The organism is Daejeonella rubra, from assembly GCF_900103545.1.
In the GTDB taxonomy this organism is placed as follows: Bacteria; Bacteroidota; Bacteroidia; order Sphingobacteriales; family Sphingobacteriaceae; genus Daejeonella; species Daejeonella rubra.
Window position 1 is genome coordinate 173015 of the sequence record NZ_FNHH01000002.1, and the last position, 57671, is coordinate 230685.

The following is a 57671-nucleotide window of genomic DNA, read 5'->3' on the forward strand; positions in this document are numbered from 1 at the left end:
ATGCCTGATCTGATCTTAAAAGGAGGGAAGGGGGGACTCGTTCTTGTAGGTGGCAAGGTTGATGAAAGTGAACTGATCAAAAGAATCCTTCTTGCAAAAGATAGTGATGATCATATGCCTCCATTGGAGCAGCCGCAGCTGACAAAATCTGAGTTGGACCTATTGCATTGGTGGGTAAGCAGTGGTGCAGATTTTAATAAGAAAGTTAATGCACTCGTTCAAACTGATAAGATCAAACCTGTTTTACTTGCCTTACAATCAGAGGAAGTAAAAGAAGAGCTTAAGCTTTCAGATGTGCCTGCAGAGTCAGTTGAGATTGCAGATGCGGGTGCTATCAAACAATTGCAGGAAAGAGGTATTGCCTTAACGGCAGTTGCTCAGAACAGCAACTATTTGTTTGCAAATTTTGTGGCAGTAGAAGGTTTAACTGAAAAGGATCTGCAGTTACTGGATCCAATCAGGAAACAATTGATCTGGCTTAAATTGGGAGATTCGAACCTGAAAGATCAGATGCTTGGAAGTATTTCAGCTCTATCTTCACTTACCCGTTTATCTCTGGAGCGTACAGCAATAACTGATCAGGGAATTGGGCAATTGAAAAATCTGGAAAAGCTGCAATACCTTAATTTGTTAGGAACAAAGGTAAGCGCAAAGGGATTGGAGCAGTTAAAGAGCTTGAAAGAACTAAGGCAAATATTCCTGTTCCAAACTTCAATAAAGCCTGAAGAAGCAGAACAGCTAAAAAAAATATTTCCTAAAGCCATGATCGATTTCGGAGGATATAAATTACAGTTTCTGGAGAGTGATACCACTGAGTTAAAAGATCCAAAATTGAAATAGGGGATAGACAGGGCGTTTAATTATTTAATATTTAATAAACATGAATAACATTTTAAATTTTGAATTTTACATAAGTATTTTTACTATTTAGATTTATTCAGGCATTTTCAAATTATGAAAAAAAATATCAAAGATCAATCAAGACGAATATTTATCAGGCAGATATCACTGGCTTCGGCCTTGCTGCTTAGCGGAAAGATCACAGATCTGTCTGCATCTGAAGTGTATGGATTAAAATCAAAAGTGAAGCTCAGGTTCGCTGTCGCCTCCGACTTTCATTATGGTCAGCCGGATACAGCCTTTGATGAAATGACGGAGAAGGTTATTAACCAGATCAACCTGTTTAATAAAACCAATAAACTGAATTTTTGTCTAATAAATGGGGATATCATTCATAATGAAAAATCTTTTCTTCCATTGGTTAAGAAAAAAATAGATCAGCTTGAGGTACCTTATTTTGTCACCAGGGGAAATCATGACATGGTTAGCAGTGAATTCTGGAATGAGGTATGGAAAATGCCATTGAATCATAGCTTTGAGGCCAAAGATTCAGCATTTATTCTGGCTGATACCTCCAATGAGCAGGGAACTTATGTTTCTCCAGACTTGGTTTGGTTAGAGTCGAAGTTAGAGCAGTATAAAAGTAAAAAGAATGTGTTTTTGATCCTTCATATCCCTCAGGCAAAATGGACCAAACATGCCATTGATACTCCTGATTTTTTCACACTAATTAAAAAGTATCCAAATATCCGCGCTGGTTTACATGGCCATGAGCATGATCAGGATGGTGTGAAGATGGCAGATAATATACCTTTCCTGTTTGATTCACATGTTGGAGGCAACTGGGGTACTCCATACAAAGGTTTCCGGGTTCTGGAGCTTCTGAATGATGGAACTTTAGTTACTTATATGATGAATCCAACTGAGAAATTAGCAGAAATGAAATATTGATCTAATACATCCGATGATCAATTCATCGGATGTATTTTTTTAAAATTTATAAAGTAAGTTTCATTCCGGCAAAGAAGTTGCGCGGAGCAGCAGCATTGAAATATCTGCCACCAAAGGCGTTCAGATCATTCCCCAGACTGTAGGTTTCATCCAGCAGGTTATCTATTCCTGCAAAAACATCAATTACAGGCTTGCCCGGTTTACTGGTTCTCCATCCGGCTTTAAAATGTACCAGATCAAATGATTTTGAATAAACGCTATTTGCGTCATTCAAAGCAATTTTTGAAGTGTAATTGTGCTGAGCGAACAGGTAGAAATTCTTTTGGAACCGGAAATCCAGTCCGCTGATCACTACCGCCCTTGGTGTACCTGTCAGGCGGTTTCCTGAATAATCACTGGTTCCATTTACATAATTCTGAAAGAAATACTTGCTCAATGTATAGCTGTTTTGTACTTGAAAGCCACTCAGGAATCCTTTGGACCCCGGTTCAATGAGCCAATAGCTGGCCTGAGTTTCCACACCTGTTTGACGAGTACCACCTGCATTTAAATAATATTCAGTATCATTTGCATTAACCCTGCGCACTATGGCATTCTCCAGTCTGTATTGGAAGATTGATGCATCCAGCCACAACCTGTCATTTCTGTTACGTAATCTGAAACCTGCTTCATAATTCCATCCGGTTTCTGATTCAATATTGGCGTTAATTATATTATCAGATGCCCTCACCTCTGCGATCGTTGGAGGAGAGTAACCTCTGCTTACTGAGGTACGAAGCGCCAGATTATCAGAAAGTTTATAAGACAATGCGAAACGAGGCATTAACTCCGGATCGAATTTGCGCTCAAAGCGGGTGGCGTAAGTACGGATATCTTTTGAAAATTTATACTTATAATAATTTAAGCTTGCAGCAACTTCTGCACTCAGTTTTTCTCCGATATTCGTTGAAAAACGGGTGAAATAAAAGAATTGGTTTGAAATAATATCATCCTGTGCCTGAAGGCTGCCCTGTACACCTCTGTTATTGTTATAATTGGCTATATCAGCTCCGGTACTTTGTAATTCGAGACCTGCGTTCCACTTCCAATTAATTGATTTATCCTCATTTCCTGATAATTCCAGATAAGTACGTAGCCCGGCAGTATTTTCTTTGCGGATTTCATAATTAGTTATGAAAGGATTCAGGTAATCTGTTGTTGAACCGTAAAGAGCTACAACATGTCGCAGGTTGTCAATGATCTTTGCTTCATTTACAATTCCGGCATATAAGGTATTGTTTTCAATACGGGCTTTTTGTGCCACAGGACCAGCCGCAAATGCTGTTGACGGTCTCGCTGCCCTTGGGTTAGCCGTATATTGAGCGAGAGTTAATCCTCCTGGAGTTTTATATTCCAGATCTGAATAGAATGCCAGAACACGAAGTTGATTCTCCTCTGAATAATTCATCCGGTACATCACTTGTGCAAAGTTTCGGCTCATAGCACTATGCTCTCTGTATCCATCAGACCTCTGGTAAGAATGGTTGATATTCAGATATTGATTTTTGAATTTTTTCTGCAAAGCAATTTTTTCCTGGAATAAGCCATAAGAACCGCTGCTAATTCCTGCTGATGCCCATGAACTGTCAGAATGCTTGTCAACAGGGTTTAACAAGACAACGCCGCCTGAGTTCGCGCCGAATAAACTGCCATCCGGTCCTTTTAATACTTCAATATTATGAATGCTGTTTACATCAATAAGGTTCAGATAGGTATTGCCTCCTGCATCTGTTAATGGGAATTCATCCAGGTAAACCTTCACATTTCTAACCCCGAATGGTGAACGTAATGAACTTCCACGAATAGATAAGCGGTAACTTCCCGGAGATCTCTCTTCCATTCTTATACCGGGGACTGAATTCAGAGCCGGAAGCATTGAAATGCCGGGTTGATCTCTAAGCTGCTTATTACTGATCAGGCTGACAGATGAAGGAACCCGAAGGATAGGTTGCTCAGAAAGATAGGCACGTATCACTATTTCTCCCACTTTCTGGACAGAATCTACCTTGCTTTGGGCAAAGCTGAAATTAACAAGGAGTATGAACAACAAGGAAATTGTTATTCGCTTAGGTATTAAGTATCTGTGTAGGTCCATTTCTTTATTTTAACGCCATACAATCATAGGCAGGCCAAATTTATTAAAACTTACGTGTATAAATCAGGGAATTAATTCTTCCGGATGTAAAATTTTTGAATGAATTGCTTATTATTAATAAGCATTGATAAAAAATTGGAATAAAACAAAAAAACCACCCTGTTTTGGATGGTTTTTTTGTTTTCAGAACTTATTCGAAGTACTCTTTCATTTTATCGAAGAAGCTTTTTTCGTTTTTTCCAGGTTGTGGTTTGAAATTGGGAGATTCCTTTAAGCGATCTAAAACATCACGTTCCTCTTTTGAAAGTACTTTTGGGGTCCATATATTTATATAGATCAATTGGTCTCCACGGTGATAAGAATTTACTTCAGGCACACCTTTGCCTTTCAGACGTAGAATTTTACCTCCCTGGGTTCCCGGATCAATCTTGATCTTTGCTTTTCCATCTATCGTAGGTACTTCAATGCTTGCTCCGATCGCTGCATCAATAAAACTGATATGGAGGTCATAAATAACATTATTGCCTTCACGTTTTAATGAATCATGCGGGGTTTCTTCAATGAGAATGATCAGATCACCTGGAATACCACCACGAGGTGCGGCATTTCCCTTACCACTCATAGATAATTGCATTCCTTCACTTACTCCGGCAGGAATGTTAATGCTGATAGTTTCTTCACCGCGTGTTAGACCATCTCCATGACAGGTAGTACATTTTGAAGTGATCTGTGTACCTTCTCCATTACAAGTCGGGCAGGTGCTGGTAGTTTGCATCTGTCCCAGAATGGTGTTTGTTACCCTTCTTACAGCTCCACTGCCATTACAAGTCTGGCAGGTATTAAATGATGATTTATCCTTTGCTCCACTTCCGTCGCAAGTTTCACAAACAACCTGCTTGTTTACTCTGACTTTTTTCTCTACACCTTTTGCAATTTCTTCCAGGCTTAGTTTGACTTTGATGCGTAGATTACTTCCGCGTGCTGCACGTCGTCCGCCACGGGTTTGCTGCTGACCTCCGAAAAAACTGTCAAAAGGACTGCCGCCACCGCCGCCGCCACCGAAAATATCTCCGAACTGGCTGAATATGTCCTCCATATTCATGTGACCACCACCGCCACCACCACCATTAGGGCTTGCAGCTCCACCGGCGTGACCAAACTGGTCATATCTTCTTTTCTTTTCAGCGTTACTTAAAACCTCATAGGCTTCAGCTGCTTCCTTGAAATTCTCTTCAGACTGTTTATCGCCCGGATTTTTATCCGGATGATATTTAATTGCCATTTTTCGATAAGCTTTTTTTATCTCATCTGCAGTTGAGCTGCGTGTTACTCCAAGTATGTCGTAATAATCTCTTTTAGCCATTTTTATAAATAAACACTATGCACCTTTTTATAAGCCCGGCATAAAGGCTGGCATAGTATCCTATGCTCCGATTATAACTTTTGCAAAGCGTATCACCTTATCATTCAGGTAATATCCTTTTTCTAATTCGTCTAATACTTTTCCTTTGAGATCATTTGATGGTGCAGGAATATTGGTGATACCTTCATGAACATCGGCATCAAATTCAGCACCGATAGAATTCATCTCTTTAAGACCTTTACTTGTCAATAGGTTTTTTAATTTGTGATGAACAAGTTTCACCCCTTCTTTCACGGCCTCTATATCCGAAGCTGTTTCCATTGATTTCTGAGCTCTTTCAAAATCATCAAGCACAGGTAAAAGATCAACGATCACATCTTTTCCCGCTATCTGAAGTAATTCCAAGCGCTCCTTGCTTGTGCGACGTTTGAAATTGTCAAACTCTGCATATAACCTTAAGTATTTATTCTGCCATTCAGAAGCCTCTGCTTTTAATTTATCTTCATCTGAAATTTGTTCCTCTTCTGCTTGGGCTGAATTTTCATCAATTTCTGGTACCTCATTATTCACTGCCTCGTTTTCTTCCAGAATATCTTTTTGATCCGTATTTTCAGTCGTTTGATTCTCTTCCATTTTTGTCTTCTTCTTTTTATTCAATAATTCTGAAAATTTCATATTATTTAATGGCAATTTTTTTGCCAAAAATTAAATCAGTCAAGCTGTCAGCATTTCGGCTGTAATCAACTTACAACTGACATTAATTGCTGTTTATTTAATTGAGAATTATTAGATCGTAACGTCCTGATGTATGATCCCACCTTCGCATTTAATAATTCTTGATGGAAATGTCCTGATGATATGATAATCATGAGATGCCATTAATACGGCAGTCCCCGATTGACTGATCTGTTTTAACAGGGTTACAATATCTTCAGATGTATCCGGATCCAGATTACCTGTTGGTTCATCGGCCAGGATTAATTCAGGATCATTCAGTAAGGCTCTTGCAATAACAACCCGTTGCTGCTCACCACCCGATAACTCATGAGGCATCTTTTTTATTTTTGAGCGTAATCCAACTTTTTCAAGTACATCTAATATTCGTGTTGAGATCAGCTTTTTGTCTTTCCAGCCGGTAGCTTTCAATACAAATTCCAGATTCTCCTCGATGGTACGGTCTGTCAGTAATTGAAAATCCTGAAATACAATGCCCAGTTTACGGCGCAGGAAAGGAATTTCCTTGTCACTGAGTTTTCTAAGATCAAAACCTGCAACCTGACCTTCCCCATTTGCAATATGGAGCTCACCGTAAATTACTTTCAATAAGCTACTTTTACCCGATCCTGTTTGTCCGATCAGGAAAACAAATTCCCCGGGACTGATCTGGAGGTCAACATTATTTAGAACAAGATGTTTCTGCTGGTATATGTCTACACCATTTAATTTTATAACTGAGTTGCCTATCATAATTCAAGTTTTAAAATTTGCCCGAAAGGCAGGTCTTTAATTTTATCCATAATGTATTCAGCCTGTTCAGCGAAACCAGCTTTATCCAATGCTTTTTCAGGCCTGTCTAAACGAAAATACGCCAGCAAGGTGAACTTTTCATCACGTAGTTGAACGTAATCCGGGATCTTTGCAACCCCCCTAACTTTAATCACATACATTGGCGGCAAAGTTAATTATTTAGTATTTAGTAATTAGTAGTTAGTAGTTAGATATGAAGTGCTAATTTGAAAATTAGCGTTAATCCTTCTGAAAACAGACAACAGATAACAGATAACAGATAACAGACCTCATACTTCTGATCTCATACTTCCGACCTCAGTCCTCATAATCCTCTCAAAAACGCCATTGTATCTACTCCATCTGCATAATCCGATAAGCCCGGACGCTGGCTCTGCCCAAAAGGAAGTACATTCATGTTTAAATCTGATCTTGAAATAATGCATTGAATACCTTCTTCATTCTCCAGTAATTCTTTTTCTACCTCCTCAACGCTTTCATATTCCTCATAATAGACTACTGCTAAGGGAGAAGCCATTCGCTTATCCTCTTTCAGAAGTAAGAATCCATTATCAAGATGTTTATCCATATTAACAAGGAATATGGATTTATTATAGTCATAATTATTATTGTACTTATGATGATCAGCAACCGATTTAAAATCTTCAATAGATTCAAAGAAAGTATTGAAATTATAGCCCTTTGGCACATAGAACTTAGAAACATTACGGCAGCCCAGGCCATAATAGTCAAAAATGTCATGACCCAAAGCCCTGAGTTCCTCCCTGCTTTCATTACCATTTAAAACGGCGACGCTGTTACGGTTCTTGCGTATTATATGAGGAACTTTGCTGAAATAATATTCAAAATATCTGGATGTATTATTACTTCCCGTTGCGATCACAGCATCAAAGTCTTTTAGTCTTTCGATAAACTCAAATTGTTCAGAAAGGCCGGGTTCTATCTCTGTCAGCTTGCCCAGGATGTATGGTATTAATTGTTTGTCCTGTGAAGAAAGTTTGATCAATGCTTTATTTCCGGAAGCCAAAACACATAGAATATCATGGAATCCAACCAATGGGATATTGCCTGCAAGAACCAGCCCTACAGCATTCATTTTATCCGGTTCATCTGTATTAGAATCAGCCCATTTCTCCAAATCTGGTTCATTTAGCATTTCTGCAATTGCGTTTACGGCCATGGCAGTACTTTGTGGACTGAACCAGGCATTGTATTGTTTTGCAGAGCTTATAAGTGAACTTAATTGCTCATCCGGGTTTTGCAGAATATGTCCTAATTGTACAAAAGCCTTGATTCGTTGTTTGCTTGTCAAAATCTTACTCATCCAAAAATTTTACTTCAAATAATGTTATATTTGTCACACTGATTAAAAATGAGGTTTTTACTCATTTTAATGCAAAATTAACTTAACAAATAGACTTTTAGATAAAATGGCAATTAAAATCACCGATGAGTGTATTAACTGCGGGGCTTGCGAGCCTGAATGCCCGAATAATGCAATTTACGATGCCGGTGCAGCATGGAGATTTTCGGATGGTACTAATCTCAGAGGACTAATTGATTTTGGAGATGGTACAAATCTGAATGCTGAAGAAGCCCAGTCCGCAATTTCTGATGAAGTATATTACATAGTTTCTGATAAATGTACTGAATGTGTTGGATTTCATGACGAACCACAATGCGCTGCTGTTTGTCCTGTTGACTGTTGTGTAGATGATGAAGATGTACGTGAAACCCGTGAGGAGTTATTGGCTAAGAAAGCCTGGCTTCATGTTGAATAAAATAGAATTCTAATAAAAAATGCGAACTGGTTTTCAGGTCGCATTTTTTTTGTCTTTTATTTCTTGTCCTGATTGGGAATGATCAGAACCGGGCATTTAGCTTTTCGGGCTACACTTTCCGACACGCTTCCCGAAATGAAATGATCAAATCCTGTCCTTCCATGTGTTCCCAGTATGATCATATCTGCCTGGCAGTCCTCGGCAACGGCAAGTATTTCGTCCTGTGCCCTTCCTATTTTGGTTATGGAAGAAATTTCAACCACATCACCATGTTGTTCCTTGATTTTTTTAAAGAGCAATTTACTCGCCTCTTCCTGAATATGCATCAGCTCTGGTATCATAGCCGGAGATTCATTTAAAAGGGGGTCTGCAGAATAGGGTGAACTGATCGGAATTTCATCAACATGTACCAAAGTTATTTTAGAGCCCAGGTTTTTGGCCAATAGAACCCCGTAATTTACTGCTTGATCCGAATATGGGCTGTCTTCAACAGCTATAAGAATTCTATGAATATTTTCAGGACTTATCATGAGCTTAGGATAGATTAAATGATATGAATTTCAGCATTATAGCTAATTTAATCTAAAATTGGTTTATTTGCAAGATGAATCGACAGTTTGGTGTATGTAATTTGTCTTTGGTACCCTTAAGGACTGAACCATCCGACAAAAGTGAGATGTGTTCACAGATGCTATTTGGGGATCATTTCATATTAATTGAAATTACCGATAAATGGTCCAGAATACTGACTGCCTTTGATGAATATGAGGGCTGGATTGACAATAAGCAATACACCCAGGTTAGTCAAACGGCATTTGATGGATTAAACAACTTCAACTCAATTCTTGGAACTGAAGTATTTCACAGCATTGTAAAATCAGATAGCAACTCAGTTTTGAAGGTCCTGGCAGGTTCAACTATCCCTCACTCAGTGGATGGCTTTTTTTATTTGGGAGAAACAAGATATAAATTGGATGGAACTTCAATTGATCCAACTAAATCTGAATTTCGGTCAGGTGTCAGGGATGCTGCCATGTTTTATTTAGATGCACCATACTTGTGGGGAGGCCGTTCCATATTTGGGATTGACTGCTCCGGTTTTACTCAACTGGTATTTAAGCAATTTGGGATAAGGCTAAAACGTGACGCCTGGCAACAAGCAGAGCAGGGTGAGCTTCTAGGCTTTATACAGGAGTCAAGAGCAGGAGATCTGGCATTTTTCGACAATGAAGATGGCCGCATCACTCATGTTGGCATCATGTTGAATGATCAGCAGATCATCCATGCTTCCGGAAGAGTGAGGATCGATTCAATTGATACCCAGGGGATTTATAATGCTGAATTAAATCGGTACACGCATAAACTCCGAATAGTGAAACGCTTTTCTTAGGCAGGAATTTGTTTTTTCTGTTATTACAGATCATCAAATCCGATTTCCCAGATCTTAAGAAGTTTGTCATCGCTCACGGAGATAAGCCTTTGATTAACAGGCTCCCATATTATTTTATTGATCGATAATCGGTGGCAATCATATCCTTTTTCGATACTGATCGTTTTTTTCAGATCGAAATTTTCAGTATCCCAGATCTTAATACTCTTGTCTCTGCTTGCTGTCGCGAGGTAGGGGAGAACCGGGTGAAACGCAATAGCATAGATGGAAAACAGGTGTGCGGGAATACTCTGAATCAGTGAATAATCAGCAGTACTCCATACCTTCAATTGGGCATCTCTGCTTCCCGAAAGCAACTGTTTGCCATCAGGAGAGAATTGTAATGAACTTATCGGCATGGTATGTTGATCAAGCACACATTTAAGGCTATAATCTTTCAGATCATACAATCTGACAGTATTGTCTTTGCAACCGAAAGCCACAGTTTTTTCATCCGGACTTATACTGATCACTCTTACTGTTGCATCGGAAACCTTGAAGCTGTACAGCATTTTCAAATCAGTCAGATCCCAAACTGAAACTGTTCCATCTTCTGAAGAAAATAACACTTCATTTTTTGATGCAATTGATTTGATATCAAATACAGGAAGCTTATGGAAATGTAATACAGAACTGACTTTTTGTTCTTGAAAATTAAATACGTCAACCTGGCCATTACGCTCACCGGCAAGAAGCAGGGGCGCAGAAGCGGGGCTATGCAATGAATAAACGGAAGAACTTACCGGGAACAGTACTTTTATAAATCCGGGGGTCTCTAAGCTCCACTCAACAACGCCTTTATCATTCCCTGCAGTAAAAAGAATACCTTTTTTCTGTGAGTTTTCTACTGTATAGATCGGATTTTGATGTCCGGAAAGCGTTGCAGTATTTTGAATCTGGATCATAAATTATTCAGCTTAGTCCGATTAGTCTGAAAAAGCTATTATTATTTCCCTGAATGTCTGTTTTCCAGATTTTGGGCAATGGTTGAGAGACTGACATTCTTTTCTCTCATTAAAACCAATAAGTGGAAGATCAGGTCAGATGCTTCATTAATAAAATCATTCTCTGTTTCATTCAATGCTGCAATTACCGTTTCAACACCTTCCTCTCCAACTTTTTGTGCAATCTTATTGATCCCTTTGCCACGAAGCTTATTCACATAAGATCCTTCCAGTGGATTTGTATAGCGGTCCTCAATGATTTTTTCCAGCTCGAAAATGAAGTTCTGGTTAAAATTGGTATCAAAACAACTTCTGGTACCTTTATGACATGTCGGTCCCACGGGATTGACCCTGATAAGCAGCGTGTCATTGTCGCAATCTTCCTTGATCGAAACAACATGAAGAAAATTACCGCTTTCCTCTCCCTTGGTCCAGAGCCGGTTTTTGGCTCTTGAAAAAAAGGTAACCTTCCCTTCCGAAACTGTCTTTTGATAAGCTTCTGAATTCATGTAACCCAACATCAGTACCTCAAGTGTTTTTTCATCCTGGATTACCACGGGTACCAGACCTTCACTTTTATTAAAATCGATCGTCATTTCGTCTGTTTTTAGAGGTTATAGCCTAACCTCAATATTATTTTGATCTAATATATTCTTAAGATCCGGAATCAATATCTCGCCATAATGAAAAACTGAGGCAGCAAGTGCGGCATCAACGTTTGTCAATTTGAACAGATCAACAAAGTGCTGTACAGTGCCGGCTCCGCCAGATGCAATTAGTGGAATGCTAATTGTATCATTGATCTTTTTCAGTAGTTCATTATCAAACCCTGCTTTAGTACCATCATGGTCCATGGAAGTCAGAAGTATCTCTCCGGCACCTCTTTCCTCCGCTTCTTTGATCCAGTGTTCTGTTTCAATATCAGTAGCAATTCTGCCGCCGTTCAGATGAACATAATTTTTACCATTTATATGTTTGGTGTCGATGGCTACAACAACAAACTGTTTTCCAAAAGCGAGTGCCAGTTCATCAATAAATCCAGGGTTCCTGACCACCGCAGAATTTACTGAAATCTTGTCTGCACCCGAATTAAGTAAAATATCAGCATCAGCGATCTCATTTATTCCTCCGCCAATTGTAAATGGAATATTTATCTGGCGTGCAACAGAACGAACAAGTTCAACCATTGTTTTGCGCCTTTCATGAGTGGCTGTTATGTCAAGGAATACTAATTCATCAGCACCCTGACCGGAGTACTGGTAGGCAAGTTCAACAGGATCGCCAGCATCGCGCAAAGCGACAAAATTGACCCCTTTTACTGTACGCCCGTCTTTAACATCCAAACAGGGAATGATCCTTTTTGCAAGTTCATTTCCTGCGGGGGTATCAGAGAGGTTGGTTTTTGTTAATGTATTCAAATCTTAATATCGATTTTTGTCCTGTTTCAGAATCGTTTGATCAGGTCTGCAGGTGCTTTTGATTTTCAGAAAAAGTGTTTTTTATCCGGATAGGATTAGAAACTGATAAGTGCTTTTAAATTCCAGTCTTTGATCTCTTCAATAGAGATCTTTCCTTCGTAGATCGCTTTTCCAACCACACAGGATTCAACTTTTATCTTTTGCAGCTCTTCAATATCTTTCATGGAGCTTACACCTCCTGAGGCGATCAGCTTTATGAACGGCGAATGTTCGAGAAGCTTCTTATAAAGGCCTACACCGGCACCGCCAAGTTTTCCATCTTTATCAATATCCGTGCATAAAAAGCGAAAAAATCCGAGATTAAGACATTTATCAACGTAATCCATCAGCTTTATAGGTGAACTCTCCATCCATCCTGAATATTTGATCACTTCATCGAGAACGTCAATGGCTACGACAACCTGATCCTGACATTTTTCTCTTCCACAAACCTCGAGGCTTAATTCTGAAAGAAAATTGGCATTGGTCAGGGCCTGAGTTCCTACAATTACACGGTGAATACCTGAATCGATCAGCTCTTTCACTTTTTCTATACTTCTAACACCCCCGCCGTACTGAACTTTAATATCAGTTTTCTTAATAATGTCGAATAGGAATTTTTGATTGCTGAAATCGCCTTTGGCGCCATTCAGGTCAATAATGTGTATAAACTCGGTACCGTTCGACTGATATTTATCGATCATCTCTTCGAGAGTAACATCATACGAGGTTACCTGATCGTAATCACCTTCGCGCAAGCGAACAACTTTACCGTTTAAAATATCAATTGCTGGAATAATATACATGGGCTTATGCTAAGTGTGCAAAATTTTTCAATAATTGTTCCCCGGCTAATCCGGATTTTTCCGGGTGGAACTGAACTCCGTAAAAATTATCTTTTTGTATAACTGCAGAGAATTTAATTCCGTATTCTGCTAAAGCAATGGTAAAATTAGAATTAAATTCTATAAAATAAGAGTGAACGAAATAAAAATGTGAACCTAAGGGGATGTCACTAAATAAAGGTGTTCCTGTGTTTTGAAAAACCTTATTCCATCCTGTATGAGGAACTTTTACTTTTAGTTTTTCACTGAAGAGCCTGGTTTCCAGGGGTATAATATTTGTTAAGACGGAATCGCCCTCTTCAGAGTGCCTGGTTAATAGTTGCATTCCCACACAAATACCAAGTACAGGTTTCTTTAATTTAATTATGGATGGAACCAGTCCGGTATCCTTCAGTTTCTGCATGGCAGAACCCGCATGGCCTACACCAGGGATAATATACCGGTCGTATTTTTCAAAGTCTTCCGCAGTCTTGATCATCCCATAACTTAAGCCAAGACGATCTAAGGCAGCAGTCAGTGAAAATATATTACCTGCTCCATAATAAACTATTCCGATCATAATACTCCTTTGGTGCTGGGCAGTTCAGTTCCGGTTATTTGTATAGCCTGTTTAATACTTTTTGCAAGGGCTTTGAAGCTCGCTTCAATCATATGGTGGGTATTGGTACCATCAATTATCTTTAAATTTAAGTTCATTCCGGCATGTTCCGAGAAGGATTTCATCCAATGTTCGAACATCTCCGTAGGAAAATCACCAACATACTCCCTGTCAAATTTGCCTTCATAAATAAAATAAGCACGGTCTGAAAAATCAATGGCACATTGTACCATTGCCTCATCCATTGGCAATAAGAATCCGTAACGTTCAATTCCTCTTTTATCTCCCAAAGCTTGTTTAAATGCTTTTCCTAATGCAATCGCGCTGTCTTCAATGGTATGATGCTCATCAATTTCCAGATCACCATCAACCTTTAAAACCAGATCAACGCCTGAATGTTTTGCAAGCTGATCGAGCATATGATCATAAAACTTCAATCCGGTGTCAATACTGTGTTCACCCTTGCCATCCAGATTCAGACTTAGTTTTATTTTTGTTTCCTTAGTATTCCTTTCCAGCTCAACTAAACGGTCTTTTTTTCTGGTCAGAAAATTTGAAATGTCAAGCCAGTTCTTACTGTTCAATACCGCTTTTTCCTGCGGCTGATCCGAATAAAAAATTGACTTGCAGCCAAGATTAATAGCTAATTGAATATCTGTCTCCCTGTCGCCAATGGTATAAGAATTGTGCAGGTCGATCAGGTTTGATATCAGGTAATTTGTTAATAATCCGGTGTTTGGTTTACGATTCGGACTGTTAGCTTCTGGAAATGAATCATCCACAAAGATTTCAGCAAAGGTAATGCCTTCACTATTCAGGATATCCAGCATTTTTTGATGCGGTTTCTGAAAATCTTCTTCCGGAAAGCTGCTTGTTCCGCGTCCATCCTGATTGGTCACCATAACCAGCTCATATCCAAAATCCTGAAGTTTTTTTAATGAGGATATGGCGAAAGGAAGGAATTCCAGTTTCTCCAGGCTGTCTACCTGAAAATCTTCAGGTGGTTCAACGATAATTGTGCCATCGCGATCTACAAACAATACCTTCTTCATATCTTATTTAATTCTTCAAAGTTTTTAAAAGCTTCAATTAATAGTTTATTTTCTTTTGGTGTTCCGATCGTTATCCTTAGACATCCTTCACAAAGTTCAACCTTTGAACGATCGCGTACAATAATACCCTTGTTTACCATAAACTGGTAAATTTCTTTAGGGTTAATGGTTTTTACCAGAATGAAATTTGCATCAGATGGATAAATAGTTAAAACCGATGGAAGAATACTTAGTTCTGCTTTAAGTTTTTCACGTTCAGCAACTGTTTCTTTGATCCAGCTATTTACCTGTTCCACATTTTGCAGGGCTTCGAGAGCAAGTTCCTGAGATGCTTCATTGATATTATAAGGTGGTTTAACCTTATTGAAAACCTCAATGATCTCTTCACTCGCAAAGGCCATTCCAACGCGTAAACCAGCCAGGCCCCATGCTTTTGATAAGGTTTGTAACACTACCAGGTTCGAATATTCTGTCAACTCCTGAATAAATGTTTTTTGTCGGCTATAATTGATATAGGCCTCATCAATTACGACAAGTCCGTTAAAGTTTGCCAAAATGGTCTCAATATCATCTCTGTTTATTGAATTACCTGTTGGGTTATTGGGTGAACAGATAAAAATGATCTTGGTGTGCTCATCAACAGCCTCGGAAATAGCTTCCATATTAAGCTGATAATCAGCTGTTAGCTTAATTTTACGAACCTCTACATCATTGATGTTTGCAGAAACCTCATACATTCCATAGGTTGGAGGAACAGTTATCACATTGTCTGATCCGGGATTGCAGAATGCGCGGAAGAGAATATCAATTGCTTCATCACTTCCATTGCCCAGGAAGATATTTTGAGGAGGAACACCCTTGATTTCTGAAAGGCGTTTCTTAACCTTGAATTGTAATGGATCCGGATAACGGTTATAACTTTCACTTAAGGGTGAACCGTAAGCATTTTCATTGGCATCCAGAAAAACTGAGGCCTCCCCTTTGAATTCATCTCTCGCTGATGAATACGGAACAAGCTCTTTTATATTTTTACGAAGTATATTCTGTAGGTTGAACATCGTATGGTTGATTTAAATCCTTGCGAATACTAATTTTATTTGGTCTGATTATTTTTCAGACGGACACTAACCGCATTTTTATGTGCCTGCAATCCTTCCAGGGATGCTAATATTTCTACTGCAGGGCCCAGGTTTCTTATTCCTTCTTTACTGATATGCTGGAAGGTGATCTTTTTGATAAAGGAATCAACTGAAACACCTGAATATGCCCTGGCATAAGAGCTGGTAGGCAAGGTGTGATTTGTTCCTGAAGCATAATCGCCGGCACTTTCAGGTGTCAGATGTCCTAGAAATACAGAACCTGCATTAATAATATCCGGACTGATAGCCTCCCATTGATCTGTTGCCAGGATCAAATGTTCAGGAGCATAGCTATTACTGAATTCCATTGCTTCATTGAGGTTTGAACAATAAATGGCATAGGACTTAGCTATTGCTTTTGACGCGATCTCTGCTCTTGGTAATAGAGCCAGTTGCTTTTCCAGTTCCGCCGAAGTTTCATCAATGATCCTCCTGGAATCAGAAACCAATACCGCCTGACTATCAATACCATGTTCTGCCTGCGCCAGAAGATCGGCTGCAACATACTCAGGATTGGCAGTATCATCAGCAATGATGAGCACTTCAGAAGGTCCGGCCGGCATATCAATGGCGGTCTGACTTTCAGACTGGATCATTGTTTTTGCCTTAGTTACATATTGATTACCTGGGCCAAATATTTTATCAACTTTCTGAATGCTTTCAGTACCATAGGCCATTGCAGCAATAGCTTGGGCTCCGCCGGCAAGATAAATCCGCTCGATTCCTAACAATTCTGCACAGAATGCCAGATAGGCATTCACTTTTCCATCTTTTTGCGGAGGTGAACAAACAATGATCTCTTTGCAGCCAGCAAGTATTGCGGGTATGCCAAGCATCAGAAAAGTACTTGGTAGTACGGCAGTTCCACCCGGGATATACAGACCTACTTTTTCAATGGCTCTATATTCTCTCCAGCAAATAACTCCTTTGGTAGTCTCAATTTTTTCTTCAGCACGGAGCTGAGTTTCATGAAACTTTTTGATATTGTTGTAAGCAAGCTTTATGGCATTTTTCTCTGCTTCACCTGCGCCTGCTGCAATAGTTTTCAGCTCTTCCTTATCCAGGAAAAGTTTATGGAGTACAATTCCGTCAAACTTCTCAGCGTACAACCTTAAGGCTTCATCACCCTTCTGTTTAACATGATCAATGATCTCAGCAACAGTGGTTCTGATATTATTATTAGGATCAACATTTCGTCGGCATAGCTCTTCAATTCCTTTGCGACTCAGATCCTTGAAATTATAGACTTTTAACATGGCGATTTTTAAACCCTGACTATAAGATGATCTTTTCAATGGGCATGACAACGATGCCCTGTGCTCCTGCACTTTTCAAAAGGCTGATCTTTTCCCAAAAATCCCGCTCAGGTATGACCGTATGAATGGCAACCCAGCCTTCTTCTGCCAATGGAACTACTGTCGGACTTTTAACTCCCGGTAGCAAGGCTAAGATTTGATCAATGTTTTTTGCTTCAGCATTCAGAACCACATATTTGGTTTCTTTTGCACGCAATACGGACTGAATTCTCTGAATGAGTTCAACGATCAGTGGTTCGTTTTCTATGCCTTTGCGACCAATTAACACTGCTTCCGACTTCATAACCTCAGCAAAAGGTTTAAGTCCGTTGCTTTTTAGGGTACCACCGGTTGAAACAATATCAAATATGGCATCGCTTAATCCAAGTCCCGGAGCAATTTCAACTGAACCTGAAATCGTTCTGATCTCGGCCTTGATCTTATTATCATCCAGGAAATTTTTCAGGATAACAGGGTAGGAGGTAGCAATGGATTTTCCGTTCAGATCGGCAATATTTTCGATCGTACTGTGTGTTTGTACAGCCAGTTTCAGCGTGCACTTGCCAAATCCCAGCATCTGAAGGAAGCTGACATCGACACCAGTTTCACTGATTACATTCTCACCAACAATTCCAAGGTCAGCAATTCCATCCTGAACATATTCAGGAATGTCATCATCACGAAGAAAAAGTATTTCAAGAGGGAAATTGGAAACGTTAGATATTAGGGAACTTTTATAATTTTCGAAGCTTAGACCACAATTTTTAAGAAGTTCGACCGATTTTTCGTTTAATCTACCAGATTTCTGGATAGCTATTTTAAGAGTTTTCAAAGTATATGTTTTAATCAGACCAAAAAATTATTAAGAAACAGTTTCACGTAGAAACGTATATATATTTACATCGCCGCAAAGCGATGATGGAAATGTACGTGATGTGTGAAGACTAAATTCATAATATTTGGCCCAAATAGCTTGGGAGGCATGCAAATATACAGATAGGATATGGGAAATTAAAATTTAATGTCTGTAAATAGTTTGTTAGTAGTTGGTTTGTTAGTTGTTAGAAAAAATACTGCTACTTTCATATTAGTACTCTATGTCTAATTACTAACCAACTAACTACTAATTACCAATTGTCCTTTCAAAGACGATTAATTATCATTAATTTTGATACTTAATGAGATTCCTGTCCCCCGGATTTTTATTTGCCCTCCTGACAATCGTCATTCCTGTCATTATCCATCTTTTTAATTTTCGGAAATTCAAAAAAGTATATTTCAGTAATGTCCGCTTTTTAAAGAATGTGCAGATCCAGACATCATCGAGGCAGCATCTTAAAGACCGATTGATACTTGCAGCAAGAATTTTGGGACTTACTTTCCTCGTTCTGGCATTTGCAAGGCCATATATTCCCAGTTCCCTTCAGGAGAATGCTTCTCAAAATCAGGTTCTAAGCATTTTTATTGATAATTCCTTCAGCATGGAAACGCTGAATAAGGAAGGAACACTGCTCGATGAGGCAAAGCGAAGGGCAAAAGAAATTGCATCGGCATATAGCCTGAATGATAAATTTCAGCTCCTGACTAATGATTTTGAAGGTAAATATCAGCGATTACTTAATCTGGACGAATTTCAGAATGCCGTGGATGAAGTTGAGATAAGTGCATCCAGAAGGGATTTGGGGCAGATAATCAGCAGACAAAAAGATGTTTTCCTGAAGGAGCCAAATTCCCGTAAGACCATTTATGTAATTTCTGACTTTCAGAATAATATCCTGTCAGAAGAGCCAGTTCCTTCCGATAGTTCAGTTACCATGCGGCTTGTCCGCTTAAAGTCGAATTCCCAGCCCAATGTTTCTGTTGATTCCCTTTGGTTCAGTTCTGCAATTCATAAGCCCGGTGATTCTGAAAAACTGATCGTCAGACTTAAAAATAATTCGGATGAAGAAGCTGTCAACATACCGATCAAGCTATTTATTAATAAAGAACAAAAAGCAATTGGCAGTCTTTCGGTAAAAGCACGTTCAATTGCTACAGATACATTATCGTTCAGTGGTTTAAAAGGAGGATGGCAAAATGCTGAACTTGAAATAACAGATTATCCGGTTGTCTTTGATGATAAATTTTATTTCAGCTTTAATGTTCAGCAATCCCTGCCTGTTCTGGTTGTCAATGGCGGTGGAGAAAATGAATACCTGAACTCTGTATTCCGGTCCGATTCATTTTTTCAGCTAAGTAATTCATCTTCAGGTAATATAAATTATTCAGAACTCGATTCTTATCCGCTGCTAATTTTGAATGAGCTTCCTGGTATAAGCGAAGGACTTTCGCAGCAACTTCAGGCATATTGCAAGGGGGGAGGAAATATCTTGGTATTTCCGGATCTTAAAAATGATCAGTCGGCATTGAAGAAATTCCTTCAATCTTTAGGAACTGATATTCCCATGGAAGTGCTAACTGCCGAAAACAGGGTCTCGGTGATCAATCTGCAGCATCCGGTTTTTAAGGGTGTTTTTGAAAATGTTCCTCAAAAAATGGATCTGCCCGTAGTAAAAAAATACCTGCGATATACTTCATTAAGCAGTACAAACCGCCAAAATCTGCTCGAACTCCCCGGTAACATTGCCTTTTTAAGTGAATATGCTTACGGAAACGGAAAAATTTATTTGTCGGCAGTGCCTTTAAGCACCGAATCAAGTAATTTTGCCCGACATTCAATATTTGTTCCGATTATGTATCAGGCAGCACTTTTATCGATCAGAGCTCAGAATTTATTCTATCAACTGAATTCTGAACAAATGATTGAATTGCCTAAAATAACCTTAAATCCAAATCAAAACCTTAAATTAAGGAAAGATGAGTTTGAGGCTATTCCTGATCTTAGACAAAATGGAAATTTATCACAACTTTATATAGCTGATCAGATCAAACAGGTCGGTAATTATCAGTTGTTTAAGAATGATAGCCTGCTTGCCATACTTTCATTCAATGATGCAGGATCTGAATCGGATATGACTTATGCAAGTGATAAAGAGATCAGGAATAATTTTGATGGGAAGAAAATTGAATTGCTGGATCCGGAAGCCGGTTCGATGGAGAATATGATAAAATCTGTTAACCAGGGTAGTTCATTATGGAAAGTTTGTCTGATATTGGCTCTTTTATTTTTTGCCTCAGAAATTTTACTGATCCGTTTTTATAATAAAGTACAAATTAAACCTTTAAACAATTGAAGAACTTATTAATTCAGTCTGCCACAATTCTACATCCTCAAAGTCCTTTCAATGGCAAGGAAGCAGATGTTTTGATCGTCGATGGTAAGATCTCTGAAATAGGAAAAAAGATCACTGCACCGAACAGCAAAACGGTTGTAATCTCTGGAAAGGGTCAGTTTCTTTCACCAGGATTCCTTGATATTAACGTAAATTTTGGAGAACCGGGATTAGAAACAAAGGAAGATATTGACACCGGATGTCTTGCTGCAGCTGCAGGTGGATTTACCGCGGTAGCACTCATGCCAAATACTCAACCTCCAATTCATTCTAAGGCGGAGGTTTCCTACCTGATCAATAAGTCCCAAAATAACCTGGTTGATATTTTACCGATCGGTTGTATCAGCCATAACCGGGAGGGTAAAGAAATGGCAGAAATGTTCGATATGCAGATGTCGGGTGCCATTGCTTTTTCGGATGGGAACAGGCCCGTTTCAAATGCAGGCCTGATGAGCAGAGCTTTATTGTATACCAAATCGTTCAATGGCCTGGTTTTTTCATATGCTGAAGATCAGGATATTGCGGCAAAGGGTAAGATGAATGAAGGGGTTATGAGCACTTTTCTGGGTATGAAAGGCAATCCTTCACTCGCAGAGGAATTGATGGTGTCACGAGACCTGTATCTGGCTGAGTACAATGAAACGAGGATACATTTTAGCACAATAAGTACAGCCAGAAGTGTTGACCTGATCAGGAAAGCAAAAAAAGCAGGGGTTAAAGTTACCTGTGATGTGGCAGCACATCATTTGGTGCTTACGGAAGACGAATTGGAAGGCTTTGATAGCCAATACAAGGTAAAGCCGCCACTCCGAACCAAAGCAGATCAAAAGGCACTGATTGCCGGGTTAAAAGACGGTACGATCGATGCCATAGTTTCCCAGCATACACCTCATGAAATTGAGTTTAAGAATGTAGAATTTGAAATAGCCGCTTTTGGGATCATAGGCTTGCAAACTGTATTGCCTATTGCTTTGAAAGCCGGATTAAGTCCCGAAATGATAGTTGAAAAGCTGGCAATCGGACCGAGAAAAGTATTGGGACTCGCAATTCCCGATTTGGAAGTTGGAAATTCTGCTAACTTTATACTCTTTAATCCATCAGAAGAATGGACATTGAATGAAGAATCTAACAAATCAAAATCCTGTAATTCTCCATTCATAGGGCAAGCATTAACGGGAAAGGTTAAGCTTGTTTATAATAATGACCAATACATCATATCATAAAAAGATCGCATGAATACAAGTATAAAGGAAGCAATGCTATCCGCACTAGGGCAGTTCGCTTCGGTCAATAATCAGGATCACGAGGCTTTTTCTCAGGTTCTTGTCGATGTTTTTAATGCAGATAAGGCTTATCTTGATAAAGTTGCTTCTCTGGATGCTGCTTTTGACGATCATCCTCTTTTTGAGCCATTGCGCGAATTGTTCTTCGACCTGTTACTGATCAATTTTTTCAATGAAGATGTTCGTAAACTGGAAGAAGATTATCTGGATTCACCTGAATGGGAGAAGATCGAGGAAAAAACAATAGACAGGGGAACTGAACTTCTCAACCTTCTGCTTTATTTGCAGGAATGTCAGGATGAAGCGATCGAACCTGAATTAAGCGACTTCCTTCGTGAGTTTTTACTGGTTGATGAGGATGAGTTTCAGGATGAACATCGTATTTATGAAGAAGTTATTGCCAATCAGATCCTGGTTGAAAGCAGTTTGAAAGAAGTTGCCCGTGTAAGTTCCACACTTCCTGAAGATTCAGAGTTAAAGGAACTATTCTATCCGATGATAGGTTTTTTCAGAGATTCTGATCCGGAGGATGAAGATTTCAATGAATTTATTAAATATAGTGCAAATCCTGATTTTGATTCTGCTGTCTATGCTTTACTGATATCTTTCAATAACCAAAACTAAACTAAACAAAAATAAATATGGAATTATCTTTACAAAACTTAAACAAAGCCGCAAGTACCAATGGTATAATTATCGGCATTCTATCCACAGTGATTGGGATTGTAACATTTTACATGTTTCCATCCTTATTAGGATCCATGTCATTCGGAATCGGAACGCTGGTGGTTTCATTAGTGATCTATATCTTTTTTACGATTGATCTAAGGAAAAAGATCGGTGGATTTTGGAATTTCAGGGAAGCTTTGAAGGGCATTTTTTTGATGGCCTTTGTTGCCGGACTACTTTATTCAGTTGCTAACTTTGCATTTTATAAGTTCGTTGAACCGGATGCCTATGATAAGATCTCAGGCTATATGGAGTCAGGAATGACCAAAACTCTTGAGAATATGGGAATGGATCAGGATCAGATCGATGAAGCAGTAAGTAAGCAGGTTGAAGGAATAAAGGCTCAGTATGATCCAACGCCTATGCAGTTTTTCAAAAACCTTGGTATTGCAGTGATTGTTCAGTTTGTGATGTCGCTTATTTTTGCTGCGATATTTAAAAAGGAAGAACCTGTATTTGCAGCAACTGACGAAGAATAGTAAGTATAAGTCATTTAATAAAAAACAGCGTGCAGATTTTGTCATAATTATTGATGAAATTTGCACCTTTTAATTTATTATTACCCTATAGACTATTTTTTCATATCTCATATCTCATATCTCACATCTCATATCTAACCTCTCACCTCTGAAAATGGATATATCTGTAGTTGTTCCTTTATATAATGAGGCAGAATCATTGCCCGAACTTTGCAGCTGGATCAGCAGTGTAATGAACAATAACGCTTTCAGCTATGAAATTATCCTTGTTGACGATGGAAGTAGTGATGAGTCATGGGAAGTGATAGAGCAGTTGAAAACTCAGAATCCTGCGATCGTTGGGATCAAGTTTCGCCGTAACTATGGTAAATCTGCTGCATTAAATGTCGGTTTTGAGGCCTGTCAGGGTAATGTGGTCATTACAATGGATGCCGATCTGCAGGATAGTCCTGATGAAATACCTGAACTTTACAGAAGGATCACAGAAGAAAAGTTTGATTTGGTTTCCGGATGGAAACAAAAGCGTCATGATCCTCTTAGCAAGACCATACCTACCAAGTTATTTAATTTAGTTACCCGCCGCATGTCGGGAATATATAACCTTCATGACTTTAACTGCGGACTGAAAGCTTACCGTAAAGAGGTAGTGAAAAGTATTGAAGTTTACGGTGAAATGCATCGTTATATTCCGGTTATTGCGAAATGGGCAGGGTTCAAGAAAATTGGAGAGCAGGTAGTTGAGCATCGTGCCCGTAAGTATGGAACCACCAAGTTCGGGTTCAGTCGCTTTATTAATGGCTTCCTGGATCTGCTGTCAATATTTTTTGTCGGTAAGTTTGCAAAAAGACCAATGCACTTTTTCGGTACCATTGGGGCATTAAGCTTTCTGATAGGCACTATTATGGCTTTATGGATCATTATTGAAAAGCTGTATCATATAACCATGCATATCCGGTACACCCGTGAAGTTGTGGATCAGCCGCTGTTTTATATTGCCCTGGTGGCTATTATAGTGGGCTTTCAGTTGTTCCTGACTGGTTTTATCGCTGAGCTTGTTTCCAGAAATTCTCCCGAACGAAATACTTATCAGATCGAAAAAACGGTATAATTTCTGGTTTTATATCCCGAAGCCAGTTAATATTATGCTCAGTACCTAAATAACAAACAGTTAACATGTTTTTTTCAATCATTATTCCGCTTTATAACCGTCCTCTGGAGATTGATGAATTGCTGTATACCTTAACGCAGCAAACTTATCTTCAGTTTGAAGTGCTGGTTATTGAGGATGGTTCCAAAATTATTGCAAAGGACATTGTAGACAGTTATGCTGATAAACTAGCGATCAGTTATTATTATAAGGAGAATGCAGGTCAGGGTTTTGCCAGAAATTTTGGTTTTGAACATGCTAAAGGCGATTACTTCGTGATTTTTGACTCGGATTGTCTGATCCCGATCGATTATCTTGAAATCGTAAAGAACTATCTCCTGGATCATCAGCTGGATGCTTATGGCGGTCCCGATGGTGCTCACCCTTCTTTTACCGCGGTCCAGAAGGCGATCAGTTATTCAATGACTTCGCCATTCACAACAGGAGGGATCAGAGGAAATAAAAAACATATCGGTCAGTTCCATCCCAGAAGTTTTAATATGGGAATTTCGAGAGAAGTTTGGGAGCGTACCGGCGGATTTATACTCACCAGATTAGGAGAGGATATAGAATTCAGTATCCGGATCCATTCGATGGGTTTTAAGATCGGCCTGATTCCTGAAGCCATAGTTTATCATAAACGACGTACCGATCTGATCCAATTCTATAAACAGCTGCATTTCTTTGGCAGGGCAAGAATTAATATTTATAAACACTTCCCTTCAGAGTTAAAGGTTGTGCATTTTTTTCCTGCCTTATTTACACTTTTTCTGGCTCTGAGCTTGATTTTAAACACTTTTAATCATCCTTTGGCAGAATTGTGCAATACATTGCTGGCAATTTATATTTTGTTGATATTTTTTCACTCCTGGAACATAAACAAATCAGCAAAAGTTGCATTTTTGAGTATCGCTGCATCTTTCGTTCAGCTAACTGCATATGGCCTTGGTTTTATGCAGGATTTATGGAAAAGAATAATTTTTAGACAACATTAATATATGGATAAGCGGATGTCGGTGAGTGTGATTTTATCGGATGCCTGGGACCTTGCAAAAAGGAATATCTGGATCCTGCTCGGATTTACGGCAGTTCAGTTTATGTTCATTTTCTTTATTACAGCACTATTAACAGCTATTTTCGGTGGAGCGAGTGGGACGGGTGTATTGTTGCAAAATGTGCTTCTAAGTCTATTCGATGCCTTTTTTACTGTTGCTTTCTATCAGGTATTTTTTAAACTCATTGATGATGATACCAATCCTGAGTTTCCTGATTTCATCCCTAACCTGGTCAAGGCGATCAATTTCCTGATCGTAAAACTTATTATCGGGCTGATCCTGGTTTTTCTGATCGCTATTATCAGTTCTGTTTATTTTATTAATTCTCCAGAGATCGACACGAGTAATCCATTTAGCTGGGATCTTTTGCCAGTTTTTATACTTATTGCAATACCGATCATCTTTTTAACGATCAGGTTGTGTTTTGTGGTATGCTTTATTGTTGACCAGGAATCAGGCTCCTCAGAGTCGATCAGTCAGAGCTGGACCATCACCAAGGGCCATTTCTGGTTCATTACTCTTTTATTTCTTGTGATGCTCGGCCTTAATATTTTGGGCGCTATGGCTCTGTTTGTTGGATTATTATTCACAGTACCTTTTTCAAGCTTAATTCTGATCATAGCATATCGTCATCTGGTAAATAGTTATGCCGATGAGGAAGACATCATGCTGAATGATCCGGAGGATAATAATGGGAATTAAATCCTTTATAGCTAAACCTCTGGCAGCATTTGCTGTAAAGCAGATCAATAAATGGAAAAATAACCCTTTAGCTGCGCAGAAAAGTGTTTTTAGTCAGCTGATCAGGCAGGCTAAGGGTACAGCCTTTGGCAAGGACCATGCTTTTGCAGAGATCAATACTTACGAAGATTTCAAGAAAAAAGTCCCTGTTGCAGACTACGAAGAGCTCAGGCCCTATATTGACAGGGTTGTCAATGGAGAAGAGAATGTTCTTTGGCCAGGGAAGCCGCTATATCTTGCTAAAACTTCAGGAACAACATCCGGGGTTAAATATATCCCCATCTCAAGGGAATCCATGCCTGAGCACATCAAGGCTGCACGTAACGCCCTGTTTTCATATATTCATGAAACTGGTAAGTCTGACTTTATTGATGGCAGGCTTATTTTTCTGCAGGGTAGTCCGGTGCTCGATAAAAAGCATGGAATTAATACCGGAAGATTATCTGGTATAGTAGCCAATCATGTTCCGTCCTATCTCCAAAAGAACCGTTTGCCATCATACCAGACCAATTGTATTGAAGATTGGGAAGAAAAAGTAGATGCCATAGTAGAGGAAACAATCAATGAAGACATGCGTCTCATTTCAGGTATCCCACCCTGGGTACAGATGTATTTCGATCGTTTAGGCACCCGCTCAGGTGGGAAGAAAATAGGGGATATCTTTAAAAATTTTTCACTTTTTGTATACGGAGGGGTCAATTTTGAACCTTACAGAGCCCGTTTGGAAGAAAGTATCGGTAGAAGGGTCGACGCAATCGAAACTTATCCTGCTTCTGAAGGTTTTATTGCATTTCAGGATTCTCAGAACGAAAAGGGCTTACTTTTATTAGTGGATGCAGGTATTTTCTATGAATTTATACCTTCTGAAGAGTATTTTAATGAAAACCCATCCAGAATATCGCTGGAGGATGTGGAATTAAATAAAAATTACGCGATCATCCTGAATACCAATGCAGGTTTGTGGGGATACAGCATTGGAGATACTGTAAAGTTTGTTTCTAAGGATCCCTATAGAATTGTGGTATCCGGAAGGATCAAACATTATATTTCGGCTTTTGGCGAGCATGTGATCTGTGAAGAAGTTGAATTTGCCATTTTATCGGTAGCTGATGAAGAAGGGGTCGAGATCACTGAATTTACAGTGGCACCTCAGGTAAGTCCGGATGGTGCAGAACTGCCATATCACGAATGGTATGTTGAATTTGCGCGGCCTCCGGCAGATATGTATAGTTTCAGTTTGAAGGTTGATCTGGCGCTCCGGAAAAAAAATGTCTATTACTATGATTTGATCGAGGGTAAAATTCTTCGTCCATTGCTTATGCATGAGCTGGAGAAAGATGCTTTCAGAAATTATATGAAGAGTCAGGGTAAGCTGGGCGGACAGAATAAAGTTCCCCGTTTGTCAAATGACAGACATATCGCGGATGAATTGAATAAATGGATCAAAGGATAGCTCAGGTTCTTCAAAAAAATTAATAAGTTTATCCAATTCCTGAATGTCAGGAAATAAAATATAAATCGATTTCGTTTGATGGGAAATAATTTTGGCGAAGGATTTAATCTGAAAAACATCGCTATTCTGGGTTCAACAGGAAGTATAGGTACTCAGGCGCTTGAAGTGGTTCGTCAAAATCCGGAACGTTTCAAAGTCTTTGTGCTTACTGCCAATAATAATGCAGAGCTTCTGATCAGGCAGGCTTTGGAGTTTAATCCGGCCTATGTTGTTTTAACCAGCGAGTCAAAATTGGCAGAGGTTAGAAATGCCTTAAGTTCCAGTGAAACGAAAGTTTTATTCGGTTTGGATGAGCTTTGTGAAGTTCTCAGCCATCCTGAAATTTCGCTTGTTCTGACCGCAATGGTTGGCTTTGCCGGATTGATCCCTACTCTTGCCGCAATTAAGGCAGGGAAAGATATAGCATTGGCTAACAAGGAGACTTTGGTTGTTGCAGGTGAACTTGTAAACAGTCTGGCAAAGGAATATGGTGTTAAGATCCTGCCTGTTGACTCTGAGCATTCTGCAATTTTTCAATGTCTGGCAGGGGAGGAGCGGAATCCGATAGAGAAGATCTATCTAACTGCTTCCGGCGGACCATTCAGGGGCAGAGATGCTGATTTTCTGGCTACAATCAGTCGAAAAGAGGCGCTTAAGCATCCTAACTGGGTGATGGGTGAGAAAATTACGATCGATTCAGCGAGCTTAATGAATAAAGGTCTGGAAGTGATCGAAGCAAAATGGCTTTTTGATCTGGATGTTTCCCAGATTGATGTGATCGTTCATCCGCAGTCTATTGTTCATTCAATTGTGCAGTTCAGAGATGGATCAATGAAAGCGCAGATGGGCCTTCCTGATATGAAATTGCCAATACAATATGCTTTGGCCTATCCCGAAAGGATAGAAAATACATTTCCGAGATTTAACTTTTTGGATTATCCCAACCTGAGTTTTGAGCAGGCTGACAAAAAGACGTTCCGAAACCTTGCACTTGCTTTTGAGGCCTTAAAAGCAGGCGGGAATATGCCATGTGTGATCAATGCAGCGAATGAAGTGGTTGTGGCAGAATTTTTGAACAACCGTTTAGGATTCTTACAAATGAGTGATGTTATAGAAAGATGCATGAGCGAAATTTCGTTTATTGCAGATCCTTTACTGGACGATTATATGGAGACAGACAGGATAACACGCATTTACGCGCAGGAATTAGTAACAAATAACAAATATTAGAGTTTAAATAAAATTATAGAAAAGGCATGGATGGATTAGTAATGACAGGTCAGCTGTTATTGGGATTATCAATTTTAATCATATTACACGAAGCAGGACACTTTTTCGCCGCTCGTGCTTTTGGAATCAGGGTAGAGAAATTCTATCTGTTTTTTGATGCATGGGGTTTTAAACTGTTCAGCTTTAACTATAAAGGTTGTGAGTACGGCATTGGCTGGCTTCCATTAGGGGGTTATGTGAAGATCTCAGGTATGATCGATGAATCAATGGATTCAGAGCAGCTTGCTGGTCCGCCGCAACCCTGGGAATTTCGCTCAAAACCGGCCTGGCAGCGACTGATTGTCATGCTTGGTGGTGTTACGGTAAATATTGTTTTGGGTATTTTCATTTTCTGGATGCTTACCCTTAAAAATGGGGAGACCTTTATTCCGAATGATAAACTTCCTGATGGTATTGCTCCTGGGCTTATAGGCAAGGAAATTGGCCTTCAGACGGGAGATCGTATTACTGCAGTGAACGGTAAACCTGTACTGCGCTTTGATGAACTGACCAGCTCGAAAGTTTTGCTTGGAAATACCGAACTGACGGTACAGCGCCAGGGGGAGACAAAAGCGATTCAGGTCCCTGGAGATGTGCTAGAGCGGGTTTCTGACCTGGGAATTGCCCAGTTTGTAGAGCCAAGAGTAAAAATGTCAGGAATTGTGCAGATTGCTCCTGGTGGCAATGCAGAAAAAGCCGGACTTCAAAAAGGGGATAGCATTCTGGCTATAAATAGTAAAGCCATTGCCTTTTATGATGAATTCAAAACAGAGGTTCAGGCAAACAAGAATAAAACGGTAGCGATATCCCTGATCAGGAATAATCAAACTATGGAGCTTCCAACTCAGGTTTCGGAAGACGGAACTGTAGGGATTTTTATATCTCCTTATTTCAACATTCCTATTGAAACCGTTAATTATGGTTTCATTGGTTCATTACCTGTGGGTGCTTCAAAAGCCTGGGGTTCGTTTATGGATAATGCCAAAGGTTTAGGCAAAGTGGCATCCGGACAAGTTAAGGCCAATAAAGCATTTACCGGACCAATTGGGATCGCAACGATGTTTGGTGCTACTGTTGACTGGATCAAGTTCTGGAGCCTTGTAGGACTGCTTTCAATGGCGCTTGCTTTAATGAACTTATTGCCTATTCCCGCATTGGATGGTGGTCATGCTATCTTCCTGCTGATTGAAATGGTGAAAGGAAAACCTCTTGGAGATAAGTTTATGGAGCGTGCCCAAATGGTTGGTTTCGTGATCCTGGTTACCCTGATGGTGTTTGTCTTTGGAAATGATATTATTAAGCACGTGATCAATTGATTTTTGAAATTGAGTGTTTAATTAACATCAATAGCAGGATGATCCTTCAATTCCATGACTGAAAAGAATTATTTCGAATTATATGAGCTTCCATTAACCTTTAAGGTAGATGAGCTTAAGCTTAAGAAGAAATTCTATGAACTTAGCAAGCGCTATCACCCCGATTTTTATGTGAATGAAAGCGAAGAGAAGCAGGCAGAGATACTGGAACTGTCTACCCTGAATAATAAGGCCTATCAGGTATTGTCTGATCCTCTGAAGCGTATTGAGTATGTTTTGTCATTACATGATATGCTTGCTGAAGGAGATAAATATGTGTTGCCTCAGGATTTTCTGATGGACATGATGGATGTGAACGAGGCTTTGATGGAGATGGAATTTGATCATGATGAACTGAAACTGGCTCAACTTAGCACTCAGATTGATGGGATGGAACTTTCCTTGTTTGACGAGCTGAAACGAAATACAGATGAGTTCGACCAGAAGGAGGGTGCAGATTCAGAAAGTATTCTTCTGAAGATCAAAGACATATGGTACCGGCAAAAATATCTGATGCGGATTCGGGAAAGTCTGAATAAGTTCAGAGCCTGAAGAGTACAAAATAAATAAAGGCCTTGATAAAATATCCTCAAATTATCGGGAAGTTAAAAGAAAGATATCTTTAAAAGCAGCTAAGACTCCTGTTTATAGGATAATCCGTATCGCGCTTTGCTCAAGACTACTGACAGCATGGGAGGATGCTGAAAGTATTCTGCTGAGAATCAAGGATATCTGGTGCCGACAGAAATACCTGCTGCGAATCATGGAAAGTCTGAACAAATTCAGAGCCTGAATCCTGTAAATTATTAAAATTTTATTTATGTTTGCATCCCGTCAACGTAGAACATAAAAACGTAAAACGTTAACAAAAAATGCCCAGCTGGCGGAACTGGTAGACGCGTCGGTCTCAAACACCGATAGGAAACTGTGCCGGTTCGATTCCGGCGCTGGGTACGAAGCCTTAGAGAAATCTAAGGCTTTTTTGTTTCTGGAAGTGCCGGTTCGTCCCGATAGCTATCGGGGCCGGCGCTGGGTACTTGGAAGCTCTTCGAAAGAAGAGCTTTTTTGTTTAATGGCAGTTGCTTACTTTCAAATTATCGGAAAGTTATAAGATATAGCTGGTTCGTCCCGATAGTCATCGGGACCGGCGCTGGGTACCAAGCCTTAGAGAAATCTAGGGCTTTTTTGTTTTTGGAAGTGCCGGTTCGTCCCGATAGCTATCGGGGCCGGCGCTGGGTACTTGGAAGCTCTTCGAAAGAAGAGCTTTTTGTTTAATGGCAGTTGCTTACTTTCAAATTGTCGGAAAGTTATAAGATATAGCCGGTTCGTCCCGATAGTCATAGGGACCGGCGCTGGGTACGAAGCCTGATACGAAAGTGTCAGGCTTTCTTGTTTTGGTAGATATAGAAACGGAGTATTAGACTCCTGTTTATTGGATAATCCGTAGTCACGCTGCGCTTAAGACTACGGACAGGAGGGGTGTTAAATAGTTGGTGAAGTGGGTGAATCGAATCTTACTAAAGAATTTGATCATTTATTAAATAAATAGTTAGGAGTATGGCCAACCTGCCTTAGCTGTTACCCCTTATATAAACACACTCCTGTTTTTTTACATGTGTTACTTGCGAATGTCTTAATAAGTTTATTATATTTACTTTTGTTAAGTAAATAAATTATATGAAACAACAATCTCTTGGTGAATTTGAGGAGTTGGTATTACTCATAGTTGCATCCCTTCACGATGAAGCTTATGGGGTAATCATTTTAGAAAAATTGGAAGAGAAGTTGAAAAAAAAGGTAAATATTAGTGCAGTTCATGTTACTTTAAAGCGTATTGAGGAAAAGGGTTTTGTTAAATCAAGATTTGGAGGAATCACCGAAGAGCGCGGGGGTAGACGGAAGAAGTTCTACATAATTACATCAATAGGTAAAAAGATGCTCGATGTTCAGTACGAGCTGAGAACTACTATTTATAAGCAGATCCCCGAAATATCGTTTGGATGAAACCTAAGATAAAAATGGAAGAAAACCCTCCCAAAAGAGTTCTTCAATTTCTTCGCTGGTTCTGTCGTGAAGATTATCTTGAAGAGATAGAAGGAGACCTGACTGAGATATTTATAAGACAATATAAAAGAAATCCGCGCAAAGCAAATTGGAAGTTTGCTTGGAATGTGATCAAATACCTGAGACCAGAGTTTTTAAAGCCATTAAAGGATCATTACCTAATGTACAAAAACTATTCTCAAATCATGAAATTGTTCATGCCAATTGCGTTTATAGTGCTCTTTGTGATGGCTATTTTGTCATTGATCCCTATTAAAGCCAATAAAGAAAATTCAGCCGAAATGATAGCTAATGTCATGGCTGTTAAGCAAGGTGGATTAAATGACATTGTTTTTAGTTTGCAAGGGTTACGTGGGATTTATTACATCAGTCATATTACAAAAAACGATCTGAATGCTGATAGTTTGAGTAGAAGATTGATAGGCCAAACGGTAAAAATCTACTATGCAAAACCTCATTTTTGGGCTTTGTTAAGCCCGACGACCAATACTATTCAAATAACAGAATTGAGGTTGGGAAATGAAGTCATATTTTCAGAGTTCAGATAATTACCCCTACTGTCCGTAGTTTAGCGAAGCACCTCTACAGATTATCCAATGTTGAGGAGTCTCCTGACTCCTTTAATTAATTTAAGACTCTACCTTCTAAAACCATATAACCACTCTGTATCTAGTTTCGAGTCGGAGAGCTTCTTCTTAAGAACTAATCTCAAGCTTATACCCTTTACCGCGAACAACAACAATTTTGATATTCGGATCAAATTCTAATTTTTTTCTGAGTTTTGATATGAACATATCCAGGCTACGCCCCACAATAACACCTTCATCTTCCCATATCTCTTTTTGCAGCCGGCTTCTCTCTATTGTTTCGTTTGGAGACAATGCGAAAATGAGCAATACCCGCGTTTCGGTTCCGGTCAGGTCTATTGTCTTTCCATTTATCAGGAGATTCCGGTTCTTTGCATCGAACAGCACCGGACCCAAACTGAAGATACTGGTAGACTGGATGTCTGCTATACCTTTCCGGGGCTTAGCAGATCTTAAAAAAATAAAGCCAACAAATGCTAAAAATGGAAGGCTGCCCAGAAGATATCCATTCTTTGCTATTAGTATACCCCTTGGTTCGAACCTGATATTAATCATGTAACAGGCTGTGGGCTGCTCTCTTCCTGAACATGCTACAATAGTGTTTTTTTCATTTTTGGATATGGCGTATGCAAATGCTACGCTGGCGTTGCTACAATTCAGAACGTTAACAACATAATCACCTGCGAGCGGGTCTTTGGCCAGTAAACGCCGGGTAGTGTTCACAAGTGAGTCCGGTTGAAAAGTAAGATTATTCTCAAACCTGATCTGGTATTCATTCTCTGCGATCTTATTTACGGGCAGCACCCTTGATGTACTGTCGCCAGACTGTAATAGGAGTTCATGTCCGATCCTGCGGAGTAAAACTTCCCTTCTTGCAATATCAAAGTCGTCGTCTCCCGCCATACCGAAAGCCACGCAGATCACAGAGATAAACAACAATATCAATGCGGAGAGGTATTTGCGTTTCCCTGAGATGAGATTTTGGCTAACATGCATAATGTCAAGATTTTATTTACAAAGTTTACATTTTTATTTACAATTCTAATCGCTCAGACTAAAAAACATCAAAGTAGTTTTGCTGTATCAACCGGATAGGTTTCACTTAAAATTAAAGAATATGAAAAAATCATTTGTGTATGTTCCCGCCTTCCTCATAGTATTATTTCTGCTAAATTCTTTTGTGCTAAAAGAAAAGGACGCGGGGGAGAAAACGACCGCAGGGCTAAAATCATTTAAAGACCTGTGGCCTGGTGATAAGTCCCAGATAGATCCATCTGCAAAGGACTCAGTATTCAGACCCAATGGAAATGAATCCGGACTTGTAAGAAGCGTTTTCAAATCTACTGATGGCGGACAAACCTGGCAGGACATTAGCGAAGGACTCCCTGAAGCTGAACAGCCTGTAAATTTCTTTGCCGGAGAGTCTGATCTCTATTTACAGGGAAATAATGCAATGTATCGGCTTAAGAGTAATCTTATAGCTCCGGTTTGGGAAAAAGTGAATGTTCCTGATCCGCAAAGTGCTTCAATTGCTTTCAATCGTTCGGGTATCATGGCTTTCAATTATAAAGGACAGATTTATCAAAAGATGCACGCTAAAGAAACCTGGTTGCCTATACATACAAATTTCAACAAACATTCAATGCGAACTATTTTTGAAACATCTGATGGAACGGTATTCCTCGGTTTTGACCATGGTCTTTACAAATCTACCGACAAGGGAAAAAACTGGAAACAAGTGCAAAATGAAGGCTGGGTAATGAATATCGTGGAGTCGGAAGGAGTTCTCATTGCGACAGGTCAAAAAGGTATCATGCGTTCGACAGATAATGGTGAACACTGGCAATGGGTAATCAGCGAGGGTGGCGTGGGTATAGCTATTGAACGTATCGAAGGTGGATTTGCTGCTATATCCTCCAACACAAAAACCCAATCCAGAAGGATACACATTTCATTGGATAGTGGAAAAACCTGGCAGGCCATTGATGAAGGACTTCGGCCTACTTTGTTCATTTCATCGATCAAACAAATGGGCAAATATTTAGTACTTGGTCATCCGGATGGCATATTTCGTACATCTGACAGGGGTAAAACCTGGAAAAGTGTTCATTCTGGTGTTGATGAACCTGTTGATAAAAACGAGTTTAAATTTGTACCAACCTGGAACAGTCAGGTCAGTGAACCGGGAAATGTATTTAAGATACATGTTTCCGGTAATGCATTGTATGCTGTGGCGGTGAGTGCAGGATGCTAATAATAATCAATAAGAAAAAGGACGAACATTGAAGAGTTTCAATCGAATACTAAAAAGTACAACAGTAATTTGCTGTTGTACTTTTTAGCGTAGCAACTGCTCTGGTTATTTAATGCAAAAGAGTTTTCTGACTCGTTTTCCCCCGGTCCCTTGCATGCTGCATAACCCCCCTTTTTTAAAATCCATTATCAGGAATATAAAACTCCGAATTCCGCGTAGCACTCTCCTCGGATACTTAATCATTCACAATCGGGTACAATTTGGTTTACACTCGTTAAGGAGCGTTCAGATTGAAGGATAATATCAATAAATTTATTTATGCATCTATTAATAAGCATAGTATGATAAAAATATTGATTTCTATTAGTGTCTTATTCTTATTCCATTCTTCTGCAAATGCACAAATCCTGAAAAAATTGAAGGAAAAAGCAGAGAATGTGGCAGGGAAGGTTATTGACAAAAAAACAGATGAGAAAATTGATACTGAGAGCAAGACTGAAAACAGTACTTCCGGCAGAAATCGTATCAGTAATACTGAGGGCGCTGGTTTAATTACCACTCCGCCGGATGTCAAAGAAAATCTGAACAGCGCCGAAACCGCATTTAAGTCCGGTAATTATGGTGCAGCAAGATATGCCATACAACAGGCTATTTTAGGCGTTGAAATGGAAATAGGATTTAAGCTGTTAAAATCTTTGCCCGAAACTATAGCTGGATTACCTAAGCAATTGGATCAGGATGAAGTTACCAGTTCCGGTTGGGGCTGGGCGGGACTGAATATTCACAGATTGTATCAAAATGAAAAGAAGCAGTTCGAGTTAACGATAGCGAACAATTCGATGCTTTCTGTGATCAATCAGTTTTTAATTGGGGGCGCTTATGGCCAAAGTACAGGTGGCCAGCAGAAATGGAAACAAATAATGGTGAAGGGCAATAAGGCGATTATCGAGTTTGATGCCGGAAGCGGATATAAAGTAAGTATTCCACTTGGGCAATCGTCTTTGCTGGCTTTTGAAGGTGTGAATTTCGCTACAGAACAGGAAATGATGTCTGCCGTCAATGAGTTTAATATAGATGAAATCAAAAAAACTTTAGGTGAAAAATAAACAGATCCGGAAATGAAAGCAACAGTATTAACTCTTATGTGTCTGGTGTTGGGCCTTGTTGTAAATGCACAGGATTTCAATAGTTCTATTCAGGCTGCCCGTCAATCTTATAGCTCTGGTAATCTGGAGGACTCGCGTTTTGCCATGCAGCAAATGCTTCAGGAAATTGACATTCTGACCGGAAAGGAAGTTCTGAAGATCTTACCCAATACTTTAGGAACTTTAGAGGCAAAGATAGCGGAGGATCAGGTTAGCGCCGGAGTCGGTTTTGCCGGGGCAGTTATTCATCGGCTTTACCAAACAGACGACAAGTCGGCAGTAATGGAGATCATTAGTAACTCCCCCCTAATTGGTTCTATCAATGCGATATTATCCATTCCTTTTATTGGAACAGGTGCTAATGGTGAAAGGAGAGTTGTTAAAATTGATGGATATAAAGCCTTGATCCAGAAAAGTTCAGATTCTGCTAAAATTGCCTATGATATCCAGGTTCCTTTAGGGTCGACATTGATCACTGTGCGGACCGAAAACTATAGCGACGATATTTTGAAACTTGCCAATAGTATTCCTGTTGCCCTGATCGCACAAAAGTTAAATTAGATTCAATTCCCTTCTTGTTTCATCTGAGGCGGATCATGCCTTGGTGATTAATGAAAAAGCCTGGCTTGAATGCCTGGCTTTTCTGCTTATAGCCATATTTCCAATTTTCTGATTAGTTAGGAATTTGGTTTCTGTTCCGGCCTTGTACTGATCTGGTTTTACCGGCTCCTGCCTGATCATTAGCTTCAAACCTATGGAATTGATGATCTCATTGCAGGCTGATCTTTATGATTCTTCCATAAATCTGTTTCTTTCGTTAAATTTTGTTGGATTATATCAACATTAAATTCATTAATTTATATTAATGTTGGTTTATATGTACAAATATTTAATTATATGTATTTTTTTATTAGTATATTTGTTGAGTTTATTCACCATTAACTTATATTTTCGGTATTAACGATGGAAAAAGCAAACATAAATATTTATTCGAAAAGTGATCTTCACTACATTGATCTCATAGGTGAGTTTGTAAAGGCCAGCAGGCTGGCCCAGAATAAAACCCAGCAGCAGCTGTCTGAAGAGGCCGGAATCAACCGTACCACACTTGTCCAGCTTGAAAAGGGCAATTCGGTAAATTTATTGTCATTGATACAGGTGTTAAGGGCCTTGAAAAAACTTCATGTCTTTCGTGAAATGGAGGTCAAGCCTCAGTTAAGTCCGATGCAGCTTGCAGAAATAGAACAAAAATACAGGCAGCGTGCAAGGCCTGTCAAATCAACCAAACAAAAACCTCAGTCAGATTGGTAATGAATACGGCCTATGTCAATATTTGGAATAAGCGGGTTGGTGCCGTTTCCTGGGATCCTGACAGGAGATTAGCGAGCTTTGAATATGATGCCGGATTTTCTGTAAATGGCTGGGATATAGCTCCCCTTAAAATGCCGCTGGAACAGTCGGATGTGATCTATTCATTTCCTGAATTAAGCAATACAAGTACTTTTAAGGGCCTTCCTGGTTTGCTGGCAGATATTCTGCCGGATCGTTACGGAAATACCCTCATCAACACCTGGCTGGCACGGAATGGGAGGGAAGCAGATAGTATGAATCCCGTGGAGATGCTCTGCTTCGTTGGACGCCGCGGAATGGGTGCCCTGGAGTTTGAACCGGTGAACCCTCAAAGTGCTGATACATCCACAAAACTAGAGATAGCCAGCCTCATTGAAATTGCAAGGGATCTGTTAAATGACCGGCAACAATTCAATTCAGGCCTTGGGGCTGACCGTGAAAAGGCCTTGCTTGATATTATAAAAATTGGAACATCGGCAGGTGGGGCAAGAGCAAAGGCTTTAATTGCCTATAACGATCAGACTAAAGAAGTACGATCAGGTCAGGCAGAGGCTCCCAAAGGTTTTAGTCACTGGATCATAAAGTTTGACGGGGTTCACGATAGTCAGTTTGGTGAAAGCTATGGATATGGCAGAGTAGAAATGGCCTATCATTTAATGGCAAAGGATTGCGGAATTGAAATGACCGAATGCCGTTTGCTGGAAGAAGGTGAGCGGGCACATTTTATGACCAAACGATTTGACAGGGCTCCCGGACAGGGAAAGATCCATGTTCAAAGCTGGTGCGCAATCAATCATGCCGATTTTCAGGAAGTTGGAGCACATAGTTACGAAGGCCTTTTCCAAACCATGCGTGCACTTATTCTTCCCTATCCGCAGGCAGAACAGTTGTACCGAAGAATGGTATTTAATATCATTGCCCGCAATTGTGATGACCATACTAAAAATTTTTCTTTCATGATGGATAAGCAGGGTGTGTGGAAACTCGCTCCGGCTTTTGATGTTTGTTACGCCTATCGCCCCGGAAGTGTATGGGTCAGCAGGCAATCGTTAACAGTGAATGGTAAGAGAGAAAATTTTAAAATGGATGATCTTTTAAATCTGGCTAAAGAGATGAATATCAAAAAGGCTGCTGCTATTATTTCAGAAATACAAGGTGTCCTGAAAAAATGGCCGTTCTATGCTGATCAGGTGGGAGTGAAGGCTGAATTAAAAGATGAAATTAAAAGTAACCTGCTAAAGTTGTAAAAAGTGGGTCTATGCCCAATTGGATGCCTCTACAAACATAGCATCCCAGCATCCCACATCAACAGGTATTTTCTGCAAATGTTCCGGAATAGATTCACGTTTAATCCTTAATCAATCTGAGTTAAAGGCTACAGAAAATTTGTCCTCATAAATTACTCCTGATCACGTTTTTCTCAGCAATGGCTCTTCTGATGAGAATCAACTGGCTATATGATTACGGTCGTTTTCTTTGATTGACTGAATATGCAATTTTGACTAAGATTATACATGTCAAGATTTAGAGCATAATCAATTATTTACCTTTTAAAAAACAAAGACCATGAAACATTTTAAATTAATTCTAATCCTGCTAATGTGTATTTCCGGATTCACTATTAAATCCTTTGCGCAGATTGTATTGCCGGAAGTTAAAGTAGTTGCTGTTAACTATAAATATCTTAACTCGGTTGATAATGATGCAGTTGCTCTGCCCGTAAAACGTCTTGAACGGGAAGTTGCAGCCTTTGATCTCAAAAACTCAGATTATTATGAAGATGAATATGATACTTATTTTATTTCATTTTACATCCCGGAAGGAGAAATTCTGGCAGCTTATGATAAAGATGGAAAGCTAATACGTACTGCTGAAAAGTATAAGAATGTGAAGCTGCCAACAGCAGTGGCAAAGACTGTAGCAGAGAAATATCCTGGTTGGGAAATTGCCAAAGATGTATATCTGGTAAGTTATTATGAGACAAGAGGGGTAAGTAAGATGTATAAATTGATATTAGAAAATGGGAAACAGCGTATGAGAATCAAAACAAATGAGAATGGGGATATCATTTAACCTATGTTTAAATAGAAATTTTGAGCAGCTTGAGAGGGCTGCTCTTTTTTTGCCTTCTTAAATCGGATTGAACATAAATACTATTTGCAAATCCAAAACTGAATTAATGGCCTTTTTAAGGCTTTTTTTATGGATTATAGGTATAGTTATTCAGTAAATCAGATATGCGTATGATTTATATCCTGTTGCCCAATGATAAAATTTGCAAATCAGTTTGTTTTATTTAATTTAATGAACTCATTTGAAGGATATTAATATGGTGTTGAAAGATATAGGAGAATGTTTTCCTCAAAAGAATAGAAACATGGTCAGAAATAATGTTATTGAATTTATAATCTCTTTTAATGGTAATTGATTTTGTCTGTTTTCTGTATTTAATAATGAAATGAAGATTTTAATGAATTATAAATACAGTTTTCTGTTTTTACCCCTGCTATTTTTTATACCTGGCACGGAACGTTTGTCTAATATTCCATTAAGTTTTCAGGCAGTGAATGCTGAACTATATTATAATGAAATTGATTTCCAGTCGGTTAAAAAATTCGATGTCCATATTCATATAAATACTGCTGAAACAACTTTCATAGAACTGGCTAAGCAAGATAATTTTCGTTTTCTGGATATTGTTGACGACCGTCCCTTCGGCTTACCAATGGCTGAGCAACAGAATTTCGCCTTTTTTCATTTGAAAAAATTTCCTGAGCAAATGAGTGTGGCCACTACTTTTTCCGTTAAAGATTTTGAAAATGAGGATTGGGCGCAAAAGACCATTGCCGGTCTTGAGTATTCCTTTTCAAAAGGGGCCGGAGCGGTTAAAATATGGAAGAATATCGGGATGGATTTGAAGGATAAGGATGGCAAATTTGTGATGCTGGATCACCCCCGGATCAAACCCATTCTTGATTATCTCGAAAAGAATAAGATCCCTTTGATCGGCCATAACGGTGAACCCAGAGATTGCTGGTTGTCACTTGATAAAATGACCTTTAGTCAGTCCTATTATGGTTCCCATCCCGAATATCATATGTTTCTGCATCCTGAATATCCATCCTATGAAGATCATATCAGAGCAAGAGATAATATGCTTGAACAGCACCCGGATCTTAAGTTTGTCGGAGCCCATCTTGGCAGCCTTGAATGGAGTTTAGATGAATTGGCGAAGCGCCTGGACAAATATCCCAACATGAGTGTTGATCTATCCCGGATAACCAATTTGCAGCTTCATACTTTAAATGACAGGCAAAAAACCCGTAACTTTTTCATTAAATATCAGGACAGGCTGGTTTATGGAACAGACAAGGCAATTAATGCCAGTGCCAACCCTGCAGAATTGAAAAAAAGTATTCATGATGCATGGCTTCGGGATTGGATATTCTTTGCAACAGACTCGAAGATTAAATTAGCAGGTTTTGGAGAACTTTATGGATTAAAGCTGCCCCGGCAGGTTATCAATAAGATCTATCGGAAAAATGCTGAAAATTGGCTGGCAAACTCCGGTAGTTTAAGGAACAAGAATTAATCTGATCTAAATTTATAAAGAATGCAAAAAACAGAAGTACCACAGGAGACTGTTCCTGTTTCAGGATCGATAGTCAATCCTGCTTTGCCTCAAGGGCGTATTGCTTCAGTTGATGTTTATCGCGGCTTTGTTATGCTCCTGATGATGGCAGAGGTGCTTTCTCTTTCGGATGTTTCTAAAGCATTGCCAGGCAATAAATTTTGGGAATTCTTATCCTTTCACCAAAGTCATGTTCCCTGGGTATGGTTGAGTTTGCACGATATGATTCAGCCGTCCTTTACATTTTTGGTCGGGGTGGTATTGCCTTATTCCATTGCCAGCAGGAAAAATAAAGGAGCCAGCTTTGAAAATATTTTGGGGCATACCATAAAGCGATCATTCATTCTGATATTTCTGGGAATATTTTTGCGTTCTATGCATTCCGGACAAACAAATTTCACGTTTGAAGATACCTTAACACAGATAGGATTGGGATACACCTTTCTGGTCGTCATTTCACTTTATTCTCAAAAGGTCCAGATCGGGGCCCTGATCTTCATTTTATTTACTTATGCGCTTGCATTTGCTCTTTATCCATTGCCGGGAGCAGCATTTGATTATACATCAGCAGGGGTTCCGGCAGACTGGGAGCATAATTTGAGTGGCTTTGCAGCGCATTGGAATAAGAATACAAACTTTGCATGGGCTTTTGACCAGTGGTTTATGAATTTATTCCCACGTGAGAACGTTTTCCTTTACAATTCCGGAGGATATTCTACTCTTAGTTTTATCCCAACACTTGGTACGATGATCCTTGGACTGCTGGCAGGGAATATTTTAAATTCATCTGTCGTAGCCAGTAAAAAACTTAATTCCTTCATTTTTGTAGGTATTGCCTTAATACTCTTTGGAATATTATTACATGTTACCGGATTGAATCCGATTGTAAAACGTATCTGGACTCCTGGTTGGACTATCTTTAGCGGAGGTATCTGTTTCCTCTTCCTGGCAATGTTCTATGGTTTGATAGATATGAGAGGAAGGCATAAGGGTTCATTCTTCTTAATGGTGATCGGTGTGAATTCCATTGCTGCCTATGTCATTGCTGATGGTGGGATGAGAAACTTAATAAACGACTCACTTTTCATTCATTTGGGTAAAAATTTCGATCAGATATTAGGCCCTGCTTATGCTACTCTGGTGAGCGGCGGACTTGTTTTATTCTTTGAGTGGCTGATTTTATATTGGATGTATAAGAAAAAAATATTCATTAAAATTTAAGATCATTAACTATATTCCCATAAATTATGAAAGCAAAAATTCTATGTTTCTGTGCTCTCAGTATATTTTTTCAAAATTGTACTCAGACTCAAAAAGCTTCTTCAGCAGAAGACAGTTCAGCCTCTGAATTTTATACGGCTGATGATTTTAAGTCGGTAGAAAAATACGATACCCACGTACATATTAATGCATATGATACCGCCTTCATTAATTTAGCAAAGGAGGATAATTTCAAACTTTTGGCTGTTAATGTTAATCCTTCATCTTATCCTACAGTTGAGGACCAGGAAAATGTGGCCCTTCAAATGATCAAAACTTATCCGGAACGTGTGGCTTATGCGACCACTTTTACTGTAAAAGACTGGGGAACAGATAAATGGTTGCCGCAAACACTGGCATATTTAAAAGGTTCCTTTGAAAAGGGTGCTATTGGCGTTAAGATATGGAAGAATATTGGGATGGAACTTCGTGATAAGAATGGAAAATTTGTGATGGTGAATGATCCTAGAATTGACCCTGTTCTCGATTTTATAGAGAAAAGTAATGTTACTCTGGTTGGACATTTGGGAGAGCCTAAGAATGCCTGGCTTCCGGTTGATCAGATGACGGTATCAGGCGATAAATCTTATTTTAGTAAGCATCCAGAGTATCATATGTACCTTCATCCTGAGTATCCTTCCTATGAGGATCAGGTCAATGCCCGTGATAATATGCTTGAAAAACATCCCAATATCAGATTTGTTGGTGTTCATTTAGGGAGCCTTGAATGGGATGTTGATGAACTGGCAAAACGCCTGGATAAATTTCCAAATATGGCAGTTGATATGGCTGAGCGTATTTGTCATCTGCAATATCAAACTGTAAAAAGCAGACAAAAGGTTTATGATTTCATGGTTAAATATCAGGATAGACTTATTTATGCAACAGATAACTGGGTAGCCAAGGGTTCTGATCCGGCAGAGTATAAGAAAAGGATCCATGAAAGAAGATTAAGTGACTGGAGATACTTTGTGACCGATGATGATATGAATGTTCCTGACTTTGAGGAGAAGCTTAAAGGATTGAAATTACCAAAAGAAGTGATAGATAAAATATATCGCAGCAATGCCGAAAAATGGTTTCCAGGTATTTAATACAGACATAATACTATTTTACAATACAACAAACATTTAAAAACGATGAAGAATAACCGTAGAGATTTTTTAAAAAAAAGTAGTCTTGCCGGACTTGGCATAGCAGGTGTTGGTGTACTTAATGGATTTGCCTCAGAGCCGGAAAAAGGACCATGGGTGTCTAAATCGAGCATTCAGACCTTTAATATGAGTGGTTATGCCGCACCAAAGCTTGAAACTGTCCGTGTTGGATTTATTGGATTAGGTCAGCGCGGTCCATCACATTTAAATGCAATCTCTAAAATTGAAGGTACAGAGATCAAGGCATTATGTGATCTGCGTCCGGAAAGCGTAAATAAAGCAAAAAAGGTTCTTGATGGAACAAGCCATAATCCTGCGATCTACACAGGTAATGAAGACGAGTGGAAGAAACTATGTGAGCGTAAAGACATTGACCTGATCTATATCTGTACCCCATGGCATTTGCATGTTCCTATGGCCGTATTTGCAATGGAGCAAGGTAAGCATGTAGCTATTGAAGTACCTGCAGCAGTTTCCATGCAGGAGTGCTGGCAATTGGTTGAAACTTCTGAGCGTACACGGAAGCATTGTATGATGCTTGAAAATTGCTGCTATGACTTTTTTGAACTTTTGACATTGAACATGGCAAGACAAGGTTACTTTGGTGAGATCATACATACTGAAGGAGCTTACATCCACAACCTCATAGACCTTAATTTCAGTGATAAAGGCTATCAGAATATGTGGCGCTTAAGAGAGAATGCTACCCGGGAAGGTAGCTTGTATCCAACCCATGGTTTAGGTCCGGTTTGTCAGGTTTTGAATATAAATCGTGGTGATAAAATGGATTATCTTGTTTCAGTTTCCTCCAATGATTTCATGATGGCAGAACGTGCTAAAGCTGAGGCTGCTAAAAATGATCTTTATAAGGAATTTGTTGGCAAGGACTTTAAGGGAAACATGAATACTACAACTATTCGTACTACCCATGGGAAGACTATCATGATACAGCATGATGTGACCTCTCCTCGTCCGTATTCACGTATACACCTGGTGAGTGGAACCAAAGGAACTGCTTTGAAATATCCTGAACCTAGAATTTCCAACAGCCATGAAGGTTGGGTTAAAGAAGCTGAATTTAAAGCTCTTGAGGAAAAATACACACCGAACATTGTTAAAAAAGTTGGTGAACTGGCCAAAAAAGTTGGAGGTCATGGTGGAATGGACTTCTTAATGAACTGGCGACTGATCGATTGTCTGCGTAATGGTTTGCCTCTTGATCAGGATGTTTACGATGCTGCTTCATGGAGTTCAGTATGGCCATTGAGTGAATGGTCAGTAAATAACCGCTCTAATTCAGTGGATGTGCCTGACTTTACCCGTGGTTCATGGAAGAAAAACCAACCTCACGATATTGATCTGAAAAAAGGTGGAGATACTAAAGTAAAGATCTAGAAATGAAATAATAGCTGTATTTCCCGGGTAACTTCTCCAAAAAATCAAAAATGGGGGGATAAAACAGGGAAAGTATTGTTTTGACGGATATCCGGATTTTCAACAACCTTTAATACCGTATTGCGGCTATTGGTTATTGTTTCCGGATATTCTTTATTTAAGGGCATTGGTACTATAATTCAACAGGTTTTTTCTGATCTATTGACTGACTGTTAAATATTTTTATTGAAGATTAAGAAATTATAACAATATTAACATGTCAAATTAATCATTAAAATTATATTCTGATATGGCTTTAAAGCATTATTTTCGAAATTTTTTCCTCCTGATATTAATTCTTGGGATATCATCAGATGCCAAATCTCAGCGGACAGATCTGCCTCCGGGACTTGATCAATATATAGAAAGTGTCTTAAAAACTTTTGAAGTTCCGGGACTAAGTGTATCAATTGTAAAAGATGGTAGGGTGTTACTTGCAAAAGGCTATGGGATAAAAAAAATAGGAACAAAAGATCAGGTTGATGCGAACACACTTTTTTCAATCGCCTCTAATTCCAAAGCATTTACAGCTACGGCATTAGCGATGCTGGTTGAAGAGGGAAAGCTAAAGTGGGATGACCGTGTTATAGATCATTTGCCCTGGTTTAAAATGGCAGATTCCTATATTACTACAAATCTTACGGTGAGAGATCTTTTAGTTCATCATAGCGGACTTTTAGCTTATTCTGGCGATTTAATGCTGTTTCCCCCTTCTACATTCTCACGCAGAGAGATCCTGGAAAAACTTGGGAAACTACCTTTGGTTCATGATTTCAGAACTACGTATGCCTATGATAATATCTTATATCTTGCTGCTGGTGAAGTGATTAAAGTGCTTAGTGGTCAGGAATGGGAGGATTTCGTTCAGACAAAGATATTTGACAAGGTTGGGATGCAGGGGAGTGTTTCCAGGTATTCAGAATTTGGGCGTAAGTCTAATATTTCTGCTGCTCATGATCGGATAAATGGTACTGTGAATCTGGTGGATAGTTATTTGGAACAGAATATTGGCGATGCGAGTAACCCTGCTGGAGGTATCCTTTCCAATGCAAATGACATGTCTAACTGGATGATCACACAGCTTGATTCCGGCCGTACACCATCAAGGGGACAAATATTTAGCCCTGCTAGTACATTGCAACTTTGGAAAGTGATCAGGCCTATCCCGATAAGTAAGGTTTCCGGGGGACTGAAACCCGCGCAAATGGATTTTTTCGGGTATGCTTTAGGTTTCAGGGCTTATAACTATCAAAAATATAAAGTTGTTGGGCATGGTGGCAAATTGGGTGGTTTTGTTTCGCAGGTAGCCATGGTTCCTGATCTGAAGCTGGGGATCACAGTGCTGACAAACCAGGAATCCACTGCTGCTTACTGGTCGATCATTTATCATGTATTAGACTATTATGAGAAAAATCAAAAATTTGACTGGACAAAGGCATTCAGTGATGAGCAGGTACTGGCATCTGCAAGGTTGACAGAATCTCAAAGTAAAAATCTGATAAACTCTGATCCTTCAGGCAAGTATGATCTTCCAATTGAAAAACTGGCTGGAAAATACCGTGATGCGGTATATGGAGATGTTTCACTGATACCTTCCAGCACCGGGATGCACATGGAATTTAAACAACTGCCTCATCTTAATGGAGAGCTTAAATATTTTCAGTTCAACACCTTTATAGCTACCTTGAAAAATAAGAGCCTAAAGGCAGATTCATATGTTACATTTGCATTGAATGCAGATGGATCAGTTGATCAGGTGAAATTAAAGATCATTGATCCGGATTCAGACCTCACTTTTCATGATGTTTTGCTAAAGCCTGTCAAATAATCTTCAGGCAGCTCTTCATTTATTAAATTTAATTTGCAGATCATTTTTTGTTTGGACCTTAACCAAATAGAGATGATGATGAATATCAGTACAATAGAATTATGGAAAATAAAAAATACAATAAAGCAACGGAAGCCGTTTGGGCAGGAGAGGATAATCCTTATTTTAAGGAAGCTGTAACAACACCAATTGTAAATAGCGTGGCATTTGCTTACAATGACCTTGACAAATGGTATGATATTTCAGTAGGTAAGGAAGATGGCTTTATCTATAGTCGTAATACCAATCCTACAGTTGCCTCACTTGAAGAGAAGATCAGAGTGCTTGAAGGAGCTGAGGCAGCAACTGCATTTGCTACAGGTATGGCAGCAATTAGCAATACCTTGTTTACTTTTTTAAAGCCCGGGAAAAGAGTTGTTTCTGTAAAGGATACTTATGGAGGTACAAGTAAATTGTTTCTGGATTTTTTCCCTGATTATCAAGTAGATATAAAGCTTTGTGAAACAGGGGATCATGAGGAAATGGAAATGGAAATTGCCAAAGGTTGCGATTTAGTATACCTTGAAACACCAACGAATCCTACTCTTAAGATAGTGGATATCAAACGTATTGCACTGGCAGCTAAGAAAGTCGGAGCCATCGTTGTGGTGGATAATACTTTTGCGACTCCAATAAATCAAAATCCATTGTCTTTAGGTGCAGATCTGGTATTGCATAGTGCCACCAAATATCTATGTGGTCACTCTGATGCGATGGGTGGTTTATTAGCTGGTAGTAAAGAACTTGTTCAGAAAGTGTTCCATTTCAGGGAGATCAATGGAGCAAGTCTACAGGCCGATCCTGCATATATGATCGCCAGAGGTATGAAAACACTTGAACTGAGGGTCTCACGTCAAAATGAATCAGCAATGAAAATTGCACGATACCTCAAAGCGCATTCGAAGGTAAGTGATGTGTTTTATCCGGGACTTGAAACGCACATTGGGCATGATATAGCTAAATCACAAATGCGTGGATTTGGTGGTATGTTAAGTTTTGCGCTGGATGGTGGATATGATTTGGTAGAAAAGTTCCTGCCTTCCTTAAAACTGGTACATTTGGCAGCCAGCCTTGGTTCTGTGAGTACACTTGCAGGTCCGCCACGTACAACAAGCCATGTAGAATTAACAGAAGCGCAGCGCGCCCATTTAGGCATTCCTGAAAGCCTTATACGTTATTCAGTTGGTATAGAATCTGTGGATGATCTGCTTCAGGATCTGGAAGATGGATTAAAGAAAATATAAGAATTCAACTACATTGTAGATAAGGCCGGAATAGATGAAGCATAATCAACTATTCCGGCTTTTTTATAGAGATACTTTTTTGTTACTCCGTTAGGGATACCTTAATTACTCCCTCTTTTTTTAATTTCAGGCTCACAAACAGTATTGCAAAACTTATTAGCGCTGCAAAGTAACACCAAATAGATATCACATAATATCCATAGAAAATTCTTGTAAACAGGTATGTGAACAGTATGATCACACCAATCAGGCTGATTCTTTTAATGCTTGAAACGAAAGGTGAAAAACCTGTTGCAAGTATATAAAATACCCCGCCATACCAGGTATTCGCAGCAGGAAAATCCATATCATACCTGATATGTGAGCCGGAAATAGAAGATTCTGCAGGGAAAAAAAATAAACCATACCCCATAAAAATAGCCTGTAATACACCTAAGGCTAAAAAAATCATAAGAATTTTCTTGCGGATTGCTTCTTTTTCAAGAAGCATAAGCGTCAAAGGAATGAAAATTGGCCATATCACCTGAGCAAAAAGCAGAAATCCGTAAGTTGATGGTTTTACCCAATCTAAATATGCAGGGTTAGAAATGGAGAGCCATAAAATTCCTTCAAGTATTTGCTGTATAGAAAGCATGAGTGGAATTGAAGCTAAATATTTTTGAGCGCTGCTTTCTGAATTTTTAATAGATAATAGTCCTATTCCAAATAATATGGCACTGGCACCAAAACTTGCTGTAGCAGAGAAACACATGTTTAAAACCTGGGCTTAAGCTCCATACTTCATTGTAATGGGGCATTCTTGAGGCAAACTGATTTACTTGTTAAGGATAGGAAGACAGACGTTTTATTTTTATGAGCAAAATCATACAATTCCCTGTTTCTCATCATTTTAAATCAGATCAAATTGTTATATCGTTGTATTATGAAAGAAATAAATATAAAACACATATCAAATCTGCATAGCGATGCGCTGAGAGGCCTGGACTTTTATAAGCAGGAAATTGGCATTTTAAAAAAGAGACTTGAAGAAATTGCTGCAGATAATACCGGACATGAAGTAGCAGAAAGTATTGAGCATTTTCAGAATCAGTTTTTAATCCAGGGCAATAATATTGATGAGCTAAAACATCGAATCAATGAGAACATTAAAGCCATTGAAAATCAGGTGAAGAATTCAGCGGGTTTTCTGGAGCAAAATTCTGCTGATGAAAATGCCGGACTTTATGATCAATATCTTGCCGAAGAGAAAATCATAAATGACATCAGGCAGGAATTTAATCGCTTTGCCTCTAAGTGGATGTAATTTGAATTTCTGTCAATAACATATTTTTATCGATCAGTGTTTAAATAAAATAAACCCGGGAATTTCTTTTCCGGGTTTATTTATTTGGCGTATGGGGGACAAAGTAAAAATCCATAGTTTAGATGAATATCTTTTGATTGATTCAATGTGGGTTCTATAAAGTACTTTCTGTGTTTTATGCTTCTAATGCCCATTATCTCTATCGGTCAAACATGTACAGGAAATTTTGGAGAGCCGGTTGTAAATATCACTTTTGAAAGCGGATTCAATCCGGGACCAACAATGGCCACAAATTACAACTATACTACAGTTAGCTGCCCTACGGATGGGAGCTATAAAATAACCAGCAGCACCTTCGCATGTTTCAATAATAACTGGCACACACTTTTGGAAGATCATACTCCGGGAGATGCAAATGGATTCATGATGCTCGTTAATGCTTCTAATGCTCCGGGAGAGTTCTTTAAGCAAACTATCAGTGGTCTTTGCCCCGGTACTACCTATGAATTTTCAGCGTATGTTGTGAATGTTTTAAAACCCTCCGCATCTGGAATAAAACCAAACTTAACCTTCATAATTGAATCTGTAGGAGGTGTAGAATTGGGTAATTATTCAAGCGGTAACATTTCAGAATCCTTAAATCCGGAATGGAAAAAATATGGAATGATATTTACCACAACAGCAGGTATATCAGAGGTTGTTCTTAAAATAATAAATATAGCACCGGGTGGTAATGGCAATGACCTTGCTCTTGATGATATTACCTTCAGGGCATGTGGCCCAACTGTCCTTCCAAAACTTAATGGAAGTCAGGCTCCTCTTTCTATTTGTGAAGGAAAAAGTCTGAAAATTTCTCTGGATGCAGAATTAAGCTCGGGTTATAACAACCCGTCATTCCAGTGGCAGGTAAAAACTACTGGTTCCACCTGGAATGATATTCCTGGTGCAAACTCTAAAGCTGTAGAGATAAGCATTAATTCTACCACAGAGATCACCTTCCAATATCGGCTGGCTGTTGCTGAATCCTATAATATCAATTCTCCTGGCTGCAGAATATTGTCTGATATTTTAACTTTAAACAGGATAGACAAGCCCATTGTGGATGCGGGAGTGGATAAAAATACCATTCAAAATAAGCCGGTGAGTCTGGAAGGTACTTCAGTTGGGAATAATTTAACTTACCAATGGATACCCTCAACATATTTAGATGATCCTTTTAAACTCAATCCGATAGCAACTCCGCTTGAGGATATAACCTATACTTTGCAGGTAACTGATGAGTGCAATAATGTGATAACTGATGAAGTTTTCGTCAAAGTATATAAGGAAATTAGCATTCCAAATACTTTTTCTCCCAATAATGATGGTGTAAATGACCTCTGGAATATTATCGGACTAACATCTTATCCCGAATCTAAAATCAAAGTATTTAATAGATATGGGAATGAAATCTTTCTTAGTAGTGGTTATGAAAATCCATGGGATGGAAGATACCTGGGGAGTGAATTGTCGCCCGGAGTTTATTATTATATGATAGATCTGAACAATGGTACAAAACTGATTTCGGGATCTGTTTTGATTGTAAAATGATCATAATTCATTCCCGATGGAAGGCCTCATGAAGCTGCATCCCGGATCCAGCCTTACCTTTTCAGGTTTCTGATAGCAGATTGTGAAATCATTCTGATTTAAAGAATTTTTCTATCTCTACTGCCAGGAATACTATGCTGGAAGCAGCGATTGTAATAGCCATTTCCGATAAACTTAGCGGCTTTGTTTTAAAAATTTCATTTAAGGCAGGCATGTAGATGATCAACATCTGCAACAGAACAGTTAATAACAAAGCTAGAACCATTGGTTTATTCGAAAATATTCCAATCCTGAATACCGACTCTTTGTTTGATCTGATGGCCATAGCATGGCCTAGCTGAATAAAGCAAAGGACTGAAAAGGCCATTGTTTGACCATTGGGATTATTATTATTAATGGCCCATGCCTGAATGCCTAACGTTACTAGGGCCATTAAGAGTCCCACCCAAAGGATATGCCAGGCCATTGAACTTTCGAAAATATTGTGGTTCGGATTTCGTGGTGTACGGCTCATGATACTGGGTTCTGCTGGTTCAGAGGCTAAAGCGAGGCCCGGAAGTCCATCAGTTACCAGATTTATCCATAAAATATGAATAGCCAGAAGTGGGATAGGAAGACCTAAGAATGGTGCTAATGTTATTGCCCAGATTTCACCTGAGTTGCCGGTCATGATGTATTTTATGAACTTTAAGATGTTATCGAAGATCTTTCGTCCATGCCGGATGGCTTTAACTATGGTGGAAAAATTATCATCCAGGAGGATCATATGGGCAGCTTCCTTTGAAACCTCAGTGCCATTGATTCCCATGGCTATACCTATGTCTGCATTTTTTAATGCTGGAGCGTCATTTACTCCATCACCAGTCATGGCAACAAAATGGTTATTACTTTGCAGTGCATTTATTATTCTGAGTTTTTGCTCCGGATCTACCCTTGCATACACTTTCACCTTTTCAACTAATAATTTGAATTGCTCATCATTCAGATCCGCCAGTTCTGAACCGGTTAATACCAGGTCATCTGTTGAACTGATAATTCCCAGGCTTGATGCGATCGCTGAGGCTGTAAGCTTATGATCTCCAGTGATCATGACAGGTGTGATACCTGCTTCTTTGCACTGAGAAATCGCTTCCTTTACATCTTTTCGGGGAGGATCTATCATTGCAGCAAAGCCAATTAATGTGAGGGAAGATTCTATTTGCTCAGGAATTAGTTTTTCCGGGAGCTTTTTCATTAATTTATAAGCATAGCCCAGAACCCTGTAACCGCTTTCAGACATAGCGTTTACTTTCTTCTCAAGTTCAGGTATTTCATTCCTGTTTTTGATGTCTGGTGTTTGAATTAACATTTCAACAGCACCTTTAGTGATCACCAGAATGCCCTCACTTGTTTGATGTAAGGTGCTCATACATTTCCGTACGGAATCAAAAGGAATTTCTGCAATTCTGGGATAGGATGTTTCTAAATCTGTTTTATCGTAAATTTTTGACAAAGCATATTTTACCAGGGCAAGTTCAGTGGATTCTCCAATCCATTCTTCTCCATCATTTTTGCTTACATCACTGTTTAATGCCATGGCACTCAGTAATGAATTTTTGTCAATGAGTCCCGGAAGCCTTAATGACTTATCGATCTCAAATACCTTCTCGACAGTCATTTTATTTAAGGTCAGTGTCCCTGTTTTATCAGTGCAGATAAAACTAACCGAACCCAAAGTCTCAACTGCAGGTAGTTTACGAACCAGAACATGCTGTTTAACAAGTTTTTTTGCACCAAGAGCCAGTGAAATTGTTACCAGGGCAGGTAAGGCTTCCGGAATAGCGGCTACTGCTAATGAAATGGATATGAGAAGCATCTCCATCAGACTTTCTCCCCTGAGCCATCCTGATATAAAAATAAGCGCACAGATAAAAAGAATGATGAGGGATAACCTTTTTCCGAAAGCTGCCAGCTTTTTTTGAAGCGGTGTGTTTCTATCAACTTTCTGGATCATTTTAGCAATATGACCCAATTCAGTTCTCATGCCTGTTTCTACAACATATGCAGTGCCGCGGCCACTGGTAACGAACGTTCCCTTATAGCCCATATTCGTTCGATCGCCAATAGGCAGGTTTGTCTCTTGAAGCACCGCGCCATTCTTTTCTGTATTTTCAGATTCACCGGTCAGGGTTGATTCGTCAACTTTAAGACTTTGGACTTTGATAAATCTAATATCTGCCGGAATAACATCACCAGATTTCAGGGTGATCACATCACCAGGTACTAATTCGCTTGAGTTGATTTTTAGTAACTCTTTGTTTCTAAATACCTCAGCCTGGCTTCTGGCCATACTTTTCAGGGCATCCAACGCTTTTTCAGCCTTATATTCCTGAATAAAGCCCACAAAAGCATTGATAAAAATTATTGAAAGGATTATGATGGTATCGGTCAGGTCAGCAGCAATGCCTGAAATGATTGCTGCAATGATTAAAATAATGATCATGAAATCGCTGAACTGATTTAATAAGATCTTCCAGACCTTATACTTATCCTTACCATCAACTATTTCGTTTTTCCCATACCGGGAAAGGCGAGAACGCACATCATCACTCTCAAGACCATCAGCAGAGCTGTTTAAGGTTTGAGCGACTTCTGAAATATCAAGGTTATGCCAGTTCATTAACCATTATTTTTTAGTTTTTTGAACCAGAGGATAGATATCATTAAAAGGGGCTTAGAGTGATTTTTATTGTAAGATACTTTAGTGTTTTTTATTCTCGGCTTTATTCATGTTTTCTATCCCTTTGATCAATGCATCAGGATTAAAGGAAATACTATCTATACCTTCTTCAATAAGAAACTCAGCAAATTCCGGAATATCGCTCGGCGCTTGCCCGCATAACCCAACTTTAATGCCATTCCGTTTTGCTGCTCTGATTGTTTCCCGTATTAATCCTTTAACTGCCGGGTTCTCTTCATTGAAAAGATAGCTAACCAGGCTTGAGTCGCGGTCAAGACCAAGAGTTAGTTGGGTCAGATCATTGGATCCAATAGAGAAACCATCAAAAAGTTTAGCGAATTCATCTGCCAGCAGTACATTGCTCGGAATCTCGATCATTACATAAACTTCAAGGCCATTTTCTCCTTTCCTTAGACCATTGCCTGACATTTCTGCAAGAACTTTTTCGCCTTCTTCAATCGTACGGCAAAATGGGATCATAAGTTTTATGTTTTTCAGCCCCATTTCATCGCGAACTTTTTTCATGGCGCGGCATTCTAATGCAAATGCTTTACGATAAAAGTCGCTGTAATACCTGGAAGCCCCACGCAAGCCTATCATCGGGTTCTCTTCCTGTGGTTCAAAATATTTACCTCCTAATAAATTGGCGTATTCATTGCTCTTAAAATCACTTAGCCTCACAATAACATCATTGGGATAAAAGGCTGCAGCAACCAGGGCCACGGATTCTGCAAGATGGTCAACAAAATATTCTTTCCCATCTTCGTATTCACCAGTGATCTTTTTTATTTCGCTCTGCAGTTCCTTATCAGTGATTTTTTCAGGTTCACATAGTGCCAAAGGATGGATCCGGATACTGTTTGATATGGCAAATTCCAGTCGTAATAACCCAACACCATTATTGGGGTAATTACTCAGTTCAAATGCCCGGTCTGGATCTGCAAGTATTAACATGGCCGATGTTTTCGGCAGACTGAGTTTGCTAAAATCCTGCTCTTCAACGATCCACTTTAATAGGCCCTCATAAATATTTCCATTTTTTCCATCCGCACAGGATACAGTGATTTCATCACCAGTTTCAATTACTTTGGTGGCATTGCCTGAGCCTACTACCGCTACTGTTCCCAGCTCGCGGGCAACAATGGCCGCATGGCTGGTTCTGCCTCCTTTATTAGTTATGATTGCAGCAGCTTTTTTCAAAATCGGATCCCAGTCGGGATTGGTTATATCTGTAACCAGGATTTCTCCCTGTTGTAATTGTTTCCCTTCAGTTGGATTTTTGAGAATTCTGGCCTTCCCTGAGGCGATCTTGTCACCCAATGCGATTCCGCTTGCCAGTAGTTTTGATTTTTCGGCAAGCCAGAAAATCTCATGAACCTGCTTCTTAGGTTTCGCATGTACCGTTTCAGGACGAGCCTGAACTATATAAAGTTTATTGTTCAGGCCATCTTTTGCCCATTCAATGTCCATAGCCTTACCATAATGTTCTTCAATTGCCAGACACCATCCAGCTAGTTGGATAGCTTCGGCTTTATTTAAAGAAAGCTCTCCTTGCTTTTCCGCTGAAGTAGTTAAATTAAGTATTGTCTTTTCACTTGATTGCTGCTCTGATTTTTCTGCATAGATCATTGTGAATTCTTTTTTACCACAATGGGTTCTGAGTATAGGGTTGTATTTTTCTTCTTTAAGTGTCGGTTTAAATATGGTCCATTCATCTGGTGTAACCCTGCCCTGGACTATGTTTTCGCCCAGGCCCCAAATGCCGTTTATAATGATCGTGTTTTTAAAACCCGTGTCGGGATCTATTGTAAATGCCACTCCAGATGAAGCTTTATCACTTCGGACCATTTGCTGTACCCCAACAGAAATAGCTATATCCATCTCCATAAAACCCATATCATGGCGATACTTTATAGCTCTATCGGTAAATAGAGAAACATAACATTTATGTATTGCATCCAGTAATTGATCTGCTCCATTGATATTCAGATAGGATTCCATTCTTCCTGCGAAGCTTGCTGTGGGCAGATCTTCGGCAGTTGCACTACTTCGGACAGCCACATCCAGTACTTCAACACCAGCATTCTTACTAAGAATTGAATAGGCCTGTTTACATTGATTCTTTACTGCTTCCGGAATCACTGCCATTAAAATTAAATTCCTTGCCTTTTCTCCGATCTCCTGCAGGTTCGTGAAATTTTGACGGTCTAATGAGTATAAAAGATCATTTAATGCCTTTTCAATATTGTTTTCCCTGCGGAACAGGCGATAAGCATCAGCACTTATGGCAAAACCATCAGGTATGTTTATTCCTTTGGATGATAATTGATTGAACATTTCTCCAAGTGAAGAATTCTTACCCCCAACTCGTGGTAGATCTTCAATACTGATCTTACTGAATGGAATTATGAAAAGTGTTGCAGGCATAATATATTTTTAATTAGATGTCCAGCCTTTGGTTTGGAAGCTTTAATAATGGGGATTGAAAATCAGGTTTAATAATTAACCGTATACATATCCTTTTTTTGCTTAATTATTTTAAGCGGGGCATTATTTTATTATTTGATAATACTCAATGGGCATTTTTCAATCTGTTTCCCAAACCTGTTTTTCTTAGCAGATAATGTTGAAACAACGAATAAATATATTTGTTTTGAGCAGATTCCTGCCTGATAAGATTCATTGAAATTAATGATTTAGGTCATCATTAGTTGGAATTAATTTAAGATCTTTAATCGTCTGGAATGTACTTTTTCTGAAGCAGTATATTTGATTGTGATGAGTAGAAATGCATTTTTGAAAGAAAATACATTATTTTTTTCTCTTTAAGATTAATTATTAATTTTCAGTTAATTATTGGTAAAAAATAATTGAAAAAGGACTTGTCAATACATGTAATTAAATTAGATTTGTTTAACCTTAAAAAAAATAACAATGGATAAATTTACAAAAATGAAAGATCTGTTTGCTTCAGTTGAAGTTGACGCTAACAAATTCTACAATTCAGGAAACAGTGCAGCTGGAACAAGAGTACGTAAAGGCATGCAAGATTTGAAAAATTTGGCTCAGGATATCAGAAACGAAGTTACTGAGAAAAAAAATAGTGGTAAATAATTTTTCCTGCTATTGCAAATAATTAAAAAGGCCTGCTTTAGCAGGCCTTTTTAATTATTTTGTTTTTTATGCAGATTCCAAAGGGTCAAAATATAGGCAGCAATTATAGTTTTTTTCAAGAAGCAGGTCGATGGTTTTGCTAACAAATTGCAAATGCTCTTCACTTTTATTCTGATTCTCTGAAATGAAATTATGTAGCTCCATGATTAAATGCTGGATCAAGTCGCTATTGGAGGTACTAATTACATCATCTATGATGTACAAAATGTGACTTTTAACCATTGATTCAATTCGTATTTTGCTTAACATTTTAAGATAAGTTCTAATAAGTTCAATCTTATTGAATTTGTTTCTGGCTTTGAGCCTTTGTTTAAAAAAGTCCAGATCATATACATCGCCTTCATTCAGAAAAATCTGGGCAATTGCCAGATCAAGATTGCCACTTGAGGTATTAGCCCTGAATTTTGCCATGTGGTAAGCCCTGTCTCTGTTTAGTTTATATAATCCGTTAATTCCGGCAGCCGATTCTTTCGAGCTTTTAAGTAATGAGCTTGAAAAGAATAGGTCATAGAACTGCATGTTGTTTTTGGCAGAGAGTTTTTCAAGGGCCAATGTTCTCAATTGTAATTTTTCATCATTTCGGGCAATATCTATCAAAATCCTTTCCATTTCACTACTGTTGTCAGTTGAAAAATCATAGTTTTTTAATACATATATCTTTACCTGTGAACAGAAATCATGAAGGGCGTCAATAAAAACAGTAGTAGGAATGGTATAT

Annotated in this window: 53 protein-coding genes and 1 tRNA gene (2 of these 54 running past the window's edge); 33 read left to right on the top strand and 21 right to left on the bottom strand. The window is 39.1% G+C overall.

Going from position 1 to position 57671, the window contains the following annotated elements; genetic code table 11:
- Positions 1–840, top strand: the 3' portion of a protein-coding gene (locus BLR27_RS02240) for a c-type cytochrome domain-containing protein (protein ID WP_090698943.1). 585 nt of this gene lie to the left of the window's left edge; 840 of the gene's 1425 nt are visible here — the last part of the coding sequence; its start codon lies off the left edge, out of view; it ends in the stop codon at positions 838–840.
- 114 nt (positions 841–954) lie between these two features.
- Complete coding sequence (locus BLR27_RS02245; RefSeq protein ID WP_090698946.1) at positions 955–1791, top strand: metallophosphoesterase family protein; 837 nt, start codon at positions 955–957, stop codon at positions 1789–1791.
- Between the two features lie 46 nt (positions 1792–1837).
- Here the strand turns inward: BLR27_RS02245 and BLR27_RS02250 are convergent, their stop codons facing one another.
- From BLR27_RS02250 to BLR27_RS02275, 6 genes are all read right to left on the bottom strand, one after another.
- Positions 1838–3925, bottom strand: a complete 2088-nt coding sequence (locus tag BLR27_RS02250) for a TonB-dependent receptor (RefSeq protein WP_090698950.1) — start codon at positions 3923–3925, stop codon at positions 1838–1840.
- A gap of 190 nt (positions 3926–4115) precedes the next feature.
- Complete coding sequence (dnaJ, locus tag BLR27_RS02255) at positions 4116–5288, bottom strand: molecular chaperone DnaJ (protein ID WP_090698953.1); 1173 nt, start codon at positions 5286–5288, stop codon at positions 4116–4118.
- 60 nt (positions 5289–5348) lie between these two features.
- On the bottom strand, positions 5349–5963 hold the full coding sequence (locus BLR27_RS02260; protein ID WP_245704400.1) for a nucleotide exchange factor GrpE: 615 nt from the start codon (positions 5961–5963) through the stop codon (positions 5349–5351).
- 111 nt (positions 5964–6074) lie between these two features.
- Positions 6075–6755, bottom strand: a complete 681-nt coding sequence (locus BLR27_RS02265; RefSeq protein ID WP_090698958.1) for a cell division ATP-binding protein FtsE — start codon at positions 6753–6755, stop codon at positions 6075–6077.
- Entirely contained in the window at positions 6752–6955 is a 204-nt protein-coding gene (locus BLR27_RS02270; protein ID WP_090698962.1) for a fructose-6-phosphate aldolase, read from the bottom strand. The genes BLR27_RS02265 and BLR27_RS02270 overlap by 4 nt, the downstream gene beginning before the upstream one ends.
- A 164-nt stretch (positions 6956–7119) precedes the next feature.
- Positions 7120–8139 carry an acyl-CoA reductase gene (locus tag BLR27_RS02275; RefSeq protein WP_176767584.1) on the bottom strand — a complete coding sequence of 340 codons (1020 nt, stop codon included), beginning with the start codon at positions 8137–8139 and terminating at the stop codon, positions 7120–7122.
- Positions 8140–8245: 106 nt separating this feature from the next.
- Here BLR27_RS02275 and BLR27_RS02280 point away from each other — a divergent pair, with 106 nt between their 5' ends.
- On the top strand, positions 8246–8596 hold the full coding sequence (locus BLR27_RS02280; protein WP_090698966.1) for a 4Fe-4S dicluster domain-containing protein: 351 nt from the start codon (positions 8246–8248) through the stop codon (positions 8594–8596).
- A 56-nt stretch (positions 8597–8652) separates the two neighbouring features.
- Here BLR27_RS02280 and BLR27_RS02285 read toward each other — a convergent pair whose 3' ends face one another.
- Complete coding sequence (locus BLR27_RS02285; RefSeq protein WP_090698970.1) at positions 8653–9126, bottom strand: universal stress protein; 474 nt, start codon at positions 9124–9126, stop codon at positions 8653–8655.
- A 74-nt stretch (positions 9127–9200) separates the two neighbouring features.
- On the opposite strand from BLR27_RS02285, the gene BLR27_RS02290 reads away from it, so the two are divergent.
- Entirely contained in the window at positions 9201–9986 is a 786-nt protein-coding gene (locus BLR27_RS02290; protein WP_090698974.1) for a C40 family peptidase, read from the top strand.
- 23 nt (positions 9987–10009) lie between these two features.
- On the opposite strand, the gene BLR27_RS02295 is transcribed toward BLR27_RS02290, so the two are convergent.
- The 9 genes from BLR27_RS02295 to hisG form a co-directional block, all read right to left on the bottom strand.
- Positions 10010–10930, bottom strand: coding sequence for a WD40 repeat domain-containing protein (locus BLR27_RS02295; protein ID WP_090698979.1), 921 nt, complete (start codon positions 10928–10930; stop codon positions 10010–10012).
- A gap of 41 nt (positions 10931–10971) precedes the next feature.
- Entirely contained in the window at positions 10972–11565 is a 594-nt protein-coding gene (hisIE, locus tag BLR27_RS02300; protein WP_090698984.1) for a bifunctional phosphoribosyl-AMP cyclohydrolase/phosphoribosyl-ATP diphosphatase HisIE, read from the bottom strand.
- 18 nt (positions 11566–11583) lie between these two features.
- Positions 11584–12387, bottom strand: a complete 804-nt coding sequence (hisF, locus tag BLR27_RS02305) for an imidazole glycerol phosphate synthase subunit HisF (protein WP_090698988.1) — start codon at positions 12385–12387, stop codon at positions 11584–11586.
- 95 nt (positions 12388–12482) lie between these two features.
- Positions 12483–13232 carry a 1-(5-phosphoribosyl)-5-[(5-phosphoribosylamino)methylideneamino]imidazole-4-carboxamide isomerase gene (locus BLR27_RS02310; protein ID WP_090698995.1) on the bottom strand — a complete coding sequence of 250 codons (750 nt, stop codon included), beginning with the start codon at positions 13230–13232 and terminating at the stop codon, positions 12483–12485.
- A gap of 4 nt (positions 13233–13236) precedes the next feature.
- On the bottom strand, positions 13237–13830 hold the full coding sequence (gene hisH, locus BLR27_RS02315) for an imidazole glycerol phosphate synthase subunit HisH (protein WP_090699000.1): 594 nt from the start codon (positions 13828–13830) through the stop codon (positions 13237–13239).
- On the bottom strand, positions 13827–14921 hold the full coding sequence (hisB, locus tag BLR27_RS02320; protein ID WP_090699004.1) for a bifunctional histidinol-phosphatase/imidazoleglycerol-phosphate dehydratase HisB: 1095 nt from the start codon (positions 14919–14921) through the stop codon (positions 13827–13829). The genes hisH and hisB overlap by 4 nt, the downstream gene beginning before the upstream one ends.
- Positions 14918–15979: a histidinol-phosphate transaminase gene (gene hisC, locus BLR27_RS02325; protein WP_090699009.1), complete on the bottom strand. Its 1062-nt coding sequence runs from the start codon at positions 15977–15979 to the stop codon at positions 14918–14920. The genes hisB and hisC overlap by 4 nt, the downstream gene beginning before the upstream one ends.
- Positions 15980–16014: 35 nt before the next feature.
- A complete protein-coding gene (gene hisD, locus BLR27_RS02330) occupies positions 16015–17316 on the bottom strand; it encodes a histidinol dehydrogenase (protein ID WP_090699013.1) in 1302 nt (433 codons plus the stop codon).
- Positions 17317–17335: 19 nt separating this feature from the next.
- Complete coding sequence (gene hisG / locus BLR27_RS02335; RefSeq protein WP_090699017.1) at positions 17336–18187, bottom strand: ATP phosphoribosyltransferase; 852 nt, start codon at positions 18185–18187, stop codon at positions 17336–17338.
- Between the two features lie 346 nt (positions 18188–18533).
- On the opposite strand from hisG, the gene BLR27_RS02340 reads away from it, so the two are divergent.
- The 14 genes from BLR27_RS02340 (at position 18534) to BLR27_RS02405 (ending at position 32789) form a co-directional block, all read left to right on the top strand.
- Positions 18534–20588, top strand: a complete 2055-nt coding sequence (locus tag BLR27_RS02340) for a vWA domain-containing protein (RefSeq protein WP_090699022.1) — start codon at positions 18534–18536, stop codon at positions 20586–20588.
- Complete coding sequence (locus BLR27_RS02345; protein WP_090699026.1) at positions 20585–21850, top strand: dihydroorotase; 1266 nt, start codon at positions 20585–20587, stop codon at positions 21848–21850. Before BLR27_RS02340 ends, BLR27_RS02345 begins: the two co-directional genes overlap by 4 nt.
- A 9-nt stretch (positions 21851–21859) precedes the next feature.
- Positions 21860–22534, top strand: coding sequence for a hypothetical protein (locus tag BLR27_RS02350; protein WP_090699031.1), 675 nt, complete (start codon positions 21860–21862; stop codon positions 22532–22534).
- A 17-nt stretch (positions 22535–22551) separates the two neighbouring features.
- Positions 22552–23118, top strand: coding sequence for a DUF4199 domain-containing protein (locus BLR27_RS02355; protein WP_090699033.1), 567 nt, complete (start codon positions 22552–22554; stop codon positions 23116–23118).
- Between the two features lie 154 nt (positions 23119–23272).
- Positions 23273–24226, top strand: coding sequence for a glycosyltransferase family 2 protein (locus BLR27_RS02360; RefSeq protein WP_090699037.1), 954 nt, complete (start codon positions 23273–23275; stop codon positions 24224–24226).
- A gap of 65 nt (positions 24227–24291) precedes the next feature.
- Positions 24292–25260 (top strand): glycosyltransferase, encoded by a 969-nt coding sequence (locus BLR27_RS02365; RefSeq protein WP_090699041.1) that lies wholly within the window; start codon positions 24292–24294, stop codon positions 25258–25260.
- Between the two features lie 3 nt (positions 25261–25263).
- Complete coding sequence (locus tag BLR27_RS02370) at positions 25264–26022, top strand: DUF975 family protein (protein WP_090699046.1); 759 nt, start codon at positions 25264–25266, stop codon at positions 26020–26022.
- On the top strand, positions 26012–27514 hold the full coding sequence (locus BLR27_RS02375) for a GH3 auxin-responsive promoter family protein (protein ID WP_090699051.1): 1503 nt from the start codon (positions 26012–26014) through the stop codon (positions 27512–27514). The genes BLR27_RS02370 and BLR27_RS02375 overlap by 11 nt, the downstream gene beginning before the upstream one ends.
- Positions 27515–27592: 78 nt before the next feature.
- On the top strand, positions 27593–28783 hold the full coding sequence (locus BLR27_RS02380) for a 1-deoxy-D-xylulose-5-phosphate reductoisomerase (RefSeq protein ID WP_090699054.1): 1191 nt from the start codon (positions 27593–27595) through the stop codon (positions 28781–28783).
- Between the two features lie 26 nt (positions 28784–28809).
- Positions 28810–30138, top strand: coding sequence for an RIP metalloprotease RseP (gene rseP, locus BLR27_RS02385; protein WP_090699057.1), 1329 nt, complete (start codon positions 28810–28812; stop codon positions 30136–30138).
- Positions 30139–30192: 54 nt separating this feature from the next.
- A complete protein-coding gene (gene hscB, locus BLR27_RS02390; RefSeq protein ID WP_090699061.1) occupies positions 30193–30729 on the top strand; it encodes a Fe-S protein assembly co-chaperone HscB in 537 nt (178 codons plus the stop codon).
- 322 nt (positions 30730–31051) lie between these two features.
- Positions 31052–31131 (top strand) — tRNA-Leu (locus BLR27_RS02395).
- A 723-nt stretch (positions 31132–31854) separates the two neighbouring features.
- Positions 31855–32181 (top strand): PadR family transcriptional regulator, encoded by a 327-nt coding sequence (locus tag BLR27_RS02400; protein WP_090699064.1) that lies wholly within the window; start codon positions 31855–31857, stop codon positions 32179–32181.
- Positions 32178–32789: a permease prefix domain 2-containing transporter gene (locus tag BLR27_RS02405; RefSeq protein ID WP_090699069.1), complete on the top strand. Its 612-nt coding sequence runs from the start codon at positions 32178–32180 to the stop codon at positions 32787–32789. Before BLR27_RS02400 ends, BLR27_RS02405 begins: the two co-directional genes overlap by 4 nt.
- 147 nt (positions 32790–32936) lie before the next feature.
- Here the strand turns inward: BLR27_RS02405 and BLR27_RS02410 are convergent, their stop codons facing one another.
- Positions 32937–33824: a winged helix-turn-helix domain-containing protein gene (locus BLR27_RS02410; protein ID WP_090699072.1), complete on the bottom strand. Its 888-nt coding sequence runs from the start codon at positions 33822–33824 to the stop codon at positions 32937–32939.
- Between the two features lie 121 nt (positions 33825–33945).
- Between BLR27_RS02410 and BLR27_RS02415 the strand changes: the two genes are divergently transcribed.
- The 12 genes from BLR27_RS02415 (at position 33946) to BLR27_RS02470 (ending at position 48167) form a co-directional block, all read left to right on the top strand.
- Positions 33946–35082 (top strand): sialidase family protein, encoded by a 1137-nt coding sequence (locus BLR27_RS02415; protein WP_090699076.1) that lies wholly within the window; start codon positions 33946–33948, stop codon positions 35080–35082.
- 341 nt (positions 35083–35423) lie between these two features.
- Entirely contained in the window at positions 35424–36188 is a 765-nt protein-coding gene (locus BLR27_RS02420; RefSeq protein ID WP_143007683.1) for a hypothetical protein, read from the top strand.
- A 12-nt stretch (positions 36189–36200) separates the two neighbouring features.
- The gene (locus BLR27_RS02425; RefSeq protein ID WP_090699085.1) at positions 36201–36788 is read left to right on the top strand and encodes a hypothetical protein; all 588 of its coding nucleotides are present in this window, start codon (positions 36201–36203) and stop codon (positions 36786–36788) included.
- 402 nt (positions 36789–37190) lie between these two features.
- Positions 37191–37538 (top strand): helix-turn-helix domain-containing protein, encoded by a 348-nt coding sequence (locus tag BLR27_RS02430; RefSeq protein ID WP_090699092.1) that lies wholly within the window; start codon positions 37191–37193, stop codon positions 37536–37538.
- Positions 37538–38824: a type II toxin-antitoxin system HipA family toxin gene (locus tag BLR27_RS02435; protein WP_090699096.1), complete on the top strand. Its 1287-nt coding sequence runs from the start codon at positions 37538–37540 to the stop codon at positions 38822–38824. Before BLR27_RS02430 ends, BLR27_RS02435 begins: the two co-directional genes overlap by 1 nt.
- 319 nt (positions 38825–39143) lie before the next feature.
- Entirely contained in the window at positions 39144–39650 is a 507-nt protein-coding gene (locus BLR27_RS02440; RefSeq protein ID WP_090699100.1) for a nicotinate-nucleotide adenylyltransferase, read from the top strand.
- 397 nt (positions 39651–40047) lie between these two features.
- The gene (locus BLR27_RS02445; RefSeq protein ID WP_176767585.1) at positions 40048–41169 is read left to right on the top strand and encodes an amidohydrolase family protein; all 1122 of its coding nucleotides are present in this window, start codon (positions 40048–40050) and stop codon (positions 41167–41169) included.
- A gap of 21 nt (positions 41170–41190) precedes the next feature.
- On the top strand, positions 41191–42429 hold the full coding sequence (locus BLR27_RS02450; protein ID WP_143007684.1) for an acyltransferase family protein: 1239 nt from the start codon (positions 41191–41193) through the stop codon (positions 42427–42429).
- Between the two features lie 26 nt (positions 42430–42455).
- Entirely contained in the window at positions 42456–43562 is a 1107-nt protein-coding gene (locus BLR27_RS02455; protein WP_090699110.1) for an amidohydrolase family protein, read from the top strand.
- A gap of 45 nt (positions 43563–43607) precedes the next feature.
- Positions 43608–45017 (top strand): Gfo/Idh/MocA family protein, encoded by a 1410-nt coding sequence (locus BLR27_RS02460; protein WP_090699113.1) that lies wholly within the window; start codon positions 43608–43610, stop codon positions 45015–45017.
- A 289-nt stretch (positions 45018–45306) separates the two neighbouring features.
- Positions 45307–46884: a serine hydrolase gene (locus tag BLR27_RS02465; protein WP_090699117.1), complete on the top strand. Its 1578-nt coding sequence runs from the start codon at positions 45307–45309 to the stop codon at positions 46882–46884.
- 101 nt (positions 46885–46985) lie between these two features.
- Positions 46986–48167 carry a cystathionine gamma-synthase family protein gene (locus tag BLR27_RS02470; RefSeq protein ID WP_090699122.1) on the top strand — a complete coding sequence of 394 codons (1182 nt, stop codon included), beginning with the start codon at positions 46986–46988 and terminating at the stop codon, positions 48165–48167.
- 82 nt (positions 48168–48249) lie between these two features.
- Here BLR27_RS02470 and BLR27_RS02475 read toward each other — a convergent pair whose 3' ends face one another.
- The gene (locus BLR27_RS02475) at positions 48250–48918 is read right to left on the bottom strand and encodes a DUF6629 family protein (RefSeq protein ID WP_090699127.1); all 669 of its coding nucleotides are present in this window, start codon (positions 48916–48918) and stop codon (positions 48250–48252) included.
- Positions 48919–49089: 171 nt separating this feature from the next.
- Here BLR27_RS02475 and BLR27_RS02480 point away from each other — a divergent pair, with 171 nt between their 5' ends.
- Both BLR27_RS02480 and BLR27_RS02485 read left to right on the top strand, forming a co-directional pair.
- Positions 49090–49470, top strand: a complete 381-nt coding sequence (locus BLR27_RS02480) for a hypothetical protein (RefSeq protein WP_090699132.1) — start codon at positions 49090–49092, stop codon at positions 49468–49470.
- A 186-nt stretch (positions 49471–49656) separates the two neighbouring features.
- A complete protein-coding gene (locus tag BLR27_RS02485) occupies positions 49657–51060 on the top strand; it encodes a T9SS type B sorting domain-containing protein (protein ID WP_176767586.1) in 1404 nt (467 codons plus the stop codon).
- Positions 51061–51148: 88 nt separating this feature from the next.
- Here BLR27_RS02485 and BLR27_RS02490 read toward each other — a convergent pair whose 3' ends face one another.
- Together BLR27_RS02490 and ppsA are read right to left on the bottom strand one after the other, a co-directional pair.
- A complete protein-coding gene (locus BLR27_RS02490) occupies positions 51149–53719 on the bottom strand; it encodes a cation-translocating P-type ATPase (protein ID WP_090699141.1) in 2571 nt (856 codons plus the stop codon).
- Positions 53720–53800: 81 nt separating this feature from the next.
- Positions 53801–56206 (bottom strand): phosphoenolpyruvate synthase, encoded by a 2406-nt coding sequence (gene ppsA, locus BLR27_RS02495; protein WP_090699144.1) that lies wholly within the window; start codon positions 56204–56206, stop codon positions 53801–53803.
- Between the two features lie 507 nt (positions 56207–56713).
- Between ppsA and BLR27_RS02500 the strand changes: the two genes are divergently transcribed.
- Positions 56714–56893, top strand: a complete 180-nt coding sequence (locus tag BLR27_RS02500) for a histone H1 (protein WP_090699149.1) — start codon at positions 56714–56716, stop codon at positions 56891–56893.
- Between the two features lie 66 nt (positions 56894–56959).
- Here BLR27_RS02500 and BLR27_RS02505 read toward each other — a convergent pair whose 3' ends face one another.
- Positions 56960–57671, bottom strand: partial view of a hypothetical protein gene (locus tag BLR27_RS02505; protein WP_090699153.1) — the 3' portion only. 185 nt of this gene lie beyond the right edge of the window; the window shows 712 of its 897 coding nt (coding positions 186–897); the start codon falls outside the window, past its right edge; its stop codon occupies positions 56960–56962.

Coding starts and splice junctions, on each gene's coding strand:
- BLR27_RS02245 (WP_090698946.1), top strand. CDS start 955: ATGAAAAAAAATATCAAAGATCAATCAAGACGAATATTTATCAGGCAG.
- BLR27_RS02250 (WP_090698950.1), bottom strand. CDS start 3,925: ATGGACCTACACAGATACTTAATACCTAAGCGAATAACAATTTCCTTG.
- dnaJ (WP_090698953.1), bottom strand. CDS start 5,288: ATGGCTAAAAGAGATTATTACGACATACTTGGAGTAACACGCAGCTCA.
- BLR27_RS02260 (WP_245704400.1), bottom strand. CDS start 5,963: ATGAAATTTTCAGAATTATTGAATAAAAAGAAGAAGACAAAAATGGAA.
- BLR27_RS02265 (WP_090698958.1), bottom strand. CDS start 6,755: ATGATAGGCAACTCAGTTATAAAATTAAATGGTGTAGACATATACCAG.
- BLR27_RS02270 (WP_090698962.1), bottom strand. CDS start 6,955: ATGTATGTGATTAAAGTTAGGGGGGTTGCAAAGATCCCGGATTACGTT.
- BLR27_RS02275 (WP_176767584.1), bottom strand. CDS start 8,139: ATGAGTAAGATTTTGACAAGCAAACAACGAATCAAGGCTTTTGTACAA.
- BLR27_RS02280 (WP_090698966.1), top strand. CDS start 8,246: ATGGCAATTAAAATCACCGATGAGTGTATTAACTGCGGGGCTTGCGAG.
- BLR27_RS02285 (WP_090698970.1), bottom strand. CDS start 9,126: ATGATAAGTCCTGAAAATATTCATAGAATTCTTATAGCTGTTGAAGAC.
- BLR27_RS02290 (WP_090698974.1), top strand. CDS start 9,201: ATGAATCGACAGTTTGGTGTATGTAATTTGTCTTTGGTACCCTTAAGG.
- BLR27_RS02295 (WP_090698979.1), bottom strand. CDS start 10,930: ATGATCCAGATTCAAAATACTGCAACGCTTTCCGGACATCAAAATCCG.
- hisIE (WP_090698984.1), bottom strand. CDS start 11,565: ATGACGATCGATTTTAATAAAAGTGAAGGTCTGGTACCCGTGGTAATC.
- BLR27_RS02310 (WP_090698995.1), bottom strand. CDS start 13,232: ATGTATATTATTCCAGCAATTGATATTTTAAACGGTAAAGTTGTTCGC.
- hisH (WP_090699000.1), bottom strand. CDS start 13,830: ATGATCGGAATAGTTTATTATGGAGCAGGTAATATATTTTCACTGACT.
- hisB (WP_090699004.1), bottom strand. CDS start 14,921: ATGAAGAAGGTATTGTTTGTAGATCGCGATGGCACAATTATCGTTGAA.
- hisC (WP_090699009.1), bottom strand. CDS start 15,979: ATGTTCAACCTACAGAATATACTTCGTAAAAATATAAAAGAGCTTGTT.
- hisD (WP_090699013.1), bottom strand. CDS start 17,316: ATGTTAAAAGTCTATAATTTCAAGGATCTGAGTCGCAAAGGAATTGAA.
- BLR27_RS02340 (WP_090699022.1), top strand. CDS start 18,534: ATGAGATTCCTGTCCCCCGGATTTTTATTTGCCCTCCTGACAATCGTC.
- BLR27_RS02350 (WP_090699031.1), top strand. CDS start 21,860: ATGAATACAAGTATAAAGGAAGCAATGCTATCCGCACTAGGGCAGTTC.
- BLR27_RS02355 (WP_090699033.1), top strand. CDS start 22,552: ATGGAATTATCTTTACAAAACTTAAACAAAGCCGCAAGTACCAATGGT.
- BLR27_RS02360 (WP_090699037.1), top strand. CDS start 23,273: ATGGATATATCTGTAGTTGTTCCTTTATATAATGAGGCAGAATCATTG.
- BLR27_RS02365 (WP_090699041.1), top strand. CDS start 24,292: ATGTTTTTTTCAATCATTATTCCGCTTTATAACCGTCCTCTGGAGATT.
- BLR27_RS02370 (WP_090699046.1), top strand. CDS start 25,264: ATGGATAAGCGGATGTCGGTGAGTGTGATTTTATCGGATGCCTGGGAC.
- BLR27_RS02375 (WP_090699051.1), top strand. CDS start 26,012: ATGGGAATTAAATCCTTTATAGCTAAACCTCTGGCAGCATTTGCTGTA.
- BLR27_RS02380 (WP_090699054.1), top strand. CDS start 27,593: ATGGGAAATAATTTTGGCGAAGGATTTAATCTGAAAAACATCGCTATT.
- rseP (WP_090699057.1), top strand. CDS start 28,810: ATGGATGGATTAGTAATGACAGGTCAGCTGTTATTGGGATTATCAATT.
- hscB (WP_090699061.1), top strand. CDS start 30,193: ATGACTGAAAAGAATTATTTCGAATTATATGAGCTTCCATTAACCTTT.
- BLR27_RS02400 (WP_090699064.1), top strand. CDS start 31,855: ATGAAACAACAATCTCTTGGTGAATTTGAGGAGTTGGTATTACTCATA.
- BLR27_RS02405 (WP_090699069.1), top strand. CDS start 32,178: ATGAAACCTAAGATAAAAATGGAAGAAAACCCTCCCAAAAGAGTTCTT.
- BLR27_RS02410 (WP_090699072.1), bottom strand. CDS start 33,824: ATGCATGTTAGCCAAAATCTCATCTCAGGGAAACGCAAATACCTCTCC.
- BLR27_RS02415 (WP_090699076.1), top strand. CDS start 33,946: ATGAAAAAATCATTTGTGTATGTTCCCGCCTTCCTCATAGTATTATTT.
- BLR27_RS02420 (WP_143007683.1), top strand. CDS start 35,424: ATGATAAAAATATTGATTTCTATTAGTGTCTTATTCTTATTCCATTCT.
- BLR27_RS02425 (WP_090699085.1), top strand. CDS start 36,201: ATGAAAGCAACAGTATTAACTCTTATGTGTCTGGTGTTGGGCCTTGTT.
- BLR27_RS02430 (WP_090699092.1), top strand. CDS start 37,191: ATGGAAAAAGCAAACATAAATATTTATTCGAAAAGTGATCTTCACTAC.
- BLR27_RS02435 (WP_090699096.1), top strand. CDS start 37,538: ATGAATACGGCCTATGTCAATATTTGGAATAAGCGGGTTGGTGCCGTT.
- BLR27_RS02440 (WP_090699100.1), top strand. CDS start 39,144: ATGAAACATTTTAAATTAATTCTAATCCTGCTAATGTGTATTTCCGGA.
- BLR27_RS02445 (WP_176767585.1), top strand. CDS start 40,048: ATGAATTATAAATACAGTTTTCTGTTTTTACCCCTGCTATTTTTTATA.
- BLR27_RS02450 (WP_143007684.1), top strand. CDS start 41,191: ATGCAAAAAACAGAAGTACCACAGGAGACTGTTCCTGTTTCAGGATCG.
- BLR27_RS02455 (WP_090699110.1), top strand. CDS start 42,456: ATGAAAGCAAAAATTCTATGTTTCTGTGCTCTCAGTATATTTTTTCAA.
- BLR27_RS02460 (WP_090699113.1), top strand. CDS start 43,608: ATGAAGAATAACCGTAGAGATTTTTTAAAAAAAAGTAGTCTTGCCGGA.
- BLR27_RS02465 (WP_090699117.1), top strand. CDS start 45,307: ATGGCTTTAAAGCATTATTTTCGAAATTTTTTCCTCCTGATATTAATT.
- BLR27_RS02470 (WP_090699122.1), top strand. CDS start 46,986: ATGGAAAATAAAAAATACAATAAAGCAACGGAAGCCGTTTGGGCAGGA.
- BLR27_RS02475 (WP_090699127.1), bottom strand. CDS start 48,918: ATGTGTTTCTCTGCTACAGCAAGTTTTGGTGCCAGTGCCATATTATTT.
- BLR27_RS02480 (WP_090699132.1), top strand. CDS start 49,090: ATGAAAGAAATAAATATAAAACACATATCAAATCTGCATAGCGATGCG.
- BLR27_RS02485 (WP_176767586.1), top strand. CDS start 49,657: ATGCCCATTATCTCTATCGGTCAAACATGTACAGGAAATTTTGGAGAG.
- BLR27_RS02490 (WP_090699141.1), bottom strand. CDS start 53,719: ATGAACTGGCATAACCTTGATATTTCAGAAGTCGCTCAAACCTTAAAC.
- ppsA (WP_090699144.1), bottom strand. CDS start 56,206: ATGCCTGCAACACTTTTCATAATTCCATTCAGTAAGATCAGTATTGAA.
- BLR27_RS02500 (WP_090699149.1), top strand. CDS start 56,714: ATGGATAAATTTACAAAAATGAAAGATCTGTTTGCTTCAGTTGAAGTT.